This is a genomic window from Streptomyces sp. NPDC002896, assembly GCF_040295225.1.
In the GTDB taxonomy this organism is placed as follows: Bacteria; Actinomycetota; Actinomycetes; order Streptomycetales; family Streptomycetaceae; genus Streptomyces.
This window is the reverse complement of the sequence record NZ_JBEOVA010000035.1, coordinates 1-56883: the sequence shown is the minus strand read 5'-3', so window position 1 is coordinate 56883 and position 56883 is coordinate 1. Positions and strand designations below refer to the sequence as shown.

At 70.5% G+C, this 56883-nt stretch carries 50 protein-coding genes and 6 pseudogenes (1 of these 56 only partly in view); 31 read left to right on the top strand and 25 right to left on the bottom strand.

Annotation, left to right across the window (positions count from 1 at the left end; all coding sequences use genetic code 11):
* Positions 1-890, bottom strand: the 5' portion of a protein-coding gene (locus ABT009_RS39375) for a D-2-hydroxyacid dehydrogenase family protein (RefSeq protein WP_351306148.1). Its footprint begins 70 nt before the window's first position; only the first 890 of its 960 coding nucleotides appear in the window; its start codon is at positions 888-890; its stop codon lies off the left edge, out of view.
* Between the two features lie 186 nt (positions 891-1076).
* Entirely contained in the window at positions 1077-1991 is a 915-nt protein-coding gene (locus tag ABT009_RS39370) for an oxidoreductase (protein ID WP_351306146.1), read from the bottom strand.
* 96 nt (positions 1992-2087) lie between these two features.
* On the opposite strand from ABT009_RS39370, the gene ABT009_RS39365 reads away from it, so the two are divergent.
* Positions 2088-2918: a DUF72 domain-containing protein gene (locus tag ABT009_RS39365; RefSeq protein WP_351306144.1), complete on the top strand. Its 831-nt coding sequence runs from the start codon at positions 2088-2090 to the stop codon at positions 2916-2918.
* Here the strand turns inward: ABT009_RS39365 and ABT009_RS39360 are convergent, their stop codons facing one another.
* The gene (locus ABT009_RS39360) at positions 2919-5777 is read right to left on the bottom strand and encodes a SpoIIE family protein phosphatase (RefSeq protein ID WP_351306142.1); all 2859 of its coding nucleotides are present in this window, start codon (positions 5775-5777) and stop codon (positions 2919-2921) included.
* 119 nt (positions 5778-5896) lie between these two features.
* Positions 5897-6316: an arsenate reductase ArsC gene (locus ABT009_RS39355; RefSeq protein ID WP_351306140.1), complete on the bottom strand. Its 420-nt coding sequence runs from the start codon at positions 6314-6316 to the stop codon at positions 5897-5899.
* Positions 6317-6450: 134 nt separating this feature from the next.
* Between ABT009_RS39355 and ABT009_RS39350 the strand changes: the two genes are divergently transcribed.
* On the top strand, positions 6451-6765 hold the full coding sequence (locus ABT009_RS39350) for an ArsR/SmtB family transcription factor (RefSeq protein WP_351306138.1): 315 nt from the start codon (positions 6451-6453) through the stop codon (positions 6763-6765).
* Positions 6766-6844: 79 nt separating this feature from the next.
* Positions 6845-7630: an aquaporin gene (locus ABT009_RS39345; RefSeq protein ID WP_502990044.1), complete on the top strand. Its 786-nt coding sequence runs from the start codon at positions 6845-6847 to the stop codon at positions 7628-7630.
* 71 nt (positions 7631-7701) lie between these two features.
* On the opposite strand, the gene ABT009_RS39340 is transcribed toward ABT009_RS39345, so the two are convergent.
* Positions 7702-8076 (bottom strand): ArsR/SmtB family transcription factor, encoded by a 375-nt coding sequence (locus ABT009_RS39340; RefSeq protein WP_351306136.1) that lies wholly within the window; start codon positions 8074-8076, stop codon positions 7702-7704.
* Between the two features lie 189 nt (positions 8077-8265).
* On the opposite strand from ABT009_RS39340, the gene ABT009_RS39335 reads away from it, so the two are divergent.
* Entirely contained in the window at positions 8266-9663 is a 1398-nt protein-coding gene (locus ABT009_RS39335; protein ID WP_351306134.1) for an FAD-dependent oxidoreductase, read from the top strand.
* A 52-nt stretch (positions 9664-9715) separates the two neighbouring features.
* Here the strand turns inward: ABT009_RS39335 and ABT009_RS39330 are convergent, their stop codons facing one another.
* Positions 9716-10204 (bottom strand): MarR family winged helix-turn-helix transcriptional regulator, encoded by a 489-nt coding sequence (locus ABT009_RS39330; protein ID WP_351306132.1) that lies wholly within the window; start codon positions 10202-10204, stop codon positions 9716-9718.
* A gap of 650 nt (positions 10205-10854) precedes the next feature.
* On the opposite strand from ABT009_RS39330, the gene ABT009_RS39325 reads away from it, so the two are divergent.
* Positions 10855-11808, top strand: a complete 954-nt coding sequence (locus ABT009_RS39325; protein ID WP_351306130.1) for a hypothetical protein — start codon at positions 10855-10857, stop codon at positions 11806-11808.
* A 63-nt stretch (positions 11809-11871) separates the two neighbouring features.
* Here ABT009_RS39325 and ABT009_RS39320 read toward each other — a convergent pair whose 3' ends face one another.
* From ABT009_RS39320 to ABT009_RS39305, 4 genes are all read right to left on the bottom strand, one after another.
* Entirely contained in the window at positions 11872-12357 is a 486-nt protein-coding gene (locus ABT009_RS39320; RefSeq protein ID WP_351306128.1) for a GNAT family N-acetyltransferase, read from the bottom strand.
* A gap of 297 nt (positions 12358-12654) precedes the next feature.
* Positions 12655-13659: a Gfo/Idh/MocA family protein gene (locus tag ABT009_RS39315; RefSeq protein ID WP_351306126.1), complete on the bottom strand. Its 1005-nt coding sequence runs from the start codon at positions 13657-13659 to the stop codon at positions 12655-12657.
* 94 nt (positions 13660-13753) lie between these two features.
* Complete coding sequence (locus ABT009_RS39310; RefSeq protein ID WP_351306124.1) at positions 13754-14530, bottom strand: SDR family oxidoreductase; 777 nt, start codon at positions 14528-14530, stop codon at positions 13754-13756.
* Positions 14531-14547: 17 nt separating this feature from the next.
* Positions 14548-15726, bottom strand: a complete 1179-nt coding sequence (locus ABT009_RS39305) for a phytanoyl-CoA dioxygenase family protein (protein ID WP_351306122.1) — start codon at positions 15724-15726, stop codon at positions 14548-14550.
* A gap of 114 nt (positions 15727-15840) precedes the next feature.
* Between ABT009_RS39305 and ABT009_RS39300 the strand changes: the two genes are divergently transcribed.
* Complete coding sequence (locus ABT009_RS39300) at positions 15841-16887, top strand: LacI family DNA-binding transcriptional regulator (protein WP_351306120.1); 1047 nt, start codon at positions 15841-15843, stop codon at positions 16885-16887.
* 50 nt (positions 16888-16937) lie between these two features.
* On the opposite strand, the gene ABT009_RS39295 is transcribed toward ABT009_RS39300, so the two are convergent.
* From ABT009_RS39295 to ABT009_RS39285, 3 genes are all read right to left on the bottom strand, one after another.
* Positions 16938-17060, bottom strand: a complete 123-nt coding sequence (locus tag ABT009_RS39295) for a hypothetical protein (protein ID WP_351306118.1) — start codon at positions 17058-17060, stop codon at positions 16938-16940.
* A 10-nt stretch (positions 17061-17070) separates the two neighbouring features.
* Positions 17071-17475: a hypothetical protein gene (locus tag ABT009_RS39290; protein ID WP_351306116.1), complete on the bottom strand. Its 405-nt coding sequence runs from the start codon at positions 17473-17475 to the stop codon at positions 17071-17073.
* A gap of 175 nt (positions 17476-17650) precedes the next feature.
* Positions 17651-17923, bottom strand: coding sequence for a DUF1876 domain-containing protein (locus tag ABT009_RS39285; protein WP_351306114.1), 273 nt, complete (start codon positions 17921-17923; stop codon positions 17651-17653).
* A 291-nt stretch (positions 17924-18214) separates the two neighbouring features.
* Here ABT009_RS39285 and ABT009_RS39280 point away from each other — a divergent pair, with 291 nt between their 5' ends.
* Entirely contained in the window at positions 18215-19435 is a 1221-nt protein-coding gene (locus ABT009_RS39280; RefSeq protein WP_351306112.1) for a cysteine desulfurase-like protein, read from the top strand.
* Positions 19436-19463: 28 nt separating this feature from the next.
* On the opposite strand, the gene ABT009_RS39275 is transcribed toward ABT009_RS39280, so the two are convergent.
* The 5 genes and pseudogenes from ABT009_RS39275 to ABT009_RS39255 all read right to left on the bottom strand — a co-directional run bounded on the left by ABT009_RS39275 (position 19464) and on the right by ABT009_RS39255 (position 23455).
* Positions 19464-20762 carry a hypothetical protein gene (locus ABT009_RS39275; protein WP_351306110.1) on the bottom strand — a complete coding sequence of 433 codons (1299 nt, stop codon included), beginning with the start codon at positions 20760-20762 and terminating at the stop codon, positions 19464-19466.
* Positions 20763-20922: 160 nt separating this feature from the next.
* Complete coding sequence (locus ABT009_RS39270) at positions 20923-21150, bottom strand: DUF5133 domain-containing protein (RefSeq protein WP_351306108.1); 228 nt, start codon at positions 21148-21150, stop codon at positions 20923-20925.
* Positions 21151-21288: 138 nt separating this feature from the next.
* Positions 21289-21501: pseudogene (locus ABT009_RS39265) on the bottom strand (NAD(P)-dependent dehydrogenase); the annotation flags it as partial.
* A 252-nt stretch (positions 21502-21753) separates the two neighbouring features.
* On the bottom strand, positions 21754-22176 hold the full coding sequence (locus tag ABT009_RS39260) for an Hsp20/alpha crystallin family protein (RefSeq protein WP_351306106.1): 423 nt from the start codon (positions 22174-22176) through the stop codon (positions 21754-21756).
* Positions 22177-22300: 124 nt separating this feature from the next.
* Positions 22301-23455, bottom strand: a complete 1155-nt coding sequence (locus tag ABT009_RS39255) for a Gfo/Idh/MocA family protein (RefSeq protein ID WP_351306104.1) — start codon at positions 23453-23455, stop codon at positions 22301-22303.
* Positions 23456-23587: 132 nt separating this feature from the next.
* Between ABT009_RS39255 and ABT009_RS39250 the strand changes: the two genes are divergently transcribed.
* The gene (locus tag ABT009_RS39250) at positions 23588-24601 is read left to right on the top strand and encodes a LacI family DNA-binding transcriptional regulator (RefSeq protein WP_351306102.1); all 1014 of its coding nucleotides are present in this window, start codon (positions 23588-23590) and stop codon (positions 24599-24601) included.
* Here the strand turns inward: ABT009_RS39250 and ABT009_RS39245 are convergent, their stop codons facing one another.
* The gene (locus ABT009_RS39245; RefSeq protein ID WP_351306100.1) at positions 24602-25117 is read right to left on the bottom strand and encodes a DUF4396 domain-containing protein; all 516 of its coding nucleotides are present in this window, start codon (positions 25115-25117) and stop codon (positions 24602-24604) included. It abuts the gene before it with no gap.
* A 161-nt stretch (positions 25118-25278) separates the two neighbouring features.
* On the opposite strand from ABT009_RS39245, the gene ABT009_RS39240 reads away from it, so the two are divergent.
* Entirely contained in the window at positions 25279-25530 is a 252-nt protein-coding gene (locus tag ABT009_RS39240; RefSeq protein ID WP_351306098.1) for a hypothetical protein, read from the top strand.
* 51 nt (positions 25531-25581) lie between these two features.
* On the opposite strand, the gene ABT009_RS39235 is transcribed toward ABT009_RS39240, so the two are convergent.
* Together ABT009_RS39235 and ABT009_RS39230 are read right to left on the bottom strand one after the other, a co-directional pair.
* Positions 25582-26607, bottom strand: coding sequence for an SAM-dependent methyltransferase (locus tag ABT009_RS39235; protein WP_351306096.1), 1026 nt, complete (start codon positions 26605-26607; stop codon positions 25582-25584).
* Positions 26608-26645: 38 nt separating this feature from the next.
* Positions 26646-27794 carry a glutathione-independent formaldehyde dehydrogenase gene (locus tag ABT009_RS39230; protein WP_351306166.1) on the bottom strand — a complete coding sequence of 383 codons (1149 nt, stop codon included), beginning with the start codon at positions 27792-27794 and terminating at the stop codon, positions 26646-26648.
* 347 nt (positions 27795-28141) lie between these two features.
* Between ABT009_RS39230 and ABT009_RS39225 the strand changes: the two genes are divergently transcribed.
* The 3 genes from ABT009_RS39225 to ABT009_RS39215 all read left to right on the top strand — a co-directional run bounded on the left by ABT009_RS39225 (position 28142) and on the right by ABT009_RS39215 (position 35490).
* Positions 28142-29038, top strand: coding sequence for an MIP/aquaporin family protein (locus tag ABT009_RS39225; RefSeq protein ID WP_351306094.1), 897 nt, complete (start codon positions 28142-28144; stop codon positions 29036-29038).
* Positions 29039-29109: 71 nt separating this feature from the next.
* Positions 29110-30627: a glycerol kinase GlpK gene (glpK, locus tag ABT009_RS39220; protein WP_351306092.1), complete on the top strand. Its 1518-nt coding sequence runs from the start codon at positions 29110-29112 to the stop codon at positions 30625-30627.
* Between the two features lie 288 nt (positions 30628-30915).
* Positions 30916-35490: an HAD-IC family P-type ATPase gene (locus ABT009_RS39215; protein ID WP_351306090.1), complete on the top strand. Its 4575-nt coding sequence runs from the start codon at positions 30916-30918 to the stop codon at positions 35488-35490.
* Positions 35491-36025: 535 nt separating this feature from the next.
* On the opposite strand, the gene ABT009_RS39210 is transcribed toward ABT009_RS39215, so the two are convergent.
* Positions 36026-38323 (bottom strand): ATP-binding protein, encoded by a 2298-nt coding sequence (locus ABT009_RS39210; RefSeq protein ID WP_351306088.1) that lies wholly within the window; start codon positions 38321-38323, stop codon positions 36026-36028.
* Between the two features lie 236 nt (positions 38324-38559).
* Here ABT009_RS39210 and ABT009_RS39205 point away from each other — a divergent pair, with 236 nt between their 5' ends.
* From ABT009_RS39205 to ABT009_RS39165, 9 genes and pseudogenes are all read left to right on the top strand, one after another.
* Positions 38560-40671 (top strand): ATP-binding protein, encoded by a 2112-nt coding sequence (locus ABT009_RS39205; protein WP_351306086.1) that lies wholly within the window; start codon positions 38560-38562, stop codon positions 40669-40671.
* A 225-nt stretch (positions 40672-40896) separates the two neighbouring features.
* The gene (locus ABT009_RS39200; RefSeq protein ID WP_351306084.1) at positions 40897-41091 is read left to right on the top strand and encodes a DUF5999 family protein; all 195 of its coding nucleotides are present in this window, start codon (positions 40897-40899) and stop codon (positions 41089-41091) included.
* Positions 41088-41546 (top strand): ATP-binding protein, encoded by a 459-nt coding sequence (locus tag ABT009_RS39195; RefSeq protein ID WP_351306082.1) that lies wholly within the window; start codon positions 41088-41090, stop codon positions 41544-41546. The genes ABT009_RS39200 and ABT009_RS39195 overlap by 4 nt, the downstream gene beginning before the upstream one ends.
* A gap of 278 nt (positions 41547-41824) precedes the next feature.
* Positions 41825-43030: an MFS transporter gene (locus ABT009_RS39190; RefSeq protein WP_502990043.1), complete on the top strand. Its 1206-nt coding sequence runs from the start codon at positions 41825-41827 to the stop codon at positions 43028-43030.
* A 126-nt stretch (positions 43031-43156) separates the two neighbouring features.
* The gene (locus tag ABT009_RS39185) at positions 43157-45391 is read left to right on the top strand and encodes an FUSC family protein (protein ID WP_351306080.1); all 2235 of its coding nucleotides are present in this window, start codon (positions 43157-43159) and stop codon (positions 45389-45391) included.
* 174 nt (positions 45392-45565) lie between these two features.
* Complete coding sequence (locus ABT009_RS39180) at positions 45566-46333, top strand: NPP1 family protein (RefSeq protein ID WP_351306078.1); 768 nt, start codon at positions 45566-45568, stop codon at positions 46331-46333.
* 136 nt (positions 46334-46469) lie between these two features.
* Positions 46470-47237 carry a sulfite exporter TauE/SafE family protein gene (locus ABT009_RS39175; protein ID WP_351306076.1) on the top strand — a complete coding sequence of 256 codons (768 nt, stop codon included), beginning with the start codon at positions 46470-46472 and terminating at the stop codon, positions 47235-47237.
* 152 nt (positions 47238-47389) lie between these two features.
* Positions 47390-47731 (top strand): annotated as a pseudogene (locus ABT009_RS39170) (zinc-binding dehydrogenase); the annotation flags it as partial.
* Between the two features lie 30 nt (positions 47732-47761).
* Positions 47762-47836 (top strand): annotated as a pseudogene (locus ABT009_RS39165) (MBL fold metallo-hydrolase); the annotation flags it as partial.
* A 113-nt stretch (positions 47837-47949) separates the two neighbouring features.
* On the opposite strand, the gene ABT009_RS39160 reads toward ABT009_RS39165, so the two are convergent.
* A complete protein-coding gene (locus tag ABT009_RS39160; RefSeq protein WP_351306074.1) occupies positions 47950-48792 on the bottom strand; it encodes a patatin-like phospholipase family protein in 843 nt (280 codons plus the stop codon).
* 154 nt (positions 48793-48946) lie between these two features.
* Here ABT009_RS39160 and ABT009_RS39155 point away from each other — a divergent pair.
* Both ABT009_RS39155 and ABT009_RS39150 read left to right on the top strand, forming a co-directional pair.
* A pseudogene (locus tag ABT009_RS39155) lies at positions 48947-49033 on the top strand (helix-turn-helix domain-containing protein); the annotation flags it as partial.
* A gap of 69 nt (positions 49034-49102) precedes the next feature.
* Positions 49103-49332: pseudogene (locus ABT009_RS39150) on the top strand (zinc ribbon domain-containing protein); the annotation flags it as partial.
* A gap of 386 nt (positions 49333-49718) precedes the next feature.
* Here the strand turns inward: ABT009_RS39150 and ABT009_RS39145 are convergent.
* Entirely contained in the window at positions 49719-50189 is a 471-nt protein-coding gene (locus ABT009_RS39145) for a DUF5994 family protein (RefSeq protein ID WP_351306072.1), read from the bottom strand.
* 80 nt (positions 50190-50269) lie between these two features.
* Positions 50270-50488 carry a hypothetical protein gene (locus ABT009_RS39140; RefSeq protein ID WP_351306070.1) on the bottom strand — a complete coding sequence of 73 codons (219 nt, stop codon included), beginning with the start codon at positions 50486-50488 and terminating at the stop codon, positions 50270-50272.
* Between ABT009_RS39140 and ABT009_RS39135 the strand changes: the two genes are divergently transcribed.
* The 8 genes and pseudogenes from ABT009_RS39135 (at position 50487) to ABT009_RS39105 (ending at position 56627) form a co-directional block, all read left to right on the top strand.
* Positions 50487-51023: a DUF5994 family protein gene (locus ABT009_RS39135; protein WP_351306068.1), complete on the top strand. Its 537-nt coding sequence runs from the start codon at positions 50487-50489 to the stop codon at positions 51021-51023. The genes ABT009_RS39140 and ABT009_RS39135 overlap by 2 nt on opposite strands.
* 501 nt (positions 51024-51524) lie before the next feature.
* Entirely contained in the window at positions 51525-52619 is a 1095-nt protein-coding gene (locus ABT009_RS39130) for a ferredoxin reductase (RefSeq protein ID WP_351306066.1), read from the top strand.
* A 38-nt stretch (positions 52620-52657) separates the two neighbouring features.
* Entirely contained in the window at positions 52658-53713 is a 1056-nt protein-coding gene (locus ABT009_RS39125) for a fatty acid desaturase family protein (RefSeq protein WP_351306064.1), read from the top strand.
* A gap of 189 nt (positions 53714-53902) precedes the next feature.
* Entirely contained in the window at positions 53903-55120 is a 1218-nt protein-coding gene (locus tag ABT009_RS39120) for a PP2C family protein-serine/threonine phosphatase (RefSeq protein ID WP_351306062.1), read from the top strand.
* Between the two features lie 78 nt (positions 55121-55198).
* Positions 55199-55288 (top strand): annotated as a pseudogene (locus tag ABT009_RS47585) (cold shock domain protein CspD); the annotation flags it as partial.
* A 182-nt stretch (positions 55289-55470) separates the two neighbouring features.
* Positions 55471-55899 carry a DUF5994 family protein gene (locus ABT009_RS39115; protein ID WP_351306060.1) on the top strand — a complete coding sequence of 143 codons (429 nt, stop codon included), beginning with the start codon at positions 55471-55473 and terminating at the stop codon, positions 55897-55899.
* A 208-nt stretch (positions 55900-56107) separates the two neighbouring features.
* Positions 56108-56377 (top strand): hypothetical protein, encoded by a 270-nt coding sequence (locus ABT009_RS39110; RefSeq protein ID WP_351306058.1) that lies wholly within the window; start codon positions 56108-56110, stop codon positions 56375-56377.
* Entirely contained in the window at positions 56361-56627 is a 267-nt protein-coding gene (locus ABT009_RS39105; RefSeq protein ID WP_351306057.1) for a hypothetical protein, read from the top strand. The genes ABT009_RS39110 and ABT009_RS39105 overlap by 17 nt, the downstream gene beginning before the upstream one ends.
* Positions 56628-56883: the final 256 nt, after the last annotated feature.

Below are 56883 nucleotides of genomic sequence, written 5' to 3'. Positions count from 1 at the left end.
GTCTCGTAGTTCGCGTGGGAGACGTAGCCGAGGTGCGGGGTGGCGAGCAGGCGGGGTGCCGAGCGCATCGGGTGATCGGCGGGCAGCGGCTCGATGTCGAACACATCGACCCCGGCCCCGGCGATGCGGCCGTCCCGCAGGGCGCCGAGCAGCGCGTCCTGGTCGACGATGGCCGCACGGGAGGTGTTGACGAGGTAGGCCGTCGGCTTCAGCAGGGCCAGCTCGGCTGGGCCGATCAGATTGCGGGTGCGGTCGCTGAGCGCGAGGTGGATGGAGACGAAGTCGCTTCCGGCGAGCAGTTCCTCCTTGGAGGCGGCCAGCTCCACGCCGACCTCCTCCGTGCGCTTCTCGGTGAGGTTCTGGCTCCAGGCCACCACCTCCATGCCGAAGGCGAGTCCGACCTGGGCGACTCTGCTGCCGATCTTGCCGAGCCCGAGCAGACCGAGCCGGCGGCCGTGCAGATCGGCGCCCACCGTGATCTGCCAGGGGCCGCCGTCCCGCAGCGCGTTGTTCTCGGTGACGATGCCGCGGGCCAGGCCGAGCAGCAGCGCCCAGGTCAGCTCGACGGGGGGTGTCGAGGAGCTCGCCGTGCCGCACACGGTCACGCCGCCCGCTTCGGCGGCGGCGTAGTCGATCACCGAGTTGCGCATCCCGGAGGCGATCAGCAGCTTCAGACGCGGCAGCCGCGAGAGCAGCGAGGCGGGGAACGGCACGCGCTCGCGGAGGGTGACGACGATGTCGAAGTCGACGATCGCCGCGGCCAGTTCGTCCTCGGTGGCGAAGTGCTCAGTGAAGGTCACGACCTCCACGTCAGCCGCGATGGGTGACCAGTCGGCGACGGTGGTCGCGGCGCTCTGGAAGTCGTCGAGCACGGCGCAGCGAAGGTGCATGTCGGTTCTCTCCAAGGCTGGTGTCGCGGTGGTCACGGCAGAGACTCACCGGCCGGGACGCCCGGCCCCCTCGGCTCTTCGTCCCGGCCCCTGTGATTCTCTCTGTTCCGCTTCAACGCGGGCGCACGGGGTCGAGCGCGCTGGTTCCCGCCTCATCCCTCACCCTGGTGGTGACCACCGTGGACCTCACCCGTGGTGCACCGATCCCAGGCGGGCCAGCTCTTCCGACGAGAGCCGCAGCGCGCCGGCGGCCACGTTCTCGACCAGATGGTCCGGGTTGCCGGTGCCCGGGATGGCGAGCATATGCGGCCCCTGGTGCAGGGTCCACGCCAGCCGTACCTGCGCCTCAGTCGCGCCGTGTGCGCGGGCGACGGCGAGTACTGCGCTGCCCTGGCCGTTCTCGCCGCCATCAGTGCTCGCGCCGAATGCACCGCCTTCACCGGCGATCGCGAAGAACGGCCCGAACGCGATCCCCTGCTCGCCGCAGGCCCGGAGCACCTCGTCGGAGTCCTCGTGCCCAGTGCCCAGTCCGTACCGGTTCTGCACGCAGACCACCGGGGCGATGGCCTGGGCCTCGGCGAGGTGCGCGGGGCCGACATTGGAGATGCCCAGGTGGCGTACGAGTCCTGCGTCGCGCAGCTCGGCCAGCGCACCGAAGTGCTCGGCCAGCGAGCCGGGGCCGTTGAGGCGCAGGTTCACCACGTCGAGGTGGTCGCGGCCGAGCTGGCGCAAGTTCTCCTCGACCTGGCCGCGCAGCTGCTCGGGAGTGGCCCAGGGCAGCCACTCGCCGGACGGGTCGCGGCCCGGCCCGACCTTGGTGACGATGACCAGGTCGTCCGGGTAAGGGGACAGCGCCCGGTTGATCAGCTCATTGGCGGAGCGCAGCGACGAGAAGTAGAACGCGGCGGTGTCGATGTGGTTGACGCCGAGCTCGACCGCGCGCCGCAGCACGCTGATCGAGCGTTCGCGGTCGCTCGGTACGCCGAGGTCGAAGTCGGCGCTGCCGGTCAGGCGCATCGCGCCGAATCCCAGGCGGTTGACGGTCAGGTCGCCGAGCTTCCACGTACCCGAGGCCGCCGCGTTGATCGTCTCTGCGGTCATCGTGGGAGTCTGGCACACGGTCCTCTGGGTGCCCAGAGCGCCGCTCAGCGGCTGGTCGGGAGGCCGGAAGCGAGACGGGCGTGCTCTGATGGAGGTATGCCCGTGTTCGTCGGTACCTCCGGGTGGCAGTACCGGGACTGGCGTGGAGTCCTGTATCCGGCCGACATGCCCCAGCGGCTGTGGCTGGAGGAGTACGCCGCACAGTTCGCCACGGTCGAGATCAACAACGCCTTCTACCGGCTGCCCACGCGGGAGACGTTCGCCGCATGGCGGGGCCGTACGCCGCAGGGCTTCGTCGTCGCCGTCAAGGCCAGCCGCTTCCTGACCCATATCAAGCGGTTGCGGGACCCGGAGGAGCCGGTGCACCGGCTGATGAGCCATGCCGCCGGTCTAGGCGACCGGCTCGGCCCGGTGTTGTTGCAGCTCCCGCCCACCCTGCGCGGGGATCCCGCACTCCTGGACGACTGCCTGAGCTGGTTCCCCGCCGGTACCCGGGTAGCGGTCGAGCCTCGCCATGACTCCTGGTGGACTCCCGACGTCCGGGCGGTGCTCGAGAACCGGCGTGCGGCATTGTGCTGGGCCGACGTGGAGGCCCGGCCCGTCACGCCGCTGTGGCGGACCGCCGACTGGGGCTATCTGCGCCTGCACGTCGGACGGGCCAGGCCGTGGCCCCGCTACGGCCGGCAGTCGCTCCACACATGGGTGCGGCGCCTCGCCGACACCTGGCCGGACAGGTGCGACCTCCATGTGTACTTCAACAACGATCCCGGCGGAGCCGCGGTCCACGACGCCATCGTCTTCGCGCGTGCCGCGACGTCGGAGGGAATGACCGTCAGCCGTACCCCGAGGCGCCTGCCGACACGCCCCGGAACCGGAATCGGCACCGGCACCGGTGCCGAAAAGAGCAGTGCGGCCGGCGCCGCGTGACTACAGCTGGGGCAGCGGCTGCTCGGCCCAGATGATCTTGCCTTCGGGGGTGTAGCGGGTGCCCCAGCGTTCGGCGAGCTGGGCGACGAGGAACAGGCCGCGTCCGCCCTCGTCCGTGGTGGCTGCGTACCGCAGGTGCGGCGAGGTGCTGCTGGCGTCGAAGACCTCGCAGATCAGGCTGCGGTCGCGCAGCAGACGGACGCGGATCGGTTCACCGCCGTAGCGGATGGCGTTGGTGACCAGCTCGCTGAGCAGCAGCTCCGTGGTGAACGCCATGTCGTCCAGTCCCCACTCGGCAAGCTGGCGGACGACCGAGGACCGCACTTCGGCGACGGCCGCGGGGTCGGAGGGCACGTCCCATTCGGCGATGCCGTCGGCATCCAGGGCGCGGGTGCGGGCCACGATCAGGGCGATGTCGTCGCTCTGCCGGGCCGGCAGCAGGGCGTCGAGAACCGCCCGGCAGGTGTCGTCCGGTGACCGGTCGGCCCCGGCCAGAGCCGAGCGCAGGAGCTCCAGTCCGATGTCGATGTCGCGGTAGCGGTCCTCGATGAGCCCGTCGGTGTAGAGGACCAGCTTGCTGCCTTCGTCCAGGACCAGCTCCGCCGTCTCGAACGGCAGTCCTCCCAGGCCGAGCGGCGGGCCCGCGGGCACCTCGGGGAACTCGACCGTGCCGTCGGGACGGACCAGCGCCGGCACGGGGTGGCCGGCCCGGGCGACGGTACATCGCCGGGAGACGGGGTCGTAGATCGCGTACAGACAGGTGGCGCCGGTGATCGTGGCGCTGCCGCCCGCCGCGGCCTCGTCCTGGTCGATGCGGCTGACCATGTCGTCGAGGAGACCGAGGAGCTCGTCGGGCGGCAGGTCCAGAGTGGAGAAGTTGTGCACCGCGGTGCGCAGCCGCCCCATGGTGGCGGCGGCGTGCAGACCGTGGCCGACGACGTCGCCCACGACGAGCGCGACGCGGGCGCCGGGCAGCGGCATGACGTCGAACCAGTCACCGCCGACCCCCGCCTGCGCGGGCAGATAGCGGTAGGCGACGTCGAGTGCGGTCTGCTCGGGCAGATTGCGCGGGAGGAGACTGCGCTGCAGCGTCACGGCCATCGTGTGCTCGCGGGTGTAGCGGCGCGCGTTGTCGATGGAGACCGCGGCGCGGGCGACGAGCTCCTCGGCGAGGGCCCGGTCGTCGTCGTCGAAGGGCTCGGGCTTCCCCGAGCGCCAGAAGTTGGCCATGCCCATCACCACGCCGCCCGCGCGCAGCGGGACGGTGACCAGTGAGTGGATGCCGAATTCCAGGACCTGCTCGGTGCGTTCCGGGTCCTGTTCCAGCCACGCGGGCGCAGACCTCAGGTCGGGCTCGACGACTCCCTGCCCGGTGGCCAGGCCCCGGGCTTGGGGCGTGGAGCCGACGACCCTGATCTGCTCGCCCACCTGGTAGAGAGGAGCGTCCTTCTGGATGCCGTTGAACGCTGTGCGGTGCAGTTCGGTGACCGCGCCGTCCGGCTCGTCCCCGTTCAGGACGGCGTTCACCAGGTCCACGCTGACGTAGTCCGCGAAGCGCGGCACGGCCACCTCCGCCAGCTCCTCGGCCGTGCGGGTCACATCCAGGCTCGTGCCGATGCCGACTCCGGCGTCGTACAGCAGTTTGAGGCGTTCCCGTGCCACCTCGGCCCTGCCGGACAGGGCGCGCAGCTCGGTCGAGTCGCGGAGCGTCGCGACGCTGCCGCGCGGGCCGCCGTCGCGGTCCGTGGGCCGGTTGTTGACCGCCACCAGCCGGTCCCCGACCAGGTGCACCTCGTCGGTGGCGACCCGCCCGGAGGCCAGCAGCCCGGCCGTGTCGGAGTCGAGGCCGAGTTCCGAGACGTGCCTGCCCTCGGCGTCCTTGGGTAGGCCGAGCAGCCTCTGCGCCTCGTCGTTGGCGAGTACCAGCCGGCCCTCGCCGCTGAGGATGAGCACCCCTTCCCGGACGGAGTGCAGCACCGCGTCATGGTGCTCGTACATCCGGGTCATCTCGTACGGGCCGAGGCCCCGGGTCTGGCGCATCAGCCGTCTGCTCGCCACGGCCGTCCCCGCCGTGGCGAGGGCGAGGGCGGTGGCCGCGGCGGCGAAGAGGATCGGCATCTGCTCTTCGACGTAGCCGCCCACATGGGCGGTCGTGATGCCGGCGGACACCAGTCCCACGACCTTGCCGTCGGAGTCCTTGACGGGAACCACTGCCTGCACCAGCGGGCCTATGGTCCCCGTGATCTCCTCGGTGACGGGTTGGCCGGCGAGGGCGGGACCGATGTTTCCGACGAACTTCTTCCCGATCCTGTCCTGTTTGGGGTGCGTGTAGCGGATCCCCTCGGTGTTCATGACGACGATGAAGTCCACGTGCGACTGCTTGCGGGCCGCCTCGGCGCGCGGCTGGAGCAGTGCGGTGGGGTCGGGGGCGGCCAGTGCCTCGGCGGTGCCCGGGGAGTTCGCGAACGTCTCCGCCACAGCGAGCGAGCGGTTGCGGGCCTCTTGGCTGCTGTCGTGCCGTACCTGCAGTACGAGCGCCACGGCCGCGGCCACGACCAGCAGCAGCACGATCACCACATGCAGCACGAACACCTGGCCGGCGATGCTGCGCCTGCTCAGGGCCGACCGCAGCCTCGCAGTCCACGGGCGCCGGGGGCCGCCGCCGTGTTGTCCGCCCAGTTCGACAGAGAGCGGTCGGTGTGGTGGTGTCTGCCGGTCCCGCGGCGTCTGCCGGGATCGCTGCCCAGGCCCTTCGGGCGGGTCAGCCAGTCGGCATGCGGCCTCCGGTCGGCGCCCTGGGCGCAGACCGGTGAATGTGAGGCCCGACTGGGCCCAGGATCGACCCAAGAGTCGGACCATAGGCCATGTTTACACTGCCCCGGTCCCATAGGGCGAGCCGCATCACGTTCTGTAACAGAAATGCGTTCGGGCCGAAGCACCGGGGTCGGGACGGAGGGGCGGCGCCGCGGCAGCCGTGGTCACTGCTCCGACTTGGCGTCGATCTCGGCGATCAGGGCCTCGATACGGGTCCTGATCTCGTCGCGGATCGGGCGCACGGACTCGACGCCCTTGCCGGCCGGGTCCTCCAGGGCCCAGTCGAGGTACTTCTTGCCGGGGAAGACGGGACAGGCGTCACCGCAGCCCATGGTGATGACGTAGTCGGACGCCTGAACGGCCTCGGTGGTCAGCACCTTGGGCCGCTGCCCGGAGATGTCGACGCCGACCTCCTTCATCGCTTCGACGGCGGCCGGGTTGACCTGGTCGGCCGGGAGAGACCCGGCGGAGCGGACCTCGACGCGGTCCCCTGCGAGGTGGTCGAGGAATCCGGCGGCCATCTGCGAGCGCCCGGCGTTGTGGACGCAGACGAACAGTACGGAGGCGAGCGGGGTGGAGGGCATCGGCGCTTCCTGGTCTGGTGTCGGCTGTGCGGCTCAGGCGGCTGTGGTGCCGGCTCATGCTGGTGCGGATTGCTGGTGCGGTGCCGGCTCACGCTGGGTGGTGTCAGCTCGGGCTGATGTGACAGTATCAGTCCATGCTGACGTCAGTCGATACTGAGTTGATGCGGGTGCTGGCCGACCCGCTGAGGCTGAAGATCGTGTCCCTCCTCGCCCGCGAGACCCTGTGCACCACGCACCTGGTGGAGGAGACGGGCGCGCGGCAGACCAACCTGTCCAACCATCTGCGGGTGCTGCGCGAGGCCGGGGTGGTGGAGACGGAGCCCTGCGGCCGGTTCACGTACTACCGGCTCAAGCCGGAGGTCATCACCTCACTCGCCGACTCGTTCGCGGAACTCGCCGCCAGCGCCCTCGCCACCGCCGAGAGCGGTTCCAGGCGCGCCTGCCCCTGATCTCCGCCCCCGCCTCGCCTGCCCCTGATCTCCCATCCCCGTCCAGCATCCCCCTCTCTCCGTCGTACGAGGAGCCCTAGTGACCGCCACCGACTCCCTGCCTGAGGCTGCGCCGGAGCGCGCATCGGCTGCCGCGCCGCAGCGCGAACCGGATGGGGCGCTGCCGCGTACGCCGCTCGCCCGGCGGGCCGCCGCCGAGCTGGTGGGGACGGCCGCCCTGGTGGCCGTCGTGGTGGGTTCGGGCATCCAGGCCACCCGGCTGAGCCAGGACGTCGGAGTCCAGTTGCTCGCCAACTCGATCGCCACGGTCTTCGGCCTCGGCGTGCTGATCGCCCTGCTGGGACCGGTGTCGGGAGCGCACTTCAACCCCGTGGTCACGCTCGCCGAGTGGTTCACGTCCCGGCGCAGCGGCTCCGGAATCACGGCCCGGGAACTGCTGGTCTGCATACCGGCCCAGATCGTGGGAGCGATCGGCGGGGCCGTCATGGCGAACGCCATGTTCGCCGAGCCGGCGGTGAAGTGGTCGACCCATGAGCGTTCGGCCGGGCACCTGCTGCTCGGCGAGGTCGTCGCCACCGCCGGGCTGATCCTGCTGATCTTCGGGCTCGCCCGAACCGGCCGGCTGCACCTCGCACCGGTCGCGGTCGCCTCGTACATCGGCGCCGCCTACTGGTTCACCTCGTCCACGTCGTTCGCCAATCCGGCCGTGACGATCGGCCGGGCCTTCTCCGACACCTTCGCGGGCATCGCGCCCGGCTCGGTGGCCGGTTTCATCGCCATGCAGCTGGTCGGGGCGGCGGTGGGGCTGGGCCTGGTTGTCCTTGTGTTTGGGCGCCCGGGCGGCGGGCCGGACGTCGACGGTTGATCAACCGGCGAGAGGCTGTCCGGAATCTGTGTCGGCCGTAACGGCAGCGCCTCGCCCGTCGCCGCGCGAGGTCAGACCGCGGCGGCGGACGTGAGCAACCGGCTCATGGCGGCCAGTACCGACGGCTCCACGCGGTAGTAGACCCAGGTGCCGCGCCGTTCGGAGGTCAGCAGCCCGGCCTCCTTCAGCTTCTTCAGATGGTGCGAGACGGTCGGCTGGGAGACGCCGACGTCGGAGATGTCGCAGACGCACGCCTCGCCGCCCTCGTGCGAGGCGACCAGCGAGAACAGCCGCAGCCGGACCGGGTCGCCGAGCGCCTTGAACATCCTCGCGGTCCGCTCCGCATCCTCGGCGGTCAGGGGCCGTTCGGTCAGCGGCGGGCAGCAAGGCGCCACGGCCGCGGGGGCCGCGGGTTCCAGTATCGGAAGCACCTCGGTATTCGACATACGTCTATGTTGACACACGTCGAATCCACGAAGGCTTCCGTCGAATCCGCGAAGATTTCCGGTCGACCTCCCGTCTGCGGCGAGTGCCTGCGGGTTCTATTTCGATGAATGCCTATGTTGACGGATGTCGATGCAGGTGCCATGCTGGCCGCGCAGGACATCGACAGGTATCGAAACAAGGAGTCGATCGTGAACGCGCCCGCCACCACCGAACTGCCTGTCCTCGTGATCGGTGCCGGTCCCATCGGCCTGGCCGCCGCTGCCCATCTGATCGAGCGCGGCCTCGAACCCCTGGTCCTGGAGGCAGGTCCCGCTGCGGGCGCGTCCGTGCGGGAGTGGTCGCATGTGCGGCTGTTCTCCACCTGGGCTGAGCTCGTCGACCCTGCCGCCGAGAAGCTGCTCGCCCCGACCGGCTGGGTCAGGCCGGTCGGCGCGACGTACCCCACCGGCGGCGACTGGGTGACGCGCTACCTCCAGCCGCTGGCCGACGTTCTCGGCGACAGGGTCCGTTACGGCGTGACCGTCACCGGGGTCGCACGGGCGGGCAGGGATCGGATCGTGGACTCCGGCCGTGAGGCACAGCCCTTCACCATCCACCTCGCCACCGCCGACGGCACCGAGGAGCGCATCACCGCCCGCGCCGTCGTCGACGCCTCCGGCACCTGGACCACCCCCGGCCCGCTCGGCGGCGACGGCCTCCCGGCGCTCGGCGAGAAGGCAGCCGCCGACCGGATCTCCTACCGCATCCCCGACCTCAACGACCCTGCCGTACGCGCCCGTTACGCGGGCCGGCGCACCGCAGTCGTCGGCTCCGGCGCATCGGCCTTCACCACCCTGGTGGCCCTCGCCGATCTCGCGAAGAAGGAGGGGGACGGCACGCATGCCGTGTGGATCCTGCGCCGCGGGTTCAGCGGGTCGACGTACGGTGGGGGAGCGGCCGATCAGCTGCCCGCCCGCGGTGCCCTCGGTTTCGCCACGAAGGCCGCCGTCGATGCCGGGCACGCCTCCGCCGTCACCGGCTTCCGCACCGAGGCCGTCGAACGCGGCACCGACGGCCGCCTGACGCTCGTAGCCGAGGACGGCAGGTGCACCGAGCCGCTCGACGAGGTCATCGTGCTCACCGGATTCCGTCCCGACCTGTCCTTCGTCACCGAGATCCGCCTCGGACTCGACGAACGTCTCCAGGCCCCGGTCGCGCTCGCGCCGCTGATCGACCCGAACGTCCACTCGTGCGGCACGGTCTACCCGCACGGCGTGAACGAGCTCTCCCATCCCGAGCAGGACGTCTACCTGGTCGGCATGAAGTCCTACGGCCGCGCTCCCACCTTCCTCGCCATGACCGGCTACGAGCAGGTCCGCTCCGTCGCCGCCGCGATCGCCGGAGACCGTGAGGCCGCCGAGCGCGTGGAGCTCACGCTGCCCGAGACCGGCGTATGCGGCGGCGCGGGACTGTTCGACGAGCTCGGAGCCGAAGAGACGGACGCCGGACGGGGCGGTGGGAACGGCGGCTGCTGCACGGCGCCGACCACGCTCCAGATCGGCGTCGGCGCCCCCGCCCCCACCGGCGGTTGCTGCGCCACCACATGACGGTGACGGCGAGGCTCCCTCAGCCGCCCGCCCGCTCGCCGCCGGCGACTCGTCAGTCCCCTTCGGGGACATTCAACTCGCCAGCGGCGGCGAGATGGTCGAGCACGCGCTCGCTGATCTCGGTGAGGATGGCGAGCTCCTCCGGCGACAACAGGTCGATGAAGTGTTCCCGCACGTTGGCCACATGGCTCGGTGCGGCCCGCTCGATGGCCCGGAGACCCTCCGTGGTCAGGGAGACCACGGCGCTGCGGGCGTCATCGGGGTTGGGCTCGCGGCTGATCAGGCAACGCAGCTCCATACGGCGCAGCTGGTGCGACAGCCGGCTCTTCTCCCACAGGAGCCGACAGCGCAGCTCGAGCGAGGTCATCCTCCTGGCCGGATGCTCGGACAGCACCACAAGGATCTCGTACTCCGGTTCGGACAGCCCCCAGTCGCGCAGCAGTTGCTGGTTGAGCCAGGCGCCCAGCAGACGACGGGTGCGTAGATACGCGCGCCAGGCGCGGTTCTCCTCGGTGCTCAGCCACTGGGGGGTGTCTGTCATGGCCGTGATCGTACGAGCACAGTTGATATGTACCTGGTGTGTCTTCCCAGCGTGGCGGCCCGATGACGTCGGATGGGCGCACCGTCGGCCCGAAGCCACTCTGCCGGTGCTGCCGGGTGGTGCAATCCAATCGCTCGGGGGGCGGTTCGTGAGAAGGGCGCCGCTACGGCATCGAGGCGCGCGTGCTCGACGCGGCGGAGGCGGTGACGCCGGCCCCCGCACTGGTCGACGCCCGCGGCATCTACGACGCCCACTGACCAGCCGCACTTCGGTGCGCGAGGGGCTCGCCAGGCTCGCCGAAAGCGGACTGGCGAACTGGTCGAGGCGGAACCCGGCTGCACCGCCGCCCGCCGCGCCGCGCTGGTGGCCGCCGTCGAGTGCCTCTTCACCCGCGCGGCCTGAGGCACTCCCGGCACCGCCGACCCTTAGGCCCCGATCCGAGGGCGGACTGTGGGCAGGTATCGCCGTGGCGCCGGGCCCTGGCAGCTGCGGCACGGCTCGCGCCGGCATGGGCTTTACCGGAGGGTGGGAGTCACATAGGAGGGTGGGAGCCACATGAAGGAATTACCCGGGTGAAGAGGCAGACTCGTGTCTGTCAGGCGGGCATCGCGGCGCAAGCCAATGGGACGAGCCGGGATCTGGGATGAGCCGTGGATCTGGAAAGCATCGAGGATGAGCTGTACGGGCTGGCGCCCGAGGACTTCGTCGCCGCCCGCGACCGGTACGCGGCCGCCGCCCGGAAGGAGAACGACCGCGCGCTCGCCGCCCAGATCAGCGCTCTGCGGCGGCCGACGCTTGCGGCATGGGCCGGCAATCTCCTCGTCCGCTCCGAGCCCGAGCAGGTGGCCGGGCTACTCCGGCTCGGCGAAGGACTGCGCCAGGCCCACGAACAGCTCGACGGTCCGCAACTGCGCGAGCTCAACCGGCAGCAGCACGGTGTGGTCGCCGCACTCGCCCGGCAGGCCCGGCAGCTGGCGGCCAAGACCGGGCATCCGGTCGGTGACGACGTGCAGCGGGAGGTCGAGGAGAGCCTGCATGCGGTCCTCGCCGATTCGGAGGCCGCGCGGCAATGGGCCTCCGGCCGCCTGGCCAAGAGCCTCCATCCGCCGGTCGGGACGCAGTTCTTGGCCGGGGCCGCGAGCGCCAGTGCCGTCACAGCCCGGCCGGCGCGCAGCAAGCAACCCCCTGCTCCCGAACCGACCACCACCGCCCACAGCGCCGCCCGCCGCGCTGCTGCCCGGGACGCTCCGGTCCTGACCGCGAAGGAGGAAAGGGAGCGGCGCCGCGAGGAGGAACGGCGACAGAAACTCGCCCATGCCCGCGAAGAGGCCGAGAGCGCCGAGCACCAAGCACGCCTGAGACAGGACGAGCTGAGGCAGGCCGAAGCCCGGCGCGAGCAGGCTGAAGAGCTGCTGCGGGAGGACGACGAGCGGGTGACCGCGCTGTCCGAGGAGCTGAAGGCGGCGCAGGAGCGGCAGCGCGCGGCGCGCAGCGACCTGGACGAGGCACGCCACGAGGCCGCCGAGGTCGGCCGCATCGCCAAGAAGGCGCGCCGCGACGCCCAGAACGCCCACACCAAGGCCGCGCGTCTGGAGACGCGGTGAGCCGAAGACCGGGGCTGGGCACATGTGGGCACCCCGGCCGGGGCGGCTGGGCGCAGAGCGTGGTCAGCCGTCCTGGTGCAGCACGAGCAGAACGTGCTCGTCCTCGCCGTGCCACACCGGCTCGGCGCGCCGGAACCCGCACTTCTCCAGCAGGCGCACCGAGCCGGTGTTCCCCGCGAAGGGGTCCGCGTGGAGAGGGCGGTTCGTCTCACGCTGCAGAAACAGCGTCAGCGCCTCCGTGCCGATTCCCCGGCCCCAGTACGGCCGCCCCAGCCAGTAGCCGATGAAGCGCCGGTCCTGCTCCCACCAGGCCACGACATTGCCCGCCGTCTCTCCGTCGACGGTGATCGTCTGCACGAAGACGGTGGGATCACCGAGGACCCTCGTGGCCCAGTGCTTCATGAAGGCCTCCCGGGGCCGCGGCGTGAACCTCGACCGCCGTACCGCCTCCGGCTCGTGCTCGTACTCGAAGAACAGCTGCAGATCGGCTTCCCCGACATCCCGCAACCGCACGTCCACGACCTGATCTGACCGCACATCGTCACTCATGACGGAAAGTCTGGCACCGGGCACTGACATCCGGTCCGCTCCGTGATCTCGACGGTCACCACTCGTCTCTCGGGCTGCTCGCCCGAGGGCCGCGGTCACGATCAGCTTCGCGCGGTCCGCTGCATCATCCGGCACCGAGCTGCGGATCGGCCTGTGGGCCGAGTTCGTCACCGGCCAGGTCGTCCTGACGCAGGCCACGGCGGTACGCCCGGCTCCCTGCCGCGACAGCCCATCGCTGTTTCGGGCAGGGAGCCGACGACGCCGAGTGGCCGCCGCCAGGCCGATGCGCTGGGGGCGCTAACCCCGGCGCACCTCCTCCATGCGCACGGGACGGTGCTCGCGCAGCGACAGGGTGCAGGCCTCCGCGATCAGGCTCGCCTCGATGGCGTCGGCCACGGTGCACGGGGACGGCCTGCGACCCGCGACCACCTCGGTGAAGGCGGTGAGTTCGGCGCGGTAGGCGTCGGCGAAGCGGTCCATGAAGAAGTGGTGCGGCTTGTCGGCCGGGAAGGTGGCCCCGGGCTCGACGGAGCGCAGCGGCAACTTGTCCTCGAGACCCGCGGCGATGCTGTCCTTCATGCCGTGGAGCTCCAGACGGGCGTCGTAACCGCGCGGGTTGTGCCGCGTGTTGGAGACCAGGGCCAGCGTGCCGTCGTCCAGGGTGAGGATCGCGGAGGCGGTGTCGACGTCCCCGGCCTCGGCGATGTAGTCGGCGCCGCGATTTGAGCCGGTGGCGTACACCTCGACGACCTCCCTGCCCGTCACCCAGCGGACGATGTCGAAGTCGTGGACGCTGCAGTCGCGGAAGATGCCGCCGGAGACGGCCACATACGCGGCGGGCGGCGGCGCCGGGTCCAGGGTGGTGGATCGCACGGTGTGCAGCAGGCCGAGTTCGCCGCTGACCACGGCCTGCCGTGCCGCCACGTATCCGGGGTCGAAGCGCCGGTTGTAGCCGATGTGGACCTCGACGCCACTGCCCTCGACTGCGCGCAGCACGTCGAGGCTCTCCTCCACAGTGCGCGCCACCGGCTTCTCGCAGAAGACGGGGATGCCGGCCTTGACGGTGGCGAGGATCAGCTCCGGGTGCGCGTCCGTGGCGGCGGCGATCACGACGCCGTCGACTCCGGCGGCCAGTACGGCCTCGGGGGAGTCCACCGGAGTGGCCCCGAAGCGCTCGGCGGCCGAGGCGGCCGCCGCGGCCACCGGGTCGGTGACCACCAGGGAGTCCACCGCCTCGAGCTGGGACAGGGTTTCGGCGTGGAAAGCGCCGATCCGGCCGAGGCCCATGATGCCTATACGCATGTGATGTTGCTCCTTCAGCCCGGTCGGGCGGTGCAAGGGTGATTCGGTGGTGCTTGGCTGGTGATTTAGGGTGTTTCGGGTGCTGACGGTGGAATCAGTCCTGGCCGCCGAGGACGTTCTGGTCCCAGTCGATGACGGAGCCGGTCACGACGCCGCTGCGGTCGGAGAGCAGGAAGACGACGAAGTCGGCGATCTCGTCGGGCTGTCCGAGCTTGCCCATGGGCAGACGGCGGGCGGCCTCCTCGCGCCAGTCGTCGCCGGCGCCGTGGAACTCGCGCTGGATGGCGTCCTCGCCCTCGGTCTCCGTCCAGCCGATGTTGAGGCCGTTGATCCGGATGCGGTCCCAGCGGTGCGCGTGGGCGGCGTTGCGGGTCAGTCCGGCCAGTCCGGCCTTCGCGGTGGAGTACGGCGCGAGGAAGGGAGGTCCGCCGTGCGCGCAGTTGGAGCCGATGTTGACGATGGTGCCCGGCGCCTTGCGCGCGATCATGTCGGCAACGGCCGCCTGCATCGCGAAGAACGGCGCCCGCAGGTTGATCGCCATGTGCGCGTCGAACAGCTCCGGCGTGGTCTCCAGCAGGGAGCCGCGCGACGTGAGACCCGCGGCGTTGACCAGGCAGTCGATCCGCCCACGCGCGGCGACGACCTGCTCGACGCTGCCGCGCGCCTGCGCGGGGTCGGCCAGGTCGGCCCGTACGAAGGAGACCTTGGTCCCCGCCTCGGCCAGTTCTGCGACAAGAGCCTCACCGACATCGGCGCGGCGCCCGGTGAAGACGACGTCGGCGCCCTCGCGGGCGGTCGCCCGCACGATCGCGGCGCCGACGCCCTGGCTGCCGCCGTTGACGAGGACGACCTTGTCCTCAAGCAGTCCCATGGATACGGGGTGTCCTTTCAGCTCTGCCGGCGCCGGGTGCCGGCCTGCAGTTCCTGGCGCAGCCTGTCCGGGCTCCAGCCCTCGGTGAGCGCCTGCCATACGGTGTCCGCCTGCGACGGCGGGGCCAGACCGTCGACCGGCGGGTCGAGGTCCAGGTTGGTGGGGAAGGGGTAGCCCTCGGCGGAGGCGGCGACCACGCGGCGCAGCCACTCGTCGGAGGCGCCTTCGGCCTTGCGGTCCAGCAGCACGGGGAAGAGCGCGTTCGCCACGGCCTCGCGGTCGACGGTCTCCATGGGGCGCCCGAAAGCGGAGTTGATCTGCAGCAGGTTCGCCATGCGCCTGATGTCCGCGGACCGGTTGTGTCCCGCCGCGTGGAAGAGCGCGGGGTTGAAGAACACGGCGTCGCCCTTCACCAGGGGCAGCTGGATGTGGTGCCGCTCGAAGTAGTCGATGAACTCCGGCCGCCGCCACGCCAGATAACCGGGCTCGTACTTCTGCGAGTGCGGCAGATACAGCGTCGGACCCGACTCCACCGGCATGTCGCAGTGGGCCACGGCGCCCTGCAGGGTCAGCACGGGCGAGAGGTGGTGCACGTGCGCCGGATACGCGGCAGCCTGCTCCTGGGACAGGAAACCGAGGTGGTAGTCGCGGTGCACGCTCTGGGCCGCACCGCCGGGGTTGACCACGTTGATCTGCGAGGTCACCTGGTAGCCGGGGCCCAGCCAGGCCTCCGCGATGAGGGCCAGCACGTCGTTGGCGTAGTAGTCGGCGAAGACCTCGGGCGCGCCGACGGCCATCTTGCCCAGCGCGTTCCAGACGCGGTCGTTGGCGCCCGGCTTGGCGAAATGATCGCCGCGTGCCGCGACCGTCGCGCGTTCCTCGTCGATCAGCGCATGGAAGGCGGCGGTCGCCTGGTCCACAACGTCCGTGTCCGCGAACGCGCGCTTGAGGACGACGATGCCGGGGCCGTCCAGCAGGGCCCGGACCAGCTCCGCCTGGACCGACCGGCGACCGTCCCGCGTGGCCGCGAGGTCACGTAGATGAGCCGAGTCGTACAGCAGGACGTTCTGCTCGATCCCGTCGGCGGACGGGTAGTCGCGTAGCTCGGTGCTCTGCCCGACCAAGAAGCGCAGGTCGTCGAGGTCGCAGTCGTGCTCGCTCAGCCAAGCCCGCGATCCCGTGGCGGCGGAGAGCATCGGCAGGTCCTTTCGCAGTGCTTCCTTTTCCGCCAGTCTTAGGAACCAGGGCCCATCACGCAATGCGCAGTCATCCATCAAAAAGCCATCAAATGAAACCGGGGAAAATCAGACATGGCACACCCGTATCCGATCAGGGAGATCGCCCGCCAGGCTGGCCTGAGCACGGCCACGGTCGACCGCGTCCTCAACGACCGCGGCGGCGTGCGGGAGAGCACCGTGCGGGAGGTGCGCCAGGCCATCGCCGACCTGGACCGGCAGCGGACACAGGTACGCATCGGCGGCCGCACGTTCCTGATCGACATCGTGATGCAGACACCGGAACGGTTCTCCACGGCTGTACGCGATGCCCTGGAGGCCGAACTCCCCGCTCTGCACCCGGCCGTCATGCGCTCACGCTTCCACTTCCGCGAGACCGGCCCGGTGTCGGAGCTGATCACGACGCTGGACCGGATCGCCAAGCGCGGTTCCCAGGGCGTGATCCTCAAGGCCCCCGACGTACCCGAGGTCACCGCCGCCGTCAGCCGGCTCGTCGCGGGGGGCATTCCCGTGGTCACGTTGGTGACCGATCTGCCCAGCAGCGCACGCAGCGCATACGTCGGTAGCGACAACCGGGCCGCCGGTGCCACCGCCGCCTATCTCCTCGGACAGTGGCTCGGCGACCGTCCCGGCGCCGTCCTCGTCACCATCAGCCACGGCTCCTTCCGCAACGAGGAAGAGCGCGAAATGGGCTTCCGCAGCGTGATGCGCAGTACCCACCCCGAACGGTCGCTGGCCGTGGTCACCGACACCGACGGGCTGGACGCGACCCAGCGCGATCTCGTCCTGGAAGCGCTCAAGCGGGACGAGACCATCAACGCCGTCTACTCGATCGGCGGCGGCAACGCCGCGACGCTCGACGCGTTCCAGGCCCTGGACCGCGAGCTCGCCGTCTTCGTCGCCCACGATCTCGACCACGACAACACCCGGCTTCTGCGCGAGCGGCGCCTCTCCGCCGTACTCCACCACGACCTTCGCCAGGACATGCGCCGCGCCTGCCAGACGATCATGCGCGCCCACCATGCGCTGCCGGACGAGGGCCCGTTCCTGCCCTCGGCGATCCAGGTCGTGACGCCGTACAACATGCCGCCGGGGAGCACGGTCGTGCCGTTCGCCGGGTGAGGACCGCGGTCCCGCAGCCGCCCAGCAACGGCAGCGTGCCGGGCGCATGATCAGCCAGCGGAGTCGCGCCCGTGTTCACCGTCGAGGACGGCGGAGCCGTGCAGATACGCACCCACGACATCGGGGCCGAGCACGATGCGGACCAGACGCACGACGGTGCCGGTCGGCGTCACGAGCCCTCCCTCACATGGCGATAGGTCGAGGCCGGTTCGAGGATGTCAGCCACCGCCAGCGTCGGCGCTCCGTGACGCAGGTGGTGGCCGCGAGCACGGTGACGAGGGCCGCCGCCCAGGCGGGCCACGCCAGCCAGGAGGAGACCACGGCGGCAGCCAGCTGCAGCAGGACCAGCAGGACGGTGGCCCAGCCCGGCACCGCGATGATCACGTGGGCCTTGTCCCCCGGGGTGGAGAAGACCGTGGGGAGCCCGATGAGGACCATCACGGACACGGCGGCAAGCAGCCATGAGTAGCCGGCCAGGGCCCAGGGCGTGGCCACCCAGGCGACGAGTTCCGTGGCGAAGCGCAGAACGGACGCGGCGCGGTCGTCGGGTCGTCCCGAGACCGCCGATCCGGCAGCAGTGTCGGTCACCTGCGGACGGTCTCACGGCGCGGGCCCCGCTGTCAGGCGTTCACCCCAAGGGACTTTCTGGCGCACCGCTACGTGTGGTGTGGCAGCCGGACCCCTCCGGCTGCCCCACCACACGGCGACGGGCGTCACGCTTCGACCGACTGGGTCGAGACGACGTCGGGACGTGGCTGCCAGATCAGGCCAGCGGGTGCGACGTCCTGCCCGACGCGTCGTCGATCTCGTCGTGCGCCTTGGTCAGCAGTTTGGTCGCCATGTCGTTGAGCGCTCTGGCTCCTGCGACCTCCTCGCCGACCTTCGGCTGGTTCGAGTCTGCGGGGTGGCGGCTGGCGTATCCGCGGGACCGCACCTCGCTCCCATCGGGGAGCCGCACGAGAGCGGCGGCGCGGGTGTGCTGACTGTCCTCCTCGAATTCCAGCTCGACATGCCACCCGACGGGGTTGTTCGTCATCACCATCACCTCCGGAACCGCTGATTCCAGAGTGCGCCTGTCCGCCCGCACTTGCACGACGTGCGCCGACGTGCATCGGATTGCGGAATCGACTGGGGCAGGTAGGACGGTCCTGCGCGGGTCCAGGTCGCACGCGCGGCGGCACCGTGAGTGCCATGCGCCGACGGAAGCCGTGACATGTGTCGATACCGTCGTCACCAGCTGACCGTGACCGCACTGCTGCCTTGACCGCACTACCTGACCTGACCGCACTACCTGAGCCCACTTGGCCAGGCCCGACAGGAGTTCCTCGTGACGGACGAGATCACCACATACGACATCGCCGCGATCCGCGCCCAGTTCCCCGCCCTCGCGGCCGGAACGGCGCACTTCGACGGGCCGGGCGGCAGCCAGACGCCACTGCCCGTGATCGAAGCCGTCACGAACGCCCTTGCACAGCCCCTGTCGAACCGGGGCGACGGGACGCCGGGGGAGCGCAACGCCGACACGATCGTCGTCGAGGCCCGGCAGGCGATGGGGGATCTGCTGGGCGCGGACCCGTCCGGAATCGTCTTCGGCCGCAGCGCCACACAACTCGCCTACGACTTCTCCCGGACCCTGGCCAAGACATGGTCGCCGGGCGACGAGGTGGTCGTCACGCGCCTGGACCACGACTCCAACATCCGCCCGTGGATCCAGGCCGCGGCACAGGCGGGCGCCACGGTCCGGTGGGCGGACTTCGATCCCGCGACCGGCGAACTGACCCCCGACGACATCCGCGCCGTCCTCTCCGACCGCACCCGTCTCGTCGCGGTCACCGCCGCATCCAACCTGATCGGCACCCGCCCCGCGATCGCCGAGATCTCCCGCCTGGTGCACCAGACCGGGGCTCTGCTCTACGTAGACGGCGTCCACTACACCGCGCACACACTCGTCGACATCGAGCAGCTCGGCGCGGACTTCTTCTCCTGCTCCCCGTACAAGTTCCTCGGCCCCCACCTCGGCGTCCTCGCGGCCCGGCCCGCGCTCCTCGAGACCCTGCACCCGGACAAGCTGCTGCCGTCGACGAACGCGGTCCCGGAACGCTTCGAGCTCGGCACCCTGCCGTACGAGTTCCTTGCGGGCACCCGCGCAGCCGTCGACTTCCTCGCCGGACTCGGCCCGAACACGGCGGGGAGCCGCCGTGAGCGCCTCGCGTCCGCCTTCGCAGCGATCGAGGAGCACGAGGACACCCTGCGCACGCAGATCGAAAAGGGACTGTCCGCCTTCGAGCAGATCACGATCCACTCCCGGGCAGCCGAGCGCACCCCCACCCTGCTCCTGACCATCGACGGCCACAGCACCACGGACGCCTACCGCCACCTGGCACAGCGCGGCGTCCATGCCCCGTCCGGCTCCTTCTACGCGATCGAGGCGTCCCGCCGGCTCGGCCTGGGAGACACCGGCGGCCTGCGCGTCGGCCTCGCCCCCTACAACGACGCGGAGGACGTCGAGAGGCTGCTCGCGGGCCTTTCGGACTTCCTGCGCTCCTGAAGCAACCTGGCCTGCTGGAAACGCCGGCTCAACCGGCGACGACATCGTCGAGCACGACGAGGACCACGCCCCCGCGCGGAAGACCCGTGAGGAGAGCGGGGGCGGCGTCCTCGTGGAACGGCCCGTAGAGGACACCGGCGAAGTACTCGTCCTCGTACTCTTCTTCGTCATCGTCATCGTCATCGTCATCGAGCTCGTGCACTCCCAACTCCCAGTCGGCGAGGTCGTCCTCCGGTTCGGCCTCCCGGATCACCACCGTCTGGTCGTGCCTGCGCAGAGCCCGGGCCCGCACGTCACCGGCGTCCGCCGCGTTCACCGGATACAGCTCGACCGCCTGTTCCCCCGTCGAGGGCCACACCGCTACGCGAAGCACCGGCTGGAGACCCGAACGCAGTGCGCGGGCCCGCCGGTTGAGGAGGAGCCCGCGGCCGATCAGTGCGGCGCCCGGCGCCAGAAAGAGCGCGGCCGCCAGCTGCTGCGGCATCGCGTCGTACGGCTCCGCGCGCAGCCTGAGCCATGTCCCGTCCACCAGGACGGTCACGGTACGGGCCACCGGGTAGCTGTCCGCGTACCCCGAGCCGACGGTGCGGGTCTCACCGGCGTACGGACCTTCGAGGAACTCGACGCGCACATCGGGATCACCGTCGCCCCCTTCCGCGTATCCGAGGACCACAGCCTGGACGGCCTCGGCTCGTGCGCCACGGGCGTCCGAATCGGACTGGGCGACCGCACCCCACAGCACGAACAAGCCGCCGGCCAGGAGTAACACGGCTCCGGTCGTGATCCGTACCAACCCGCCCCGGAAACGCGGAACTTGGCGCGGTAGCGGCGCCCGGTGGCCGGCGGTGGCCTCCTCGTGCAGCGCACGCTGGCGGCCACGGGCACGCAGCCGCATATGCACCGCACACCAGGCCACCACGAGCCCCAGCGCCATGACCGCGCCACCGGCCACCTCGGCCGCGGACAGCCGTGAGGGGGCGACCAACGCCGCCACCGGCAGGACGAGCCCGAACGGCAGTAGCACACGCGCCACGCTCGGCAGCCACAGCACCGCGCCGGGCAGAAGCACCAGAGCGGCCGCGAACGGCAGCAACTCCCAATCGGTTCCGCACGGATCGCGTTCCGAGCACACCGGAACCGGCTCGGCGAAACCGATGGCGATCAGGCCGCCGATCAGCGCGACGGCCAGAACCAGGGCCTGCAGCCCGAGCCGGGTCCACCGGGGCGGGGCCGCGGCGCACCAGCGGGCGGCATCCTTGCTGAACCAGTCGGGGGCGGCCGGGACTTCACCCGGCGGCAGCGGCACGGCATCAGAGGGCGTGGTCACCCGCGAAGTATCGGCCGGAACGCCCTGGTCCGACAGGGTGCCGGTGATGTCCGCGCACAGGGCATGGCCCCCGTCCGGACGCGGCGGCGCGCAGGGCCCGCCCGATGCGGGGCGGCGCCGTCGGCAGACTGCGTACGACAACGTACGCAGCCACCGAACGTCAGGCGCTGATCAGGGAGTCGTCCTCGACCCGGGCGCCGGGCAGCCGGTAGCGGGCGGCGATGAGCGCGGCGTCGACGTCGCGCGTGCCGGTGGCCACGCACAGCGTGTAGGCGATGTCGTCCATCCGCTGCTGTGCCTCCGGACTGCCCTGTTCGGCGTGCAGCAGGTGAAGTGCCTCGTACTGTGTGATGAGTTTCCGCAGCACCACGGGGTGGGCCATCAGCAAGGTCGATCTCCTTCCACGACGGGTCCATCGCTTGGGCACGTGGTCGGCTACCCGGAAGAGGCGCCGTCATGCCGCGGGCCCGGCGCACCTCACCGTTGGCGCCGCCCTCGGGGATGTGCGGCAGGGACATCTTGCAGTGTCGGCACCCTCGCGGGCGAAGGCCAGTGCCACGGCTCGCCCTATCCCCGAGTCACCGCCGGTGATGATCGTGCGGCGCCCCTCCAGCCGCCCGCTGCCCCGGTACGACTCCTCGCCGTGATCGGGCCGCGGAGCCATACGCTCCGTCAGTCCGGGGTGCGGCTGGTCCTGCTGCGGAAACTCCGGCTTGGGGTACTTCTCGACGGGGTTCTCCTACTGTGCGTCGCTCATGACCGTCGTCCCCTCACCGCGGTGTCTCGGGCGGAGCGGGGGAGGAGTGGAGAACCGGTGTCCCCCGGTCCGGCCGGGGAAGACCGGGTACCCCCGGGCCCTGCGGCACTAACGGCAAGGGGCAACGAGCAGCCGCGGAGGGCAGCGTGAGCCGAGCGTCGTCGAGGGGGCGAGGGCCACTCGGACGGACCGGGGGAACCAGGCGGCCCGTTCCTGTGGCCCTCGCCCCGTGGCTCAGCCGCTGATCTGCTTCGGTGCACTGCCTCCGGTGATCTGGATCTTGCGGGGCTTGGCCTGCTCGGCTACCGGGATGCGCAGGGTCAGGACGCCCACGTCGTACGAGGCGTCGATGCGCTCGGTGTCGAGGCTTTCGCCGAGGAACAGCTGACGGCTGAAGGAGCCCGTCGGTCGCTCGGCCGCGATCATCTCGGCATCCTCGGGGGCCGGGGAGCGGCGCTCGGCGTGGACGGTCAGGACGTTCCGCTCGACGTCGAGGTCGATCGACTCGGGGTCGATGCCGGGAAGGTCGAAGTGGACCACGAAGTCGTCGCCGGAGCGGTAGGCGTCCATCGGCATGGCCGCCGGCCGTGCGACGGTCCCGAATACCTGCTGGGTGAGGCGGTCCAGCTCCCGGAACGGGTCGGTACGCATGAGCATCACGGTCATCTCCTCTCGTACGGCAATGGGTCTGCGATGCCCTTACGCACACCTATATAGCTCGGAGGAGAAAAGGTGACAAGCCTGGGCTCACGATGAGCCGAAGACAGCCAAAGTCCGCTGGTCAGGCCAGGGTCTCCCAGGTTCCGTTCCCGGCGGAGCGGGTCATGGCGTCCAGTGCGGCGGCGCTGTGGACGGCATCGGCGAGGGTCGCGCCGTAGGGCGTTCCCTCGGCGATGGAGCGGAGGAAGCGGTGGGCCTCGATGACCTTCAGGTCGTCGTAGCCCATGCTGTTCGCCGCGCCCGGCTGGAAGGCGGCGTACTCGCCGTGGCCGGGGCCGACGTAGACGGTGCTGACGGGCTGGTCCTGGTACGTCGTACCGCGGCTGACGCCGAGTTCGCCCATGCGCCGGAAGTCCCAGAAGACAGCTCCCTTGGTGCCATGGATCTCGAAGCCGTAGTTGTTCTGCTCACCGACCGAGACCCGGCAGGCCTCCAGGACACCGCGTGCGCCGGAGGCGAAGCGCAGCAGGCAGGAGACGTAGTCCTCGTTCTCCACCGGGCCCATCTCGCCGCCCGCCGCGCGGGTGTGGCCCGCCGTGGCGCCGGTGGGGCGGGCCCGTTCGGGCACGAAGACGGCAGTGTCGGCGGTCAGCGCCTCGATGTCGCCGAGCAGGAAACGGGCCAGGTCCACGCCGTGCGAGGCGAGATCGCCGAGGACCCCGCTGCCGCCGCGCTCGCGCTCGTACCGCCAGGTCAATGCGCCCTCGGGGTGGGCGGCGTAGTCGCTGAACAGTCGGATGCGGGCGTGGGTGACCGTGCCGATCTCGCCGGAGGCGATCAGTTCGCGGGCGGCCTCGACGGCGGGCGCATTGCGGTAGTTGAAGCCGACGGCGCCCTGGACGCCGGCCTTGCCGACGGCGCCGGCCACGGCGCGGGCGTCCTCGGCCGTAAGCCCGACCGGCTTCTCGATCCAGATGTGCTTGCCGGCCTCCGCCATGGCGACGCCGATGTCGCGGTGCAGGAAGTTGGGGGCGGTGATGCTTACCGCGCGCACCCGGGGATCGGCGGCCACCTCGCGCCAGTCCCGCGCCGTGCCGGCGAACCCGAACTGCGCCGCGGCCTCCTCGGCCCGGCCTGGCACCTCCTCGACGACGGTGACCAGTTCCGGGCGTACGGCAAGGTGCGGGAAGTGGTGCAGGACCCGCGCGTACGCCTGGGTGTGCACCCGCCCCATCCAGCCGAAACCCACGACGGCGACGCCGAGCGTACTCACCATGACTGTCCCTTGCCTCTGTTGGAGACGGTTTTTTTGGACCGGTCCATGAATGTCCCGGCTCAGACTGAATGCCGTTTCAGCACCTGTCAACTCCTTTGACAACCCAGCTCACCGTATGGAACGGTCCACACCATGAGAGCACCGACAATCCGTGACGTCGCCGAGCGAGCCGGAGTGTCGAAATCACTGGTCTCTCTTGTGCTGCGGGGCTCCGACCAGGTGCGCCCTGAGAAGCGGCAGGCCGTTCTGGCCGCCGTGGAGGAGCTGGGCTACCGGCCCAACGCGGCCGCGCGCAGCCTCAGCGAACGGCGCACCCGCACCGTTGGCGTGCTCCTCAACGACATGCGCAACCCCTGGTTCGTGGAGCTGCTCGACGGCCTGAACTCCCGGCTGCACGACTCCGGTCTGCACATGCTGCTCGCCGACGGCCACCTCAACCGGCGCCTCGGCGACGACCTCACCCGGACCTTCACGCATCTACGGGTCGACGGGCTGATCGCCGTCGGTACGCTCCCGCCATCCGCGGCACTGCGCACGGCGGCCGGGCAGGTTCCCACCGTGGTCGCCGGTGCCCGCGAGCCGGTGCTGCCCCGCGTGGACATCGTCGCGGGCGACGACGAGCACGGCGCCCGCCTGGCGACCGAGCACCTCATCGGCCTCGGGCACCGGCGTATCGCCCACATCGCAGGTCAGGGGGTGGTCGGGGAGCTGCGGCGCCGGGGCTTCGAGGCGGTCATGCGTGAGCACGGTCTGGCGCGGACGGGGATCGTGGAGCAGGGCGACCTGACGGAGGAGGGCGGCTACCGGGCCACGGTCCGGCTGCTCAGCGCGGGGGAACGGCCCACGGCCGTCTTCGCGTTCAACGACATCGCGTGTGTCGGCGCCCTGTCGGCAGCCGAGGAACTCGGCCTCCAGGTGCCTCGCGACCTCTCCCTCGTCGGCTACGACAACACCTATCTCTCGCGCCTGCGGCATCTGTGGCTCACCACCGTGGACAACGCCAGCCACGACGTCGGCCGCCGTGCCGCGCAGTGCCTCCTCGACCGGATCGCCGAGCCGGCCCGTCCCGGCGAAGTCGTCCTGACCGCACCGGTCCTCGAGGTCCGCGGCACGACGGGGCCGCCGCGTGTGAGGGGCGCCTCGTGATCAGTGGTAGGCGTGGACGACGGCGTGTCCCTTGCCGCGGCCGATCATCCACTTGTTCACCGGTGTGGTGACCACGAAGGCCACGGCGAATCCGCCGATCAGCGTGGTCCAGAACAGCCCGTCGGACAGATGGGCGTCCATCGCACCCGGGACCAGGGCGATGATGCCGTTGTCGACGAGTTCCATGACGGCGATCGAGACCGTGTCGGCGGCGAGGGCGACCTTGACGGCGGTCCTGAGGCTCAGGCCGGCCCGTACCACCGCGAAGAGAGTGAAGGAGTAGCCGAAGACGAACGCCAGGGCGATGGCCAGAACCATGGTCGGCGCATTGCTCCACGCCAGGGCGGTGCCGATGACCATGCCGAGGATCTCGCCGATGGCGCAGCCGGTCAGACAGTGCAGGGTGGCCTTCGCCGCGGTGCTCCAGGACGCGCCACCGGGCATGTGCTCGTCGTGATCGCCGTGGGCGTGGTGCCCGGCGTGGGCGGGGGCGCTCGCGTGAGTCGGGTGATCCATGACGCTCTCCCTGTCCCTGATCCAGTGTGGGCCATGCGGAAGCCCGTGTGCTGAGCCAACGATATACCCCCTGGGGGTATTCCTGTAGGGAGAGGGGATTGTGGCCCGCTCCGGGGCGACCGGCCTTGGCCTGTCGTCGCCCCGGGCTACTGTCCTCGTCCATGACCGAGACCTCGCACCTGCACTCCACCCGGGCGTTCTACGACACCGTCGCCGTCGACTACGCCAGGCTTCTCAGCACCGAACTCCAGAACAGGCCTCTGGACCGTGCGATGCTCGCCGCGTTCGCGGAACTCGGGCGCCCGGGCCTGCGCTTCGACGAGGGGCCTTCGAGGTCGGCGACGAGAGCGTGCGCCTGGAGCACGCGTACGGCCATCCGGTATCACTCGACGTGTACCGGTCCGGGACTCTGACGGGAAGTCAGGCCGGTCCTCACTCGTGTGAGGACCGGCCTTCGCGCAAGTTCACGCCTTTTCAAAAACCATGCGCAGTACGGTGTAACGCTGTTCGCGAAGGAATTTCAGCCCTATGCGCTGTTCCCTGATGATGTCCGTGACAGCCTTTTCTCCGATGAGCTCAGCACCTCGGGCCTGGTTGGCCTGGGCCCGTTCCAGCCAGTTCTGAATGGTCAGCACACCGTCTTCCGGGTCGTTGCGGATCTGCTGGACCGTGAACAACGGTAGAGCGGCTGTGATGAGTTCGGAGAGGGTGGGGAGGAAGGTCTCAGGGAAGACGGTCCGGGAGGCGTGGAGTCCCTCTCGTATATTGGTGACGGTTTCATGGATGTCCTGGTAGACGCTCTTGGGGCTGAGGTGTTTCGGCGGTCTGCCGTTCGCGTCGGCCGACGTCCGCTCGTGAGCGGGCAGCAGGAGGGATGCGAGCCAACTGCGGTCGCCCCAGGCGTTGGTCTGTAGCGACAGCCGTCCGCCCGGCCGCAGCCAGGAGTGGCAGTGCTCGAAGAACAGGCGGTAGCGGGCGATCCGCTGTGACCGTCGCATGGCGCTGCCCGCGAAGTGCTCGAGCGCCTCGATGGCGATGATGGCGTCGTAGGGCGCGTCCGGCGTGTGGTCGAACCAGTTCTCGACCCGGACCTCGCAGTGCGGCCAGCCCTGGTTGCGTATCCAGGCGGCCTGCCCCGGACTCATGGTGAGTCCCACCGCGTGCTTGACGTCGTGCTCGTCCACCAGCCGGTGCAGGAGGCTGCCCCATCCGCAGCCCACGTCGAGGACACGCTCCGCGCCTGTGGCACGGGCGGCCTCGGCGTGGTGGTCGAGCTTGCGCAACTGGGCGGATTCGAGCGTGTCGCCGGGCTGCCACATTCCGTAGGAGTAGACGAGCTCGGGACCAAGGAACAGTTTGTAGAAGTCGCCCAGGAAATCGTAATGATGACGGATGGCTTCAGGTGAGGTGCCTTTGTAGGCAGTGGCTCTCTTCGATCTGGGCAACGCCGTCACCTCACCTGGCAATTGACGGAAACTGTTTCGATGCATGTGTGAGGTCCGGGCGCTGTCGCGCCCGGACCGGTTTCTCATGCTGCGGCGAGTGCCGGGTGCAGCACTACCTTGGTGTAACCCTCGATTCGCTTGTCGAACTTCTCGTATGCCTTGGGCGCGTCTGCCAGCGGGAGTTCATGGGAGACCACGAAGCTCGGCTTGGCCCTGCCGGCGATGATCAGGTCGCGCAGCTGGCGGTTGTACCGCTTGACGTTGCACTGACCGGTGCCCATGCGCTGGCCCTTCTCGAACATCCTGCCGATAGAGACCAGCAGCTGGCCGTGCTTGGCGTGCTCGTCCGGCCCGCCGGGGTCGGACGGTACGTACAGGCCCGGCACTCCGAGCATTCCGGTCGGCCGTACCGTCTCGACGAGCGTGTTGAGTACGATCGCCGGCTCCTCGTGGCTGGCGTCATGGGCCTGAGCCTGGTAGCCCACGGCGTCCACGCCCTTGTCGGTTCCTTCGCCCTGGGTCTGCTCCTTGATCTGCTCCGCCGGGTTGCCCTTGGTGAAGTCGATCGGAATGGCCCCGATCTCCTTTGCCTTGGCGAGTCGCTCGGGCACCCGGTCGACGGAGAACACCTTGGCAGCACCGCGCAGCAGCGCGGAGTAGGCGGCCATCAGGCCCACCGGGCCGGCTCCGTACACGGCCACGCTCTCACCCGGGGATACCTGGGCGAGCTCGCATCCGTGGTAGCCGGTCGGGAAGATGTCGGCCAGCAGCACGAAGTCGGTCTCGAACTGTTCGCCCGGCGGCAGCTTGAGGCAGTTGAAGTCGGCGAACGGTACCCGCAGCCGTTCGGCCTGGCCACCGGTGTACGGGCCCATCGCGACGTATCCATAAGCGCCGCCGGCGAACCCGGGGTTGACCGTCAGGCAGAATCCGGTGTATTCGGCCAGACAGTTCTTACAGAATCCGCATGCCACGTTGAACGGCATGACCACGCGGTCTCCCTTGGACAGGGAGGTCACGCCTTGGCCGGTCTCCTCGACGATGCCGAGGTTCTCGTGGCCGAAGACGATGCCGGATTCGGCCGCAGTGCGGCCTTCATACATATGCAGATCCGATCCGCAGATCGCGGACGACGTGACACGCACGAGCACATCGTTGGGGTGCTGGATGCGAGGGTCCTCGACATCCTTTATCGCTACCTTGAAGGGCTCCTCGTAGACGACTGCTTTCACCTCGGTCACCTCCGCGCCGAACGCTTGGGGACCGGCGGCGACGGACAGTACCGCGGCCACGGGACAGGCAGCGTGCGACGCCGGCCGGCGAGGGCCGTCGGTCTAGGCCGTGGCCCCGGGTGTGGCACGTGCCCCACCGCCGGATACCTCCAGGTAACGCCCGTTCGGCGACGTTCGCAAGCTTGCGCGGTGGACGCCCCGGCGCGCAGGGCTCCCGCATCAGGCACCCCATGGTGCACACCAGTCACTGAGAATGATGCGGATCAGCCCCCGCGAACTTATGGTGATAAACGGGATCTTTCTGACACGCAGCAAGTCGGTCCCATGGCCGGCGGGAAGCGGGTCCCATGGCTGAGAATTCGCAGAACTCGGGACTTGTGGGCGAGCTCGCATCGGAGTTCGCCGGCACGATGGTCCTCATCCTCTTCGGCTGCGGTGTGGTCGCCCAGGTGGTGGCCGGCGGGGCCCTCACCAGTCCGCCCGGCGGGCTGGGTGATCACGACAGCATCGCCTGGGGATGGGGTCTGGGCGTCACTCTGGGTGTGTACGTCGCTGCGCGGCTCAGTGGTGCCCACATCAACCCGGCCGTGACGCTGGCCCTTGCGGCCTTCAAGGGGTTCCCGTGGAAGAAGGTCGCGCCGTACATGGTCGCCCAGACTGCGGGCGCCTTCATCGCGGCCCTGATCGTGCGGTGGAACTACACCGAGGCGCTGGCGAAAGCCGACCCCGGCCACACCTTCAAGACCCAGATCGTGTTCTCCACCCTGCCGGCCAACGGCAACACGAATCTGCCGGTCGGTACCTGGGGAGCGTTCCGTGACCAGATCATCGGCACGGCCATCCTGGTGCTGCTGGTCTTCGCCGTGACGGATCTGCTGAACAGCGCCCCGAAGGCGAACATGGCTCCGTTCATCATCGGCCTCATCGTGGTGGCCATCGGCATGGCGTGGGGCACCCTGGCGGGGTACGCCATCAACCCGGCGCGTGACTTCGGGCCACGCCTCGCCAGCTACATGACCGGGTACGGACTAGCGTGGCGAGATCAATACCACGTCTTGTATTGGTGGGTGCCGATCGTCGCACCTCTGATCGGAGGCCTGATCGGCGCCTGGTTCTACAAGGCCTTCGTCGGCCGCTTCCTGCCGGCCGAGGAGGAAATGCCTCCGGGCCGCGTGCCGCCCCCCGAAGCACCCGAGGGCAGCGGAGGGCAGCCCACCGGACGCGTCCCCGGCCCCGAGGCCTGAGCGGTCGGCCGGATTCTGCGCATCCTCCGAGGAGAGGACCCTGCGCATCCTCCGAGGAGAGGCGGTAACCCATGGCGGACTTCGTCGGCGCGGTGGACCAGGGCACCACCAGCACCCGTTTCATGATCTTCGACCACGACGGCAGCGAAGTGGCGAGGCACCAGCTGGAGCACGAGCAGATCATGCCCCGCTCGGGCTGGGTCGAGCACGATCCCGTGGAGATCTGGGAGCGGACCAACTCCGTGATGCAGAACGCCCTGCGGCACGGAAACCTGTCGCCGTCCGACCTGGCCGCGATCGGCATCACGAACCAGCGAGAGACGACCGTCGTATGGGACCCGCGCAACGGACGCCCGTACTACAACGCCATCGTCTGGCAGGACACCCGTACCGACTCCATCGCCGCCGCGCTGGAACGTGACGGCCGCGGAGACGTCATCCGCCGCAAGGCGGGACTGCCGCCGGCCACCTACTTCTCCGGTGGCAAGATCCAGTGGATCCTGGAGAACGTGGACGGAGTCCGCGAGGCCGCCGAGCAGGGGCACGCCCTGTTCGGCAACACCGACTGCTGGGTGCTGTGGAACCTCACGGGCGGGCCCGAGGACGGTATCCACGCCACCGACGTGACCAACGCCAGCCGCACCATGCTGATGGACCTCGAAACCCTCGACTGGGACGACGAGTTGCTGTCCTTCTTCGGCATCCCGCGGGCGATGCTTCCGACCATCAATCCGTCCTCCCACGCCGAGGCATACGGCCACACCCGCACCCAGCGGCCGCTCCGGGCCGCCATCCCGATCACCAGCGTGCTCGGCGACCAGCAGGCCGCCACCGTCGGCCAGGTCTGCTTCGCACCCGGCGAGGCCAAGAACACCTACGGCACGGGTAACTTCCTCGTCCTCAACACCGGCACCGAACTCGTCCGGTCGCGGAGCGGCCTGCTCACCACCGTGGCCTACCAGTTCGGCGACAACGCGCCCATCTACGCGCTGGAGGGCTCCATCGCCGTCACCGGCTCCGCCGTACAGTGGCTGCGCGACCAGCTGAAGATCATCAACGATGCCGCGGAGAGCGAGCGGCTCGCCCGCACAGTGGAGGACAGCGGCGGCATCTACTTCGTCCCGGCGTTCTCCGGGCTGTTCGCCCCCTACTGGCGCTCCGACGCGCGCGGCGCGATCGTCGGCCTGGCCCGCTACCACACCAACGGCCACCTGGCCCGGGCCACTCTGGAAGCCATCTGCTACCAGAGCCGCGACGTGGTGGAAGCCATGGAACAGGACTCCGGTGTGCATCTGGACGTGCTCAAGGTCGACGGCGGCGTGACGGCCAACGACCTGTGCATGCAGATCCAGGCCGACGTCCTGAATGTGCCGGTCAGCCGTCCGGTCGTCGCCGAGACCACCGCGCTCGGCGCCGCCTACGGCGCGGGACTCGCCACCGGCTTCTGGCGGGACGAGGACGAACTGCGCTCCCACTGGCAGGAGTCCAAGCGCTGGGACCCGCAGTGGAGCGACGAGCAGCGCTCGGAGGGGTATGCGGGCTGGAAGAAGGCCGTGGAGCGCACTCTCAACTGGGCCAAGGTCGATTGACGATCTGGCTTGAGCACGGCCTGTGCTCCCGCACGAAAGCGGCCTGTGCTCCCGCCGCCGTGGCGTACGTCGGCGGACGTGGCCGGTGCGCGGTGCGGATACCGAGGTCCACCTTCAGGGATCGCGGAGGACGGTGGCCGTCGAAGGGCGGTACCGGCGGGACGAAGTCATACTGGTGAGGACAGGGTGTCGTTCCCCGGGCGGCACTGACGGGCACCACTGCCGGCCCATGGTGGAGGCCGCGTGATCCGGTCACTCCTTTCCGGAACGGTCCGGAGCGTCATGGGGATGGTGACCTCCGCGCCCGCGGGCCTGAGTGCGCTCGGGCGCCTGATGACACCGCATATAACCCGGACATGGCAGGCCCCCGGCGGCGTGCAGATCGAGGTCCGCAACCTGGGGAGGCCGGGTACGGCCCAGGCGGCCCGCGACCTGGAGACAGGGCTGGTCGGCGTACCGGGAGTGAGGCGTGCCGAGGTCAACGGGACGCTCGGGTGTGTATACGTCGGCTGCGATCCGGCTGAGGCCGACCTGGACGGCGTCGCCCGCCTCGTCGCGGAAGCCGACGCCGAGGCCGCCGCTGAGGCCGCAGACGGAAAGGGCGGGCCCGAGACCGGCGCCGACGCCGAGCGGGCACCCCGTGCCGTCGGCTACCCCGGCGCCCCCGCGATCGGCGCGGCCGTCCAACTCGGCGCGAGCGTGGTGGCCTTCGGCGTGGCGACGGTGGGCCGGACGATCAGGATCCGCGGCCTGCCCCCGGCCCTGTCGGCGGCGATACAGCTCGCCGAGGCGACGCCGCGGGTACGCGAGGGTGTCGCCCGCAGAGTCGGCGCCGCGGCCGCGGAGAGCGGCTGGGCCGCGGCGAACCTGCTCACCACGACGCTGATGTTCCGCCCGCTGGGCGTCGCCGTCGCCACCGCCCTGGCCTGGGCCAGGTATGCCGAGGTCCAGGCCCGGCGCAGGGCCTGGCACGACTGGGCGCAGCGGCTGGCCGGGCGCGAGGGTGCGTACCGCCATGACGCGGCACCGGCCTACGAACGGCCCGCTCCACTGCCGCCCGGGCCGGTGGAGCGCTACGCCAACGTGGCCGTCCCCGCCGCCCTCGCCGCGTACGGGCTCACTGCGGTCGGCACGCTCAGCCACGACCGAGGGCTGGCCCTGCTGATCGCCGGCACACCGAGAGGCCCGAGATTCGGCCGGGAGTCGTTCGCGTGCGCCGTGGCACAGACCGCATCCACGCGCGGAGCGCTGATTCTGCGGCCCGAGGCGCTGCGCCGCCTCGACCGCATCGACACCGTCGTCCTCGACGCCCAGGTGCTGGCCACAGGTACCTGGACGGTCGGGACGCTGACACCTCTCCCGCCGTCCGACGCCCAGCCCGAAGCGTCGGCACCCGATGTCGGTGAAGAGAGTGGAACTCCCGACGTCGACGAAATCCACGCGTGGATCCACGAGTTGATGGACGACGCCGACCCGTCGCAGCCGCAGGAGCGCGCAGGCTGGGCGGTGCGGCCGTACGCCGACGTGGACACCGGTGCGCCGGACGTCGAACTGCCCGAGGAGACAGCCGCATTGGCGAGGCAGTGGGCCGAGGAGGGCGCGCGGGTTCTGCTTGTCCTCCGGCACGACAGGCCCGTGGCCGTGGCCGGACTGGTCCCTCAACTTCACCCGCTCGCCGAGCACTTGGTGCAGGCGGCACGCGGGTGCGGCCGGGTGGTGCTCGTGGGAGGGGTGCCGGGGCTGCACCGCAGGTTCGGGCTGGACGAGGCCGTGCCGACCGGCGGCACCCGCACGGCCGCACTGGTCCGCTCCCTCCAGGAGGAAGGCCATGGCGTAGCCGTGGTCACCACGCGGACCCGCCGCGCTCTCGGCCGCGCCGACCTGGGCATCGGTGTGACGAGCGGAGCCCGCCAGGTGCCGTGGGACGCGGACATCGCCGCACCGCCCGGCGTGGCGCACCTGTTGCTGACCGCCATGCCGGAGGCGCGCCGATTGAGCCTGCTCTGCGCCCGTATGGAGGCCGCCGGGGCACTCGTGGGCGCCACCGTCGCGCTCGCCGTGCCGCGCCGCGGGGCATGGGCGCGCGCCCGTCTGGTGGCGGACAGCGTGACCATCGCCGGGCTGGTGGCGGGGACATGGGCGGGCTGGCGGTTGCGCGACCGTCCGGCCCCGGCCGGCGTCGAGCGCACACCCTGGCACGCCATGACGGTACGTCAGATCATGGCACGACTCGGTACGTCGACCAGGGGACTCGACGATGCCGAGGCCGCACGGCGCCGCCAGCTCGAAGGGACGGAACGGCCGGCCGGCGCTGTCACCCTGATCGGCAGGGTCGCGGAAGAGCTGGCCAACCCGCTCACCCCCATCCTCGCGATCGGCGGCGGAATCTCGGCGGCGCTCGGCTCCGTCGTCGATGCGGTGCTCATCGGCGGAGTCCTCGGCGTCGACGCACTCGTCGGCGGGGCACAACGCGTGGGGGCCGACCGCGCGGCGGGCCGGCTCGTCGAAGCGACCTCGGCGCGCGTGAGGCTGCGCAGGGCCGGACGTTCCGGCGTCATCGAGACGTCCGCCGACCGCCTGGTACGCGGCGACGTGATCGAGCTGCTGGCCGGTGACGCGGTCCCGGCCGACTGCCGGGTGGTGCACGCGACGGGCCTGGAGGTCGACGAGTCGAGCCTCACCGGCGAGTCGCTGCCCGTCACGAAAACACCTGCGCCGACGGCCGCGCGGGCGGTCGCGGACCGGACGTCCATGCTCTACCAGGGCACGACCGTGGCGGCCGGCAGCGCGCTCGCCGTGGTCGTCGCCACCGGCGCCGGCACCGAGGCGGGCAGCGCCGCGGAGGCGGCCCCTGAGGCCGGGGTCCCGGAAAGCGGCGTGGAACGCCGTCTGAACGCTCTCGGCCGCTGGTTCCTGCCGCTGTCCATCGCGTCGGGCGTCGTCCTCTTCCTCGCCGATCTCTCGCGCATGCGGCCCCTGGGTGCGGCCCTCGGCAACGCGGTCAGCCTGTGCGTCGCCGCCGTACCGGAAGGGCTTCCCTTCGTCGCCACGGTCGCCGAACTGGCCGCGGCCCGCCGCCTGTCCGGCCGCAACACCCTCGTACGCAGCGCCCCCACCATCGAGGCGCTCGGCCGTACCGATGTGCTCTGCTTCGACAAGACCGGCACGCTCACCGAGGGGCGGATCAGCCTGCGGCAGGTGTCCGACGGCCTCGAACGGCGACCGACCGAGCAGCTCACTCCCGCGCTGCGGCGCGTGGTCGCCACGGCGGTGCTCGCGGGTCCTGCGGGTCCGGCCGAGACGCTCACCCACCCCACCGACCGGGCCATCGCGGCCGCGGCAGAACTGCTCGGCGCCGGCCCGGTATTGGCGGCCGGGCTGCCCTCGGAGACCTGGGAGCGAGTGACGGAGCTGCCGTTCGAACCGGCACGCGGCTATCACGCCGTACTCGGCAGGGTGGACACCCAGGCACGATTGGTCGTCAAGGGGGCCCCGGAGGTCGTGCTGGCCCGCTGCGACCGAATCCGCCGGAACGACACCACCGCACCGTTCGACGACCTGCTGCGGGAGTTGATCGACGAGGAGATCGACCGCCATGCCCGGCGTGGCCTCCGGGTCCTCGCGGTCGCCGAGCGCATCCTGCCCACCGAGGCCGCGCGGAGCGAGAGCGCTCTCTTCGACGAGGACGTCGACGGGCTGTGCCTGCTGGGCCTGCTCGGCCTGGCCGACCCCGTACGGGCCACCGCCGCGGAGAGCGTCAGCCGCCTTGCCGCGGCCGGAGTACGGATCGTCATGCTCACCGGCGACCACCCCAGCACCGCCGCCGCGATCGCCGGCGAGCTGCAACCCGACGCGGACCTGCGGATGATGACCGGGGCCGAGCTCGACTCCCTCGACGACGCCGCGCTCGCCCGGACACTGCCGGACGTCGCGGTCTTCGCCCGGGTCACGCCCGCCCACAAGGTACGCATCGTCACCGCGCTGCGCGCGGCAGGGCGGGTGGTGGCCGTCACGGGCGACGGCGCCAACGACGCACCCGCGATCCGCATCGCCGACGTCGGCATCGCCATCGGCTCCCGGGCGACGCCCGCCGCGCGCGCCGCGGCCGACGTGGTGGTCACCGACGACCGTATCGAGACCATCGTCGACGCCATCGTCGAAGGACGGGCCATGTGGGGCTCCGTCCGCAAGGCCTTGGGCATCCTGCTCGGCGGCAACCTCGGGGAGATCGCCTTCACCCTGGCGACCAGCTTGCTCACCGGACGCAGCGCGCTGAACGCGCGTCAGCTGCTCCTCGTCAACCTCCTCACCGACATGCTGCCGGCCATGGCCATCGCCGCCCGTCCTCCGGCGGGCCGCGCCGAACGGCTGCTTGCGGAAGGCCCCGAGGCGTCCCTCGGCAAGGCCCTCACGCGCCACATCCGTCTGCGTGCCACCATCACCGCGGCCGCGGCGGGCAGCGCCTGGATCGTCGCCCGCATGACCGGCACCCGCGCCCGGGCCGACACGGTGGCCCTGGTCGCCCTCGTCGCATCGCAGCTGCTGCAGACGCTCGCGGACGCGGGCCGCGACCCGGTGGTGGCCGGCGCGGCCCTGGGATCGCTGGCGGCGCTCGTACTGGTCGTCGCCGTTCCCGGCCTCAGCCAGTTCTTCGGGAGCCGGCCGCTCGGTCCGGCGGGGTGGACGATCGGCCTGGCAGCGGCGGCAGGATCCGTCCTGCTGCCCGCCGCGTGGCAGCGCGTCACCGCTCGGGGCCTGCAGGCTCAGGGCCCCGCTCGCGGCGGGCTGCCACGGTACGAGGACCGCTCATCGGCGCGCCGCATTCCCTCGCCGCGGGCGTCCTCGGAGTGGCGGTCGGTCTGATCGTCGGGTCGGGCGGGTTTCCGTGGCGACCGGGAGCCGTGATCGTTCGCTGCATCCGATCACGTTATTGCAAGTAACTTGCAATAACGCCTAAGCCGCACCAGGATGAGTGCCACGCGGGGCCCGCCCGTCAGCCTTCGGAGAGCAGCGTCCACGCGCGTCCCTGCCGATGGGTGATCGTCTTCTCACCCGGCACCCGCCGGGCCCGGCCGGCCCCGCCCCCTTGTACGACGGGCACCACCGCGGCCGGGCATGTCGGGCTGCGGGTCCGGCAGCGTCTCTGAATGGCTTAGCGATCCCATGGGTTACACAGGACCGGAGCGTGGAGACCGCCCCATGCCGCCAATCGTCTTCGTGCCCTGGTGCCGATGGGCAAAGCCGTCGGCCCGCGTGACACGTCCCTCCGGACGCTGGCCGGTCAGGCCGGTAAGACCTGGCCGGGGAGGGTGCCCGACGTCGCCTGGGCGCCGGGCGTGCGCGTCACACCCTGCCACAGCATCACTACGGTTGGCTAATCCAACTGGTGAGCCTGACGTCAGCCGTCGCCGTCGACCGTGGCCCGTTGCTGCTCGGTGGCCCACACCGCGATCTGTGCGCGGGAGTTGAAGCCGAGCTTGCTCAGGATGTGCTCGATGTGGCCCTCCGCCGTGCGCTGGGCTATCACCAGCGTCGCCGCGATCTCCTTGTTGCTGAGACCCTGCGCGACCAGTTGGGAGATCTCGGTTTCCCGGGGAGTGAGCGGCGACGTTGTCTCCGCCTCGTCTGACGGTTCCTCTGCCGGAAGCCTGTCCTCCAGCGCGTAGGCCAGCGCCTCCTCGTAGGAGAGTCCGGCGCCCAGCCTGAACGCCGTCTCGAAGGACGACTGGCTCTCGGCGCGGCGCGTGCTCGCCTCGCATTCCTCGTGGTAGTGCACCAGGTGCCCGTACCCGGACAGGGGCGCGCCGATCGCCTGCCAGATGGTCTGCAGGACTCCGAGGAGTCCCGCCGCCCTCCGGTACTGCTTCTCGGTGGCCGCGATCCAGGCGAGCACCTCGAGGTTGACCCCGACACCGAGCGGATCGTCGAGCGAGCGGTTGAACGCGAGGCTCTCCTTCTCCAGAGTGGCCGCGCGCTCGGTATCGCCCTGGCGCCACACCTCGATCCCGAGGGCCATCATCGTGTACGCCCGGTGCCAGCCCTCGCCGTAGGCGTCGCAGACGTTGAGCGACTCCTCGCCCAGGGCGATGGCGCCCGGCGAGTCGCCGGAGAAGGAGTGGGCGAGCGAGAGCCGGATCAGCGCAAGCGCGAGCCCGACGGGATCGCCGGTGGCGCGATGGCGTGCCACGGCGTCCTTGTAGAGCCTGATCGCGGACTCGATCTCGCCGCGGTACATGGCGACCATGCCCGAGTAGAGCGCGACGTAGGCGAGGACGGAGTCCAGCCCGAGCCGGGTCCCGAGGTCGCGGCTCTCCTCCAGCATCGCGGAGGCGGCGTCGGTGTCGGACTGGATGATGGCCAGCCAGGCGTCGGTCCACAGTGCGCGCGCCCGGACCTCGGTGGGTTCGGCGCAGGCGCCGAGTCCCTCGTCCAGCCAGCGGCGTCCTTCGGCGAGGTAGTAGCTGGTGATCCAGTGGTAGAGGAGGTCGGTGGCGATGCTCAGACCGACCGGGGCCTCGTCGGGCTGGGCGAAGCTGTACTCCAGGGCGATGCGCAGATTGGCGTGCTCGAGCTGGAGCCGGGAGAACCAGGCCACCTGTCCCGGCCCGAACAGCTCGGCCCGGGCGTCCGCCGCCAGCCGCCGGTAGTAGTCGCGGTGGTGCCGCAGCTGGGCCGCCTCCTCGCCCGACTCGGCCAGCTTCTCCCTGCCGTACTGCCGGAGGGTTTCCAGCATGCGATAGCGCACTCCCGAGGGGTGTTCCTCCCGGAGCAGCACCGACTTGTCCACCAGGCCGGTCACCAGGTCCAGGACCTCTTCGCCGGCGATGCCGTCCCCGGCGCAGACCGCTTCGGCAGCGTGCAGATCGAGGCTCCCGGCGAACACCGAGATCCGGGCCCACAGCAGCTGCTCCCGGTCGGTGCACAGGTCGTAGCTCCATCCGATCAGGGCCCGCAGCGTCTGATGACGCGGCAGCACGGCCCGCGAACCGGTGGTGAGCAGCCGGAACTGGTTGTCAAGGCGATCCAGCAGCTGCTGCACGGAGAGCGCTCTCAGCCGCACCGCCGCCAGCTCGATGGCCAGCGGAATCCCGTCCAGCCTGCGGCACACCTGCTCCACCGCGTCCCGGTTGGCCTCGGTGACGGCGAAGCCGGGCAGGATCGACCCGGCCCGATCCACGAAGAGCCGCACCGCGTCGCACTGGGCCAGGGCGGCGGCGGACAGTTGGCGGCCCCCGGAGTTCGGCAGCTCCAGCGTCGGTACGGGCAGGCTCTGCTCAGAGGCGATGCCCAGCGGCTGCCTGCTGGTGGCCAGTACGCGCAGGCCGGGCGCCTCCCGCAGGAGGCGGTCGGTGAGCAGCGCGCAGCCGTCCACCATGTGCTCGCAGTTGTCCAGCACCAGCAGGGCCTGCTTGTCCCGCAAGTGATCGGTGAGGACGTCGATGGCCGGCCGGGACGAGTGGTCGCGGATCTCCAGGGTCTCGGCGACGCTCTGGACGAGCAGCTCCGGACTGCCCAGCGCGGCCAGTTCCACGAGCCATACGCCGTCGGAGAACGCCCTGCGCACATCGTCGGCGACGCGGAGCGCCAGCCGGGTCTTGCCGACCCCGCCGACTCCGGTGAGGGTCACCAGCCGGGACGTGCCCAGCATTCTCTTCACGTCGGCCGCCTCGTGCCGACGCCCCACGAAACTGGTCACCTCGGCCGGGAGCCTGCCTGGCTGTACGCCCGCCGAGGTGCTCGTCGCCGCCGCGCCCATGAATTCCTCGAACCAGCCCCGGCCAACGGGCTTTCACCCGCTCGGACCGGGCCGACACACCAAGGCTATGCCCGGGCTGCCCGGCACGCACCGCCCCGGGAGGCGTCCCTGCGGGGCGCTGCCCCATTTGACCGGCATTTGACCAGTTCATAGGGCGGACCTAGCGTGAAACCACTATGGCGGCGGAGCACGCGCCGATGCGGCACAGGGGCAACCTCCCCGGCGAACCCGATCTTGTCGGCCGCCGGCAGGAGCTGTCCGAGGCCGGGAGGCTGCTCGCCGCCGCGCGTCTGCTGACCCTCACCGGCGTCGCCGGCGTCGGCAAGACCCGGCTGGCGAGCCGCGTCGCCGAGCAGGTCCGCGAGGACTTCCCGGACGGCGTATGGCTGGTCGAACTCGCGCCGCTGGACAACGACAGCCTGCTGCCGCAGACGGTCGCGGGCGCACTCGGACTCGGGTACCAGGCGGCGGCGCACCCGACGCAGCTGCTCGTCGACCACCTGCGGGACAAGCGGGCCCTGCTGGTGCTGGACAACTGCGAGCACCTGCTGACGGGCTGCGCGCTGCTCACCGACTGCCTGCTGCGGGAGGCGCCCGGGCTGCGCGTTCTGGCCACCAGCCGCCAGCCCCTGCGCCTGGAGGGCGAGTCGGTGATGGGCGTGGAGCCCCTGCCGGTACCCGCGCCGGACGTGCCGCACCACCCGGCGTGCCTTGCCGACTACGCAGCCGTGCGGCTCTTCGCGCTGCGGGCCGAGCAGGCGGTGCCGGGGTTCGTACTGGGCCCGGAGAATCTGGACACGGTGGTGCGGCTCTGCAGACGGCTGGACGGACTTCCGCTCGCCATCGAGCTGGCCGCCGTCGGGCTGCGGACGCTCACCGCCGAGCAGATCCTCAACCGGCTGGACCAGCGGCTGGAGCCCGCGCGAGGGACAGACACCGCCGCTGCGCCGCCGCGACACGAGACCCTGACCGCGGCCATCGACTGGAGCTTCGACCTGTGCTCCCCGGGTGAGCGGGCACTCTGGGCGCGGGTGTCGGTATTCGCCGGGACGTTCGATCTGGAGGCGGCGGAAGAGGTCTGCTCCGGAGGCGGCATCGCCCGCGACGATGTTCTCGACCTGGTGTCAGCACTGGTCGACAAGTCGATCCTGATCCGGCAGGAGGAGGGCGACCGGGTGCGGTACCGGCTGCTGGAGACGATCCGGCAGTACGGGGCGGACCGCCTCGCCCGGCTCGGCCTCGTGCCGGCACTGCAGCGCCGCCACCGGGACTGGTCCCACCGCCTGGCCTGCCGGGCCGAGTCGGAGTGGCTGAGCCCGCGCCAGGAGGAGTGGCTGGCCCGGCTGCGCAGCGAGCACTCCAACCTCCGGACGGCCCTGGACTTCTCCTGCTCGGATCCAGCCCAGGCCGGGCCGGGTCTTGAGATCGCCGCGGCTCTGTGGCCGCACTGGATCTGCGGCGGACACCTCAGCGAGGGCCGCCACTGGCTCGGCCGGCTACTGCGGCTCGCGCCCGAGGAGACCGTGGTCCGCGGTCGCGCGCTGTGGGTCGACGCCTGGCTGGCGACGGTCCAGGGCGACACCGCATCGGCGCAGCCGCGCCTCGACCAGTGCTGGACACTGGCGCTGCGCCTCGACCATCCCCCCACCCAGACCAGGTGCACACAGCACCTCGGCGGCCTCGCCCTGTACGAGGGCGACTTCCCGCGGGCCGTACGGCTTCTGCAGGAGGCGCTGGCGGGCCACCGGGCGGCCGGGGACCGCAACGGCGTGGTGATCTGCCTCTATCAGCTCACCATGGCCTGCGCCCTCTATGGCGATTACCGGGCCGCCCTCTTCGGCGAGGAGTGCCTGGCGCTGTGTGACGCGGCCGGCGCCCAGTGGTCCCGCTCGTACGCGCTGTGGGCGCTGGGTCTGTACACCTGGAGCCAGGGCGAGCCGCGGCGCGGGACCGAGCTCGTGCGAGACGCTCTGCGCACGAGGTGGGCCGTGCAGGACGGGTGGGGCATGGCGCAGTGCCTGGAGGTGCTGGCCTGGTTCGCCGCCTCGTCCGGGCAGCCGGAGTCGAGCGCCCGGATGCTGGGCTCCGCGGACGCGATGTGGCGTTCGATCGGCACGTCGCAGTCGGGGTTCCGGCATCTGGCCGCAGGTCACGAGCAGACCGCGGCGCGGCTGCTCGGCGACCTCGGGGAACAGGCGTACGAGGATGCGTTCCGGGAGGGAGCCGAGCTGGCGCCGGACGCGGCCGTCGGGTGCGCGCTGCACGACGCCGCTCCTTCGTACCCGTGACGCGCTGAGTCTTTCCGGATCCTCTCCGGCAGCTGGATGCCGCTCATCGACTTCCCAAAGTGAGCAGCCCATCACTCTACGTCTAAAGCGGTGGATCTACCCATGGCGGTTCAGGTACCCATTCGGGGATTTCTCCCCTCCCCGGGCTCGGCGGTGCGGACGATGCTGACTGCGTTCCTGGAAGATTCCGTCGCCTGCCGGCGGAGGACCACGAAGGCCCGTTCCATGTGCGACCACCAACCCTCGTGCCCACACGCCGACGCCCCCGACCACGGCTCGGCACGCATGGTGGCCACCCACCCGGAGCAGGGCTGGAGCCTGCTGTGCAACGGCGTGGTGGTCTTCACCGACGACGGCGAGATCCAACCCGACGGACGCGTCATCCCGGCCCCGCGGACGCCTTCCGGACCGTCAGCATGAAATCGACACTCACCATCGCACCGCGTCCCCGCACCCCGCAGCGTGGCCCGGCCCCCGAGTGGGCCGCCTGCGGGGCCACCTGGGTGCTGCGGCACGACCCGTTGTCGGTACGCAGGGCGCGGCGTCTGACCGTGGCCCAGCTGGCGCTCTGGTCGCTCCACGAGCACACCGAGGACGCGGAACTGCTGGTGAGCGAGCTGGTCACCAACGCGCTGCGCCACGCGCGCGGGCCGATCCGGCTCACGCTCGCACTGCACCCCGCGGGCGGCGGGCTGCGCTGCGAAGTCGAGGACGGCGACCCGGCCCCGCCCCGCGTGCAACACGCTTCGGAGGAGGACGAGAGCGGGCGGGGACTGCACCTGCTGGAGCTGCTCTCCCACTGCTGGGGCAGCAGTACGACGGCCGTGGGCAAGGTCGTGTGGTTCGAACTGCTCGCGGGCGCCGCTGCCGCCTAGGGAGCGCCTACCGAAGGGAGTTGCGATTGGTAGCCCATCCGAACGGCACGCCCGAGGAAGGGAGACGCGATTGGAGCGACCCGTACGGCACACAGGCCCGATGAAGGGAGATGCCCTTGGCGGACACGATGCTCAGGCCCACACAGCGACGCCCATAGGCCCGGAGACCGGAAGCTGACAACCCTCACCACAGCCTCCGCCTCCGGGCCCACTCCTGCCAGGACGCGTTCGTAAGGCCGGTACGCCGCAAGCGCCTCGCCCGATGCCTATGGTGAGGTGTGATCAGTCAGGATACGAGCCGTCAGCAGAGCGCCGTCCGGCCCGGATACGTGGCTGCGGCGGGCGTGTTCGCGATCGGCATGATGGGCACGACCCTGCCGACCCCGCTGTACGGGCTCTACCGTGAGCAGATCGGTTTCTCCGAACTGATCGTCACCGTCATCTTCGCCGTCTACGCCGTCGGCGTGATCGCCGCCCTCCTGTTCGCCGGTGACTTCTCCGATGTCCTCGGCCGCCGCCCGATCATGCTGTGCGCCCTGGGACTGGCCGCGCTGAGCGCGGTGTGCTTTCTGTTCGAGGGCGGACTGCCGCTGCTCTTCGCCGGTCGCGTCCTGTCGGGGTTCTCCGCGGGCCTGCTGAGTGGTACGGGCACGGCCGCCGTACTGGAACTCGCCCCGGCCGGGCGACGCGCCCGCGCAGGATTCGCGGCGACCGCGGCCAACATGGGCGGCCTGGGTCTCGGCCCCCTGACAGCGGGGGTACTCGCCGAGTATGCGCCGTGGCCGCTGCAGTTGCCCTTCCTCACCCATCTGGCGCTCCTGACGATCGCCGTGGCCGTCACCTGGCTGCTGCCCGAGACTGTGCACCGCAGCGAGGCGAGGCCTCCGCTGCGGCCGCAGGGCATGGTCGTCCCCGCCGAGGTGCGCGGTGTGTTCGCGCCCGCCGCGCTCGCCGCCTTCGCCGGATTCTCGCTGCTGGGCCTCTTCACCGCGGTCGCGTCGGCCTTCCTCGCCCAGACGCTGGGTGTGCACAACCTCGCCGTGTCCGGCGCCGTCGTCTTCTCGGTCTTCTGCGCCTCGACCTGCGGGCAGTTGCTGATGAGCCGCGTCGGGGCACGCAGCGCCCTGCCCGTGGGCTGCCTGGTGCTGGTGGCCGGCCTGCTGCTGGTGGGGACGTCCCTGTTGCTGGAGTCGTTGCCGCTCCTGCTAGTCGGTGCGGTGGCGGGCGGCATCGGCCAGGGCCTGGCCTTCCGGGCGGGTCTGACCGTGGTGAGCGCGGCGGCTCCCGACACCCGCAGGGGCGCCACCATCTCCGCGTTCTTCGTCGTCGCGTACGGAGGGATCTCGGTGCCCGTCATCGGGGTCGGAGCCCTGGCCATGGCGCTGGGGCTGCGCAACGCAGGCCTGGTGTTCGCGGGTTGCGTCATGCTGCTGGCCGCCGCAGCGGGCGGCTATCTGTGGCGACGGCCGCCCGTGGAGGCCTGACGGCCCACGGTCCGACACCGGTGCGGCGCCCGCCGTCGCGGTCCGGGTGCGCGCGGCTGAGGCCGTGCGGCGGTTCGGGACCGATGTGATCCTGGGGAGGACGACGAGCGGGCAGGGATGCTGACCATGGGCCCTGAGGCGGACACCGGCAGTGCCACCGTCCGGGCACGTGCGCGCCCCGCCCGAGCGCTGCGCCGGGCCGCCACCGCACTGCGGCACGGCACGGGCGCATCGGCCTGCGCGGCCCGGCGGGCCGTCCGGGTGACGGTCGCAGCCGTCGCCGCCTTCTACATCTGCCTCTACGGCCTGCACCAGCCGGTCACCGCCACGTACGGCCTGTTCGCGGCGGTGGCGATGGCCGGTCTCTCCCGTATCCCCGGCACCGGGCGTCAGCGCGCGGCCGTGGTGCTCCGGGTGCTCCCGGTCGGCTGGGTGCTCGTGACGGCCGGGACGCTGCTCGCGGTGAACACCTGGGCCGCGGTGGCAGGGATGCTGGTGATCGGCTTCCTGCTGGCGTTCGCGGCGGCCGCCGGTCCCCGGCTGGCCGGGGCGGCCCCGGGCCTGCAACTGCTGTACATCCTGCCCTGCTTCCCTCCCTATGCCCCGGAGACCCTGGGGGAACGGCTGATCGGGACGACGCTGGGCATCGTGCTGCTCGTACTCGCCGAGAGCCTGCTGCTACCCGACCCGCCCGCCACCTCCTACCGCGCCCTGTCGGCGGACGGGGCCGTGGCCGCGGCGCGCTGCGCGACCGAGCTGACCCTGCCGCCGTGGACCCTGTCGGACGAGTCGCGCAGCGCGGCGCGGTCGGCCGGCGAAGCGCTGCGCCCCTTCCACGTACCCGAGTCGGAGCGTCCCGCCGGACCGGGACCGCGCGAACGGGCGCTCGCCCACACCGGCATGGCCGCCCGTGTCCTCCTGGCGCGTCTGCAGGAAGTACCGGCCCCGGGACCTCAGGGTTTTCATGCCCATTCCCTCGAACTTCTGCACGAAATCGCGGTGTCGGCCCGGCGGACCGCCGCAGCGCTGCGCACCGGTCGCCCGGCCGGCCCGGGACGGTTGCCGGACGCTCTGGCCCGGTACCGGCGCCTCCGCACGGTGCCCACGGACGGGGTGGCACCCGAGATCATCAGCATGGTGATGCATCGTCAGGCGATGCTCATCGAGGCCGCCTATGCCGGGGTGACGCTGGCGACGGCCGCCGATCTCGCCCTGGGGCGGCGCCGCCGGCCCGCCCGGACACAGGACGCCAGTTTCTGGTACGCGGGCCACGGCTCACTCCGGTTGTGGGTGCACCGGCTGGTGGCTCATCTGAGCCCACGCTCGGTGTACTTCCAGAACGCGGTGCGCATCAGCCTGGCCCTGGCGGCCGCGCGCACCGTGGCCGGAGTCGACTCCCTCCCGCACGGGTTCTGGGCCATGCTGGCCGCCCTGACCCTGATCCGCACCACGGCCGCCCAGACGGGTGCGGTCGTACGCCAGGCCCTCATCGGCGCCCTGTTGGGTGCGCTGGCCGCCGCCGCCCTGCTGGTGCTCGTCAGAGGGAACACCACGGCCTACGCCGTGGCACTCCCGGTCGTCATGCTCGCCACGTTCTGGATCGGCCCGACACGCGGTGCGGGTTGGGCGCAGGGCCTGTTCACCCTGGTCGTGTCCTTCGTCTTCGCCCAGCTCGCGCCGGCCACCTGGCAGCTGGCCGAGGTGCGCTTCCTCGACATCCTCACCGGCAGTGTGATCGGGCTGGTGATCGGGCTGCTCGCCTGGCCACGGGGTGCCCATGAGGAGCTGCGCCGGGACGTCGCCGTACTGCTCCGCGCCATCGGCTCGACCATCAGCGCCACCACATCGGTCCTCACCGCAGGTCGCGCGGAGGGCCAGGGGAGCGGGCCTTCGCTGCAGCACGCGTTGGTCCTGGCGGAGTCGTCCTACGCGCAGTACCAGAGCGAACCGCGCCGGTCCGCCGCGCCGGTGGCCGACTGGCAGGCGGCGCTGATCGCCGGGCACCACGCCCTGCGGGGGTCCCGACGCCTGCTGGATCAGGGGAGTTCGGACGGCGTCCGCCCACTCGGGCCTGTCCACGGTGCGAGGCTGGCCAGGGGCGGCGACGCCCTGGCGGGGGAGTACGAGCTGGTCGGCACCCTCCTCGCAGGCGCACGTCCGCCGTCGTCCCGGCCCGGCCGTCCGGGGCCCGGCGGGACGGACACCCGGCCGCAAGCCGCCCCGGCTCCGCCGCTCTACTACGACGCCGAGGCATGGCTGCAGGGACTGGCCGTCGATCTGGACCGCATCACCGAGGCGACGGCCGCGGCCGTGGCGGGCCTGTCCATCAAGGACCTCAAGGATCTCAAGGACGAAGGCTGATTCGCTACTTGGGCCGCGTGACGCGTAACTCCTCCCAATCTCCTCCCGCGTTGGCCGATCTTTCATCCATCTGACACCTCCTGACGCTCAAGTAGTCAATGACGCCCGCGAGCGTGAGCTGAGCATGCCAATCTGGCTGCCTACCCCCCACATGCGGTCAATCAGGAGGACCCAGTGAAGAGGCGCTCGCTCACGCGCAAGGTCCCGCTCATACTCGGCAGCGCCATCGCGCTGGTCGTCGCCTTTCCGGGCAGCGCTCTCGCCGACCCTCCCAAGGCCCTGCCCGCCAACGCGGACAGCCTGGAGCAGACGTTCCAACCCGCCTACGACTACGACACGGACGGCTGCTACCCCACTCCGGCCATCGGCCCGGACGGCACTCTGAACGGCGGGCTCAACCCCTCCGGAGCCCTCAACGGCCAGTGCCGTGACTCATGGGACCTCGACAACACCAACGGATACGCGCGCTACAAGTGCAACAACGGCTGGTGCGCCATCATCTACGGCCTCTACTTCGAGAAGGACCAGGCCGTGGCGGGCAGCAGTCTCGGCGGGCACCGCCACGACTGGGAGCACGTCGTGGTGTGGGTGCAGAACAACCAGGCCCAGTACGTCTCCACGTCCAACCATGGCAGTTTCACCGTCCACACTCGTGACCAGATCCGGTGGGACGGGACGCACCCCAAGATCGTGTACCACAAGGACGGTGCGAGCACGCACTGCTTCCGCGCCGCCAACTCCAACGACGAGCCGCCGGAGAACCACTACAAGACGTGGCAGTTCCCCACGCTGGTCGGCTGGAACGGCTACCCCGCAGGTCTCCGCGACAAGCTGAGCCAGGCCGACTTCGGCAGCGCCAACTTCGGCCTCAAGGACGGCAATTTCAACGCCCACCTCGCGAACGCCAAGCCCGCGGGTATCTCATTCGACCCCTACGCCTGAGACCGGGCGACCACTGCAAGCAAGGGTAGGGGCGTACAGCCTAGCCGTCTCCGCTGTCTCCGTATGTAGACACCGTTTTTCATTTTAGACAAGGAGGTAGGAGGATGGGCCGTCCACGTTCAGAAAGGAAGGTCGTGTGGCGGCCGACTCCGTACTCCTGCTCGCCGCGGCGGGCGTCGCGTCCGGCCTGGCCGGGTCGATCGCCGGCCTGGCCTCGCTGTTCAGCTATCCGGCCCTGCTGGCCGCGGGCCTCCCACCGGTGGCCGCCAATGTGACCAACACCGTGGCGCTGTTCTCCAACACGGTGGGTACCGCGGCCGGCTCCCGGGAGGAGCTTCGCGGCCAACGCCGCCGTCTCGTGCGGCTCGCGCTCCTCGCTGCCGCGGGCGGCTCGGTCGGTGCGGCGCTGCTGCTCGGCACCCCGTCGTCGGCGTTCGAGCGCGTCGTGCCCTGGCTGATCGCCCTGGGGTCGGTGCTCATCCTGGTCCGCGAGCCGCTCCGCCGATTTGCCGCGAGCCGCCTGCAGACGAGCGATGGCGGACTGCGCGCGAAGTTGCCGCTGACCTGCGCGGTGCTCCTGGTGGGCCTCTACGGCGGCTACTTCGGGGCCGCCGCGGGCGTTCTGATGCTGGCGGTGCTGTCGCTATCGGCGAACGAGCCGCTGCGGGTGACCAATGCCGTGAAGAACATAGCCACCGGAGCGGCCAACATCACCGCGGCCATCGCCTACGCCTTCCTCGCGCCGGTCCACTGGGGAGCCGCGGCGGCGCTCAGTCTCGGATGCCTGGTCGGCAGCCGGGTGGGGCCGGTCGTCGTGCGGCGGCTCCCCGAGAGACCGTTGCGGATCGCCATCGCCCTGGCGGGCCTGGGCCTGGCTGTCTCCCTGTGGCACGAGGCGGGCTGATGCCGAGCCGCTTACGAAGGGGAAGCCGTGGCGCGCATGCCTCCGCGAGCCTTTCGCGACCCGAACCTCAGCTGGTTCAGGGCAGATTCGGGGGGCATGCCGTCACGCACGGTCCGGTGGATCCGGGCCGCCACGTGCGAGCAGAAGACCGCCCAGACGTGGTCATCGACGCGGTGGGCCGCCCGGAGACGTACCAACAGGCCTTCTACGCCCGGGACCTGGCGGGGACCGTGGTGCTGGTCGGGGTGCCGACGCCGGAGATGAAGTTGGAGCTGCCGCTGCTGGACGTCTTCGGCCGCGGCGGCGCGCTGAAGTCCTCCTGGTACGGCGACTGCCTGCCATCCCGGGACTTCCCCATGCTGATCGACCTGTACCGCCAAGGGCGCCTGGACCTGGACGCCTTCGTCACCGAGACCATCGCCCTGGACGAGGTCGAGAAGGCCTTCGAGCGGATGCACCACGGCGATGTGCTGCGCTCGGTGGTGGTCTTCTGATGGCGGGCGCCGGCGTCGAGCAGCTGGGTCATCTCGGGCACCTTCAGCCTGGACGGCGGTACCTGGGACGTCGACAACAATGTCTGGATCGTGGGCGACGACCACTAGGTCATCGTCGTCGACGCCGCCTACAGGCGGACGCCTTAACGACGCGGCGGCCCCGGTCGGCTGAGGTTGAGTGGGCTGACGCCGACGGCGACGACTACTGGGCGCCGTGGTTACGCCCAGTTCCATAGCGCGGCGACCGCCTGTGCGGCCGCCCGGCCCTGGGCGAAACCAGCGTGGCCCGCAGGGGTCCTGCTGGCGGGGGACAGTGGGTCGGTGCCGAAGGCGGCAAGAGCGGCCTCGTCGGGGGTGATGACCTCAATGAGGCCGCCGCGCTCGGCGATCGAGGCCGCGTCGGCGTCGAGAACCGGGTCGGGCATCGGAGCGATGACGAGGGTACGGGTGTAGCCGGCCGCGAGATCGAGGTTGGTGAAGGAACGGATGCCGCCGTCGATGTAGCGGGCGTCGCCGACCGTCGCGGCAGGCCAGACACCAGGGATGGCGCAACTCGCTGCCACCGCGTCCACCAGGCCGACGCCGGAGGTACGGTCGAAGACCCGGGTCTCACCGGTGGCGGCGTTCACGGCGACCACGGACAGATTGCGCTCCGGCCAACTGTGGGAAGGCAGCCGCCCCTCGATGACGGGACGGCGCTCGGCCTCGGTCACAGTCTCGGCGGCCAGTGCCATCTCGCCCATCCGACGCAGGCGTTCCACCGGCTCGGTGACCTCGGCGTCCACCTTCTCGCCGAACTCGAAGACCTCGGCGAGCGCGCCTTCCCGTGGCTTCAGCTCCTCCCGCTGGAGCGCGGGGTCCACCTGGGCCTGGAACAGCGCCGGGAGCTCTACGCCGCTGGTGATCTGTGCAGCCACCACCGATCCGGCCGAGGTGCCGAACAGGGAGTCCGCGTCGGTGACATCGACCCCGGCGTCGGCGAGACCGGCCAGCACACCCGTCGCCCAGGCGATACCGGCCACTCCGCCACCGCCGATGACCAGCGCGCGTTCGTTTTTCATCAGGAATCCTCCGTGGATACCCCCGCCTTCAGGCGGGGAGGAAACGGACTCCTGCGGAGCAGGGCAGGGAAAGTCGGTTCGCCGCCAGGGCGGATCGACGTCCACCACCAACGCCCCGCAGATCGCCACAAGTTGATGTAATGGTTTGTGAACTATGACCACTTCCGTGAAGCGGGCATTCAAGTTCCGCCTCTACCCGACCGATGCACAGGCAGCCGAACTGTCGCGCACGTTCGGGTCCGTGCGGAAGGTCTACAACCTGGCGCTCGTGGTCCGTACCGAGGCGTGGGCGCGGCAGGAACGGGTCGACTCCTCCAAGCTCTGCTCCGCCTGCGGCACCATGCAGGGCACCATGCCACTGAACGTTCGTACCTGGACGTGCGACCGCGGTACGACCCATGACCGGGACGTGAACGCCGCGAAAGCCTTCTGGCCGCCGGTCTGGCGGCGTCTGTCTGTGGAGCTGGTGTAAGACCTCAACGGAGAACTCCGGGCGGGCAGTCGGCGACGAAGCAGAAACCCTCACGGTGCGAGTCGTAGGAATCCCCCTCGGTAACGAGGCGGAGGAAGTCAACCCTACCCGCAGGACCACCACTGGTTCCGGTTCAACGTCACTGGAAAGTGCCATGTGGGCAGGGATATTCCCGATGGCGGAGTTCGCCGATAGATGGACATCCGCAGGGCCGACCCTCGCATCTGATCCCCCTTCAGCCCTTACTGGCGGACGATCTTGGCCGACCCGGCTGACATCGAGGCGCACACGGCCACCGGCAGATGCCCCAGCGGCCGCCCCGCCCGGCTCACACCGGGGCCCAACTGCTCAAGGCTCGGCGGCCGAGACGGAGGGGTCAGGACGAAACCGTGTTCCTGGCCGCCGAGTTGGTCTCCCCGGATGGGAAGCCCTGCCGGATCGATAGCGGCGTTGTTCAGGAGTCGGTGGCGGTGTCGATCAGGATCTGGGTGGCCGGTGTGACGTTGTCGGCTTGAACTGCTCGGGCCATCGCGGCGTGAGCCGCGTCCGGGGTCGCGTCCGGGGGCACCACGAGGAGGGCGAAGTGATCGCGGTCGCCGCGGGTGATCAGGACGGTGTCGTCACCGACCGGATAGGACACGATGTGTACGACCCGGTCGTCGATGATCAGACGCGTAGGGAGGCTGTCCCAGGCGTCGGCGTCCAGGCCGACGCGCGTGATCGGGCCCAGGTGCTCGGTCAGCGCGCTGATCAGGCCGGGCAGCTCGCTGCCGATGTCACGGGAGCGGGGCCACCACGCGCCGTCCAGCATCCCCTCCCGGGACCCTGTGGTCTCCAGCCTCAGCAGAGCCGTCCCGGGTCTCACCGAGTCTTGAATCCCGTCCGGCAGCAACTTGGGCGGATGCGGGGTGTCGGAGTGGGCCATGGGTTTCGCCCCTCTGGAGGTCCGCCGGCGCCCGTGCCGGAGGACGCCTGGTTGCCGACGGCTGATATCCGTCGGCAGATTCACAGTACTGCGCGCACCGACGTGCACGGCTTGTCCGTGGCGCTGCGGCAGATCGCGGCGCTGCCGGGAACGCCCTGACGCGCACGTTCGCCGGCCGGGGAGCGGCGCAGGGTGAAGGCACCGGGAGCACTTCGCGCACCGGCTCCCACGCGGGTGTCGTTCCCGGCGATGGACGACACCGGGTCGTCGTAGACGGGCCGGAGACAGGTTCGCGCCATGAACGCGACCATCGACCGTACGACTCCGCGTGAGCGCGCACCCTCACCGCCGGCCCGGTTGTCCCTGACACCCTCGAGCACGGTTCTGGGCCGGTTGGACGGCGCGTGGTGGCCCCGCTCCCGGAACCTCTTCCGCGCACTCCCGGCCCTGGCGGACGCCCTGATCGGCCCCAGCGAGTTGGTCACCCGTGTCACGGTGAACCCGGTCGGCTGGCCAGTCATCCCCCGCACGATCCCTGTCAGCGGGCACATCGTGCACGTGGGATGGTTCACGGACGAACAGCACCCGCACACACTGGTTCTGCTCTCCCGCACCGTCGGCCGCTGGAACCTCCTGGTGGTCCCGCCGGAGACGGGTGCGGCCGCCGCCGCCCGGCTGATGTACGCCGCGGCGACCGTGGGTAATCGGCGCACGGCCGACAGGCTGATGGCCGATGAGGAGGCGACCGGCGACGTCACCGGCACCCGAAGCGGGGAAGAGGCGTGGGAAACGGACGGCGGGGCCTGGGCACGACCGCCACTTTCCCGCCACTGAGCCCGATGGGGCGGGGCTCTGGCCCTCCGGCCGAGGAAGTCGGACCACGAAGACCGCTCATCGGGGCGGTGAACCTCGCCGTGATCGCGGCCCGGTCGTCCTGAGCCGGAATCGCCCTGATCCGCCGTCTCAGCCACTCGCCATGACTCACGGATCGCGGACCTCCGCCACAACGCAATGCCGGGGATCGGCCGCGGCACCGCAGGCTGCGCCGAACGCCCGGCGGTCGGACATGCCGGGAACAAGGGCGTCGCAAGCCGTGGCCGGGATGTGCATTGCGCTGTATGTGCGTCCACACCGGAGCCGCGAGGGCTCGTCGGTGCGCGCGGGTAGGCCCCGGGGCGCGCCGGGATCATGCCCGAAAGCACTCGCGCCAGGGCGACGCCCGAAAGCACCGGCGCCAGGGTGATGCCCGAAAGAGAAGGAGCAACCCGGCTTGCCGGTCCTTCACGGCTGCGTGAGCGTAGGTGATCGGAGAGCGACGAGGAACGGGGAGGCGGAATGGCCGGCGTGCTCCGGCACCTGGCGCGGCCCGTCTGGCAGGGCGCCGGGCGGCTGACCACACCGTTGCTGCCTGACGACTTTCTGGCCGTCTTCGATCCCCTGTGGTCGGCCAGGTGGCCGTCGGGCCGTGTGGAGCTGGTCAGGCCGGAGACGGCGGACGCGACGACGCTCGTGGTGAGGGCGGGGCGCGGCTGGTCGGGGCATCGCGCGGCCGGGCAGTACGTGCCGGTCGGAGTGGGCATCGACGGCACACTGCGCTGGCGGACGTACTCGATCACGACCCCGCCAGACGGCTCCGGGCGCTTCGCGATAACCGTGCGGGCGGTCCCGGACGGGCGGGTGTCCCCGCACCTGGCCCACCAGGTCCGGCCCGGGGAAACCCTGCGCCTCGGTCCTGTCCAGGGGAACTTCGTGCTGCCCGATCCGCCGCCCGCTCGCCTGTTGTTCCTGACCGGCGGTATCGGCATCACTCCCGTGATGGCCATGCTGCGCGCGCTCGCCGGACGCACGGGCCGCCGCCCGGACACCACGCTGGTGCACAGCGCGCCGGACGCCGACCGGGTGGTCTTCGGCGGTGAGCTCCGTGCCATGGCCGCCCGCGAGAGCTGGTTCACGCTGTACGAGCACCACACCCGCCGGGCAGGGCGGCTGGATCGAGTGCCCCTGGGCGCTCTGTGCCGTGACTGGGAAGAGCGCGAGACCTGGGCCTGCGGCCCGGAAGGGCTGCTCGCGTTCGCCGAGCGGGCCTGGCGCGACGCGGATGCCTGGCGCCGGCTGCATCTGGAGCGGTTCCGGCCGCCGTCACCGGCCGCGCCCGGCAGTGGATCGGGCGGGCATGGTGGGCGGGTGCGCTTCACCCGGAGCGGTGTCGAGACGGACGCAGGCTCCGCCACGCCCCTGCTGGACGTCGGCGAGGCTGCGGGTGTCGTCATGCCCAGCGGCTGTCGTATGGGCATCTGCCACAGCTGCGTCAGCCCGCTGTCCGCCGGCCGGGTCCGCGACCTGCGGACCGGCGACGTCCACGGCGAGCCGGGCGACCTGATCCAGACCTGCGTGTCCGCCGCCTGTGGACCCGTGCACATCGACCTGTAGACCTGTCGAGCCTCGAGCCTCAAGGAAGGGGAGAACCGGTGGCCGCTGCGCTTGCTCTTGCGCTGTCTGAAGCCGACGCCTTCGGGCAGGAACTGGACAACATCCGCGCCGAGGTGGTGGCCGAGCGCGGCGCCGAGGACGCCCATTACATCCGCACACTCATCGCGGTGCACCGCGCCCTGGAAGCCGGCGGCCGGGCCGCACTGACGGTCTCCCTGCTGCCGCCCGCCTGGCTGGCCGGGACGGCGATGCTCACCACCGCCAAGATCCTGGAGAACATGGAGCTGGGCCACAACATCCTGCACGGCCAGTGGGACTGGATGCGCGACCCGGCCATCCACTCCACCACCTGGGAATGGGACTTCCCCACCCCGGCCGCCGCCTGGAAGCACACCCACAACGACCTGCACCACACCTGGACCAACGTGGTGGGCCGGGACCGGGACCTGGGCTACGTGGCCATGCGGATGAGCGCAGACCAGCCCTGGCGCCCCGTCCATCTCCTCCAGCCCTTCTACGGTGGGCCGCTGCTGGCACCGCTCTTCGAGTGGGCCATCGCGCTGTACGACCTGGAGCCCGAGGCAGTCGTCCAGGGTCGCAAGTCCGCGCGCGCGTTCCTGGGCGACTTTGCAGGTATGGCCCGCAAGGCGGCACGGCAGTTCACCAAGGACTACGTCCTCTTCCCGCTGCTGGCCGGCCCGTCCGCCCTGCCGTGCCTCCTCGGTAACCTCACCGCCAACGTCACCCGCAACATCTGGGCGCACACCGTCATCTTCTGCGGCCACTTCCCCGTCGGCGCGGAATCCTTCACCGAGGACCAGATCGAGGGCGAGTCGCGCGGCGAGTGGTACGTACGGCAGGCACTCGGCTCGGCGAACATCGACGGCGGCCCTCTCCTTCACATCCTCACTGGCAACCTCAGCCACCAGATCGAGCACCACCTCTTCCCCGACCTGCCCAGCAACCGCTATGCCGAGATCGCCCCCCGGGTGCGCAAGCTCTGCGAGAAGTACGGCATCCCGTACACCACCGGCCCGCTGCTGCGCCAGTACGCCTCCACCTGGGCCCGCATCTGGCGCATGGCGATCCCGTAGACCTCCGTCGGTCTTAAGCTGTTGGCGAGTGACTCTGTGGGCTGTTGATCACGGCTCGTGTCAGGAGCCCAAGGGTGTACAGATCGCGTGAGCGGCTTGATGAGCAGATCCGGCGGGATCGCCAGTCGGAACCGGCGCCGACCGCCCGCTGCGAGCCTGCTGAGGCGGAAGACCACGCTGGGGCCGGTCATGGCGGAAAGTGAAAAGCGGTATCCCGGCCACGAACGGGCGGACTTGTCCGATGGGTTCGGGGAGCGGCTGCTGGGGGTCTTGCTGGACCGGTCACGCGACCTTCCGGCACATCTGATCGGCAACCTGGTCGCTGACGAGGTACGCAAGATCGGCGGCCGAGACGTGTCGATCTTCCTGCAGGACTACGACCAGCTGTTCCTGATGCCGCTGACGGGAAGAGGACTGACCGCGGGGGAGCCCCAGCTGATCGCCGACTCGGATGTCGGCCTTGCCTTCCAGCTCCGGACACCCGCCGAGGTGCCGCAGCCCGACGGCATCCGTATCTACCTGCCGATGCCTGACGGCAGCGACGACGTGAGCGTCCTCGCTCTCACCCTGGACACCATCAGCGACGACGACCGACGGCTGCTGCGCAGGCTCGCCGACCTGGTCGCCGGTATTCTCGCGACCAAACGCCACGCCAGCGACCTGTTCTTCCGGACCCGGCGGCGTCAACCGATGACCCTCGCCGCGGAAATCCAGTGGTCTCTCCTGCCGCCACTGACCATGGCCGTTCCGCAAGTCGAGGTGGCCGGGATCCTCGAACCCGCCTATGCCATCGCTGGGGACAGCTTCGACTACTCCCTCAACGAGGACATCTTGCACGTGGCCGTCATCGATGCCATGGGCCACGGACTCGACGCCGCCACCATGGCCACCGTCGCCATCGGCGCCTACCGGCATGCCAGACGCGCCTACATCGGGCTGTCCGAGATCTACACGTTCATGGATCAGGCCATCGCCGAGCAGTTCGGACCCGACCACTTCGTCACCGCGCAGATGATGCTCCTGAACATCGCCACGGGCCGTCTGCAATGGGTCAACGCCGGCCATCCCGCACCACTGCTGATCCGCGACCACCAGGTCATCCAGCGGTTGAACAGCCCCACCACGCTGCCCGTCGGCTTCGGCGGGCACGAACCCGAAGTCAGCGAGCAAAGACTCCGACGCGGCGACCGCGTTCTGTGCTTCACCGACGGCCTGGTCGAGGAGCGCAACGCCGGCGGCGAACAATTCGGAGAAGAACAACTCATCGACCGGATCAACCGCCACCAACCGGCGGCGGGAGGCGCCCGGGCAGCGGTACGTTCCCTCTCTCACGCACTCAGGAAGGCCCGCGGAAGGACCACGGACGACGCGACCCTCGTTCTGATCGAATGGCGCGGGGGTACTTGACCTTCAGGTGCATTTTGTTTTCCGGGGCCCTCTGGATGGGTTCATTTCGGCGACCGGATATCGCGCGGTACGAAATCCCTGCAATACCCCAACGCGGAAAAAAGGGGTTTCGGGTTCATCCACCAGGACGGCGGCGGCGCCCACGTGCGCGCGCACTACTCCTCGCTCTTCTCCACGGCCTGGAGTACCGTGGCCATACCGAGGGCATTTCGCGCAGCGCGACCACGGGCGGTGCCGTTCCCGGCGAATGACGACATGGGCAGCCGAAAAACGCCCGGGACGGGATTTCTTTGATGGACGGAATGGAAAAGCCCGCCGAATGCCCGTCGGAGAGAGCACGAACGTACCGGATGCCCTTGGCCCGGCTTGCCCTCACGCCGGGCGTAGGTCACGGCCCGCTGGACGGAGCCTGGTGGCCGCGCTGCGATGCGCTCGAACTGGAGCTGCCCTCGCTCGTCGGCGCGCTGGCTCCGGACTGCGGCACCGTCATCCACGTCACCGTGGGCACCGCTGCCTGGCCTCACGCACCCCGCACGGTCATGGCACCTGGCCACGTGATCGAGGTGACACGCACAGACACCGCGGCCGAGACACATGTCGTAAGGCTGGACTGCGGCACCGTGGGCCACTGGGAGTTGCTGGTCATTCCGGCCGACGAGCCCGCCGGAGCGGCCACCCGGCTGCTGGCCGCGGCCGCCGATCCCTCGAACCCGCTGACAGCCGAGCGGATGCCGGCTCTCGCCGAGGCCGACCTTGAGGAGAGGCCGCACGGGACTTGAGGAGTGCACCACGCGGCGGACGCCGAGGGGCAGAGGGGGTATATCGATCGTGGCGCCAGTGTCCTGCTCGATGGGCAGGCACCACAGGGCCGGGCATACCCTGCAGAAGGGGGGCCGTACGTGAAAGCGCGGCGCTGCGCTCCGACCTCAGACGTCGGAGGCGGCGACCTCGGATCATCCTCAGCGCCGCCGCCCCAGGAGGTACGCCATGGATCACGACCCGTTGCCCTCCGCGGGCCGCGCCGAGGTCCGTATCGTCGCAGCGACGCCAGAGGTCGCTCGTCGCGTCGCCGAAGTGCTCCGTCGCTGCTTCTCCTCGACCGAGCAGCGCAGCTACCCCGCTGGCGGCGAGGGAGCAACCCGTCTCCATCTCTCCGTCGACACGACGCAAGCAGCGGGGCCCGCACGGTCCTGGCTGGCAGCCAGCCAGTCGTCCAGCCACCACCCGGAGAGCAACAGCCATGGCGACACTGAGTGAACGCCAGACCTACCGGAAGTCGGTCATGAATTCTCTGTACGAGGCCGTTGAACGCAATCGCCCGGAGATCAGTGGAGCCACACTCCGTGACGAGCTTCGTATGCCCGACGAGGACCTGTCCGCAGCCTGCGCCTACCTGGCCGGCGAGGGTCTGATCACCGTCGACTGGACATCGCACAAGACACCCGCGACCGTCTCCCTGACCCATGAGGGCATCCGGTTCATGGAAGAGCAGGAAGAACGCAGCTGAAACACAGGGAAAGCACCCTGCCGTCACGGCCCGCCCAATGCCACCCGACGGCGCTCTCGCTCGCCGCCGCCGCAGCAGCTGAAGCCAAGTCTCTTCTGGCGGCGAGCGCCCAGGTGACGGTCGTGATGGTCTGTGATCTCGCCAAGCAGGACATCCCCTAACTTGATCTTTAACCTGTGCGGCGGGGCCGTGGGGTAGTTGACTTCTTCGTTCGCTGTTTCGCTGGCTGCGTCTTGCGGGGTGTGTGCACGTCGTG

Bases quoted from the DNA above. Each gene is read 5' to 3' on its own strand.
- ABT009_RS39370 (WP_351306146.1), bottom strand. From the start codon at position 1,991: ATGACCGCAGAGACGATCAACGCGGCGGCCTCGGGTACGTGGAAGCTC.
- ABT009_RS39365 (WP_351306144.1), top strand. From the start codon at position 2,088: ATGCCCGTGTTCGTCGGTACCTCCGGGTGGCAGTACCGGGACTGGCGT.
- ABT009_RS39360 (WP_351306142.1), bottom strand. From the start codon at position 5,777: ATGGTCCGACTCTTGGGTCGATCCTGGGCCCAGTCGGGCCTCACATTC.
- ABT009_RS39355 (WP_351306140.1), bottom strand. From the start codon at position 6,316: ATGCCCTCCACCCCGCTCGCCTCCGTACTGTTCGTCTGCGTCCACAAC.
- ABT009_RS39350 (WP_351306138.1), top strand. From the start codon at position 6,451: ATGCTGACGTCAGTCGATACTGAGTTGATGCGGGTGCTGGCCGACCCG.
- ABT009_RS39340 (WP_351306136.1), bottom strand. From the start codon at position 8,076: ATGTCGAATACCGAGGTGCTTCCGATACTGGAACCCGCGGCCCCCGCG.
- ABT009_RS39330 (WP_351306132.1), bottom strand. From the start codon at position 10,204: ATGACAGACACCCCCCAGTGGCTGAGCACCGAGGAGAACCGCGCCTGG.
- ABT009_RS39320 (WP_351306128.1), bottom strand. From the start codon at position 12,357: ATGAGTGACGATGTGCGGTCAGATCAGGTCGTGGACGTGCGGTTGCGG.
- ABT009_RS39315 (WP_351306126.1), bottom strand. From the start codon at position 13,659: ATGCGTATAGGCATCATGGGCCTCGGCCGGATCGGCGCTTTCCACGCC.
- ABT009_RS39310 (WP_351306124.1), bottom strand. From the start codon at position 14,530: ATGGGACTGCTTGAGGACAAGGTCGTCCTCGTCAACGGCGGCAGCCAG.
- ABT009_RS39305 (WP_351306122.1), bottom strand. From the start codon at position 15,726: ATGCTCTCCGCCGCCACGGGATCGCGGGCTTGGCTGAGCGAGCACGAC.
- ABT009_RS39300 (WP_351306120.1), top strand. From the start codon at position 15,841: ATGGCACACCCGTATCCGATCAGGGAGATCGCCCGCCAGGCTGGCCTG.
- ABT009_RS39285 (WP_351306114.1), bottom strand. From the start codon at position 17,923: ATGACGAACAACCCCGTCGGGTGGCATGTCGAGCTGGAATTCGAGGAG.
- ABT009_RS39260 (WP_351306106.1), bottom strand. From the start codon at position 22,176: ATGCTCATGCGTACCGACCCGTTCCGGGAGCTGGACCGCCTCACCCAG.
- ABT009_RS39255 (WP_351306104.1), bottom strand. From the start codon at position 23,455: ATGGTGAGTACGCTCGGCGTCGCCGTCGTGGGTTTCGGCTGGATGGGG.
- ABT009_RS39250 (WP_351306102.1), top strand. From the start codon at position 23,588: ATGAGAGCACCGACAATCCGTGACGTCGCCGAGCGAGCCGGAGTGTCG.
- ABT009_RS39245 (WP_351306100.1), bottom strand. From the start codon at position 25,117: ATGGATCACCCGACTCACGCGAGCGCCCCCGCCCACGCCGGGCACCAC.
- ABT009_RS39240 (WP_351306098.1), top strand. From the start codon at position 25,279: ATGACCGAGACCTCGCACCTGCACTCCACCCGGGCGTTCTACGACACC.
- ABT009_RS39235 (WP_351306096.1), bottom strand. From the start codon at position 26,607: ATGCATCGAAACAGTTTCCGTCAATTGCCAGGTGAGGTGACGGCGTTG.
- ABT009_RS39225 (WP_351306094.1), top strand. From the start codon at position 28,142: ATGGCTGAGAATTCGCAGAACTCGGGACTTGTGGGCGAGCTCGCATCG.
- glpK (WP_351306092.1), top strand. From the start codon at position 29,110: ATGGCGGACTTCGTCGGCGCGGTGGACCAGGGCACCACCAGCACCCGT.
- ABT009_RS39215 (WP_351306090.1), top strand. From the start codon at position 30,916: ATGGTGACCTCCGCGCCCGCGGGCCTGAGTGCGCTCGGGCGCCTGATG.
- ABT009_RS39205 (WP_351306086.1), top strand. From the start codon at position 38,560: ATGGCGGCGGAGCACGCGCCGATGCGGCACAGGGGCAACCTCCCCGGC.
- ABT009_RS39200 (WP_351306084.1), top strand. From the start codon at position 40,897: ATGTGCGACCACCAACCCTCGTGCCCACACGCCGACGCCCCCGACCAC.
- ABT009_RS39195 (WP_351306082.1), top strand. From the start codon at position 41,088: ATGAAATCGACACTCACCATCGCACCGCGTCCCCGCACCCCGCAGCGT.
- ABT009_RS39185 (WP_351306080.1), top strand. From the start codon at position 43,157: ATGGGCCCTGAGGCGGACACCGGCAGTGCCACCGTCCGGGCACGTGCG.
- ABT009_RS39160 (WP_351306074.1), bottom strand. From the start codon at position 48,792: ATGAAAAACGAACGCGCGCTGGTCATCGGCGGTGGCGGAGTGGCCGGT.
- ABT009_RS39145 (WP_351306072.1), bottom strand. From the start codon at position 50,189: ATGGCCCACTCCGACACCCCGCATCCGCCCAAGTTGCTGCCGGACGGG.
- ABT009_RS39135 (WP_351306068.1), top strand. From the start codon at position 50,487: ATGAACGCGACCATCGACCGTACGACTCCGCGTGAGCGCGCACCCTCA.
- ABT009_RS39140 (WP_351306070.1), bottom strand. From the start codon at position 50,488: ATGGCGCGAACCTGTCTCCGGCCCGTCTACGACGACCCGGTGTCGTCC.
- ABT009_RS39130 (WP_351306066.1), top strand. From the start codon at position 51,525: ATGGCCGGCGTGCTCCGGCACCTGGCGCGGCCCGTCTGGCAGGGCGCC.
- ABT009_RS39120 (WP_351306062.1), top strand. From the start codon at position 53,903: ATGGCGGAAAGTGAAAAGCGGTATCCCGGCCACGAACGGGCGGACTTG.
- ABT009_RS39115 (WP_351306060.1), top strand. From the start codon at position 55,471: ATGCCCTTGGCCCGGCTTGCCCTCACGCCGGGCGTAGGTCACGGCCCG.
- ABT009_RS39110 (WP_351306058.1), top strand. From the start codon at position 56,108: ATGGATCACGACCCGTTGCCCTCCGCGGGCCGCGCCGAGGTCCGTATC.
- ABT009_RS39105 (WP_351306057.1), top strand. From the start codon at position 56,361: ATGGCGACACTGAGTGAACGCCAGACCTACCGGAAGTCGGTCATGAAT.